The 57,114-nt window shown below is 70.7% G+C and carries 54 protein-coding genes and 2 tRNA genes (2 of these 56 only partly in view); 37 read left to right on the top strand and 19 right to left on the bottom strand.

The features are described 5' to 3' along the window. A protein-coding gene (locus tag IM770_RS03255; protein ID WP_203579659.1) for a bifunctional nitrate reductase/sulfite reductase flavoprotein subunit alpha crosses the window boundary here: on the top strand, positions 1-12 show its final stretch. 4,032 nt of this gene lie to the left of the window's left edge; 12 of the gene's 4,044 nt are visible here — the last part of the coding sequence; the start codon falls outside the window, past its left edge; the stop codon is at positions 10-12. A gap of 178 nt (positions 13-190) precedes the next feature. On the opposite strand, the gene IM770_RS03250 is transcribed toward IM770_RS03255, so the two are convergent. Continuing rightward, positions 191-1,624, bottom strand: coding sequence for an MFS transporter (locus IM770_RS03250; RefSeq protein WP_203579658.1), 1,434 nt, complete (start codon positions 1,622-1,624; stop codon positions 191-193). 199 nt (positions 1,625-1,823) lie between these two features. On the opposite strand from IM770_RS03250, the gene trmD reads away from it, so the two are divergent. Further along, positions 1,824-2,537, top strand: a complete 714-nt coding sequence (gene trmD / locus IM770_RS03245; RefSeq protein ID WP_203579657.1) for a tRNA (guanosine(37)-N1)-methyltransferase TrmD — start codon at positions 1,824-1,826, stop codon at positions 2,535-2,537. A gap of 72 nt (positions 2,538-2,609) precedes the next feature. Here trmD and IM770_RS03240 read toward each other — a convergent pair whose 3' ends face one another. From IM770_RS03240 to nirB, 4 genes are read right to left on the bottom strand one after another with little or no spacing between them, the layout of a single operon-like run. Beyond that, positions 2,610-3,746 (bottom strand): uroporphyrinogen-III synthase, encoded by a 1,137-nt coding sequence (locus IM770_RS03240; RefSeq protein WP_203579656.1) that lies wholly within the window; start codon positions 3,744-3,746, stop codon positions 2,610-2,612. Next, complete coding sequence (gene cobA, locus IM770_RS03235; protein ID WP_203579655.1) at positions 3,743-4,516, bottom strand: uroporphyrinogen-III C-methyltransferase; 774 nt, start codon at positions 4,514-4,516, stop codon at positions 3,743-3,745. Before cobA ends, IM770_RS03240 begins: the two co-directional genes overlap by 4 nt. After that, entirely contained in the window at positions 4,513-4,911 is a 399-nt protein-coding gene (gene nirD / locus IM770_RS03230; protein ID WP_203579654.1) for a nitrite reductase small subunit NirD, read from the bottom strand. The genes cobA and nirD overlap by 4 nt, the downstream gene beginning before the upstream one ends. Continuing rightward, entirely contained in the window at positions 4,908-7,487 is a 2,580-nt protein-coding gene (gene nirB, locus IM770_RS03225; RefSeq protein WP_203579653.1) for a nitrite reductase large subunit NirB, read from the bottom strand. Before nirB ends, nirD begins: the two co-directional genes overlap by 4 nt. A 312-nt stretch (positions 7,488-7,799) precedes the next feature. On the opposite strand from nirB, the gene glgX (IM770_RS03220) reads away from it, so the two are divergent. The 3 genes from glgX (IM770_RS03220) to treZ are packed head-to-tail and all read left to right on the top strand — an operon-like array spanning position 7,800 to position 14,097. Continuing rightward, on the top strand, positions 7,800-10,013 hold the full coding sequence (gene glgX, locus IM770_RS03220) for a glycogen debranching protein GlgX (RefSeq protein WP_203579652.1): 2,214 nt from the start codon (positions 7,800-7,802) through the stop codon (positions 10,011-10,013). Between the two features lie 11 nt (positions 10,014-10,024). Next, positions 10,025-12,367: a malto-oligosyltrehalose synthase gene (gene treY / locus IM770_RS03215; protein ID WP_203579651.1), complete on the top strand. Its 2,343-nt coding sequence runs from the start codon at positions 10,025-10,027 to the stop codon at positions 12,365-12,367. After that, complete coding sequence (gene treZ, locus IM770_RS03210) at positions 12,364-14,097, top strand: malto-oligosyltrehalose trehalohydrolase (RefSeq protein WP_203579650.1); 1,734 nt, start codon at positions 12,364-12,366, stop codon at positions 14,095-14,097. The genes treY and treZ overlap by 4 nt, the downstream gene beginning before the upstream one ends. A 2-nt stretch (positions 14,098-14,099) precedes the next feature. Here treZ and map read toward each other — a convergent pair whose 3' ends face one another. Then, on the bottom strand, positions 14,100-14,882 hold the full coding sequence (gene map / locus IM770_RS03205) for a type I methionyl aminopeptidase (RefSeq protein WP_203579649.1): 783 nt from the start codon (positions 14,880-14,882) through the stop codon (positions 14,100-14,102). Between the two features lie 118 nt (positions 14,883-15,000). Between map and IM770_RS03200 the strand changes: the two genes are divergently transcribed. The 9 genes from IM770_RS03200 to IM770_RS03160 all read left to right on the top strand — a co-directional run bounded on the left by IM770_RS03200 (position 15,001) and on the right by IM770_RS03160 (position 22,274). Further along, entirely contained in the window at positions 15,001-15,495 is a 495-nt protein-coding gene (locus IM770_RS03200) for an MFS transporter permease (protein WP_203579648.1), read from the top strand. A gap of 168 nt (positions 15,496-15,663) precedes the next feature. After that, on the top strand, positions 15,664-16,011 hold the full coding sequence (rplS, locus tag IM770_RS03195) for a 50S ribosomal protein L19 (RefSeq protein ID WP_203579647.1): 348 nt from the start codon (positions 15,664-15,666) through the stop codon (positions 16,009-16,011). Between the two features lie 134 nt (positions 16,012-16,145). After that, positions 16,146-16,922 carry a signal peptidase I gene (gene lepB / locus IM770_RS03190; RefSeq protein WP_203579646.1) on the top strand — a complete coding sequence of 259 codons (777 nt, stop codon included), beginning with the start codon at positions 16,146-16,148 and terminating at the stop codon, positions 16,920-16,922. After that, positions 16,919-17,578: a ribonuclease HII gene (gene rnhB / locus IM770_RS03185; protein WP_203579645.1), complete on the top strand. Its 660-nt coding sequence runs from the start codon at positions 16,919-16,921 to the stop codon at positions 17,576-17,578. The genes lepB and rnhB overlap by 4 nt, the downstream gene beginning before the upstream one ends. A gap of 74 nt (positions 17,579-17,652) precedes the next feature. Continuing rightward, the gene (locus IM770_RS03180) at positions 17,653-17,976 is read left to right on the top strand and encodes a DUF2469 family protein (RefSeq protein WP_109210601.1); all 324 of its coding nucleotides are present in this window, start codon (positions 17,653-17,655) and stop codon (positions 17,974-17,976) included. A 111-nt stretch (positions 17,977-18,087) separates the two neighbouring features. Next, a complete protein-coding gene (locus tag IM770_RS03175; RefSeq protein WP_203579644.1) occupies positions 18,088-18,456 on the top strand; it encodes a YraN family protein in 369 nt (122 codons plus the stop codon). Next, complete coding sequence (locus tag IM770_RS03170) at positions 18,453-19,976, top strand: YifB family Mg chelatase-like AAA ATPase (RefSeq protein ID WP_203579643.1); 1,524 nt, start codon at positions 18,453-18,455, stop codon at positions 19,974-19,976. Before IM770_RS03175 ends, IM770_RS03170 begins: the two co-directional genes overlap by 4 nt. A gap of 47 nt (positions 19,977-20,023) precedes the next feature. Further along, a complete protein-coding gene (dprA, locus tag IM770_RS03165; RefSeq protein WP_239065613.1) occupies positions 20,024-21,160 on the top strand; it encodes a DNA-processing protein DprA in 1,137 nt (378 codons plus the stop codon). Between the two features lie 208 nt (positions 21,161-21,368). After that, the gene (locus IM770_RS03160; protein ID WP_307785359.1) at positions 21,369-22,274 is read left to right on the top strand and encodes a tyrosine recombinase XerC; all 906 of its coding nucleotides are present in this window, start codon (positions 21,369-21,371) and stop codon (positions 22,272-22,274) included. 67 nt (positions 22,275-22,341) lie between these two features. On the opposite strand, the gene IM770_RS03155 is transcribed toward IM770_RS03160, so the two are convergent. Continuing rightward, positions 22,342-22,908 (bottom strand): murein hydrolase activator EnvC family protein, encoded by a 567-nt coding sequence (locus IM770_RS03155; RefSeq protein WP_203579640.1) that lies wholly within the window; start codon positions 22,906-22,908, stop codon positions 22,342-22,344. Positions 22,909-23,241: 333 nt separating this feature from the next. On the opposite strand from IM770_RS03155, the gene rpsB reads away from it, so the two are divergent. The 9 genes from rpsB to IM770_RS03110 all read left to right on the top strand — a co-directional run bounded on the left by rpsB (position 23,242) and on the right by IM770_RS03110 (position 29,969). Beyond that, a complete protein-coding gene (gene rpsB, locus IM770_RS03150) occupies positions 23,242-24,156 on the top strand; it encodes a 30S ribosomal protein S2 (protein ID WP_203579639.1) in 915 nt (304 codons plus the stop codon). Between the two features lie 104 nt (positions 24,157-24,260). Beyond that, complete coding sequence (gene tsf / locus IM770_RS03145; RefSeq protein ID WP_203579638.1) at positions 24,261-25,088, top strand: translation elongation factor Ts; 828 nt, start codon at positions 24,261-24,263, stop codon at positions 25,086-25,088. Between the two features lie 103 nt (positions 25,089-25,191). Then, positions 25,192-25,911, top strand: a complete 720-nt coding sequence (pyrH, locus tag IM770_RS03140) for a UMP kinase (protein WP_109211127.1) — start codon at positions 25,192-25,194, stop codon at positions 25,909-25,911. A 52-nt stretch (positions 25,912-25,963) separates the two neighbouring features. Beyond that, positions 25,964-26,518 carry a ribosome recycling factor gene (gene frr / locus IM770_RS03135; RefSeq protein WP_109211128.1) on the top strand — a complete coding sequence of 185 codons (555 nt, stop codon included), beginning with the start codon at positions 25,964-25,966 and terminating at the stop codon, positions 26,516-26,518. Positions 26,519-26,527: 9 nt separating this feature from the next. Then, the gene (locus IM770_RS03130) at positions 26,528-27,571 is read left to right on the top strand and encodes a phosphatidate cytidylyltransferase (RefSeq protein WP_203579637.1); all 1,044 of its coding nucleotides are present in this window, start codon (positions 26,528-26,530) and stop codon (positions 27,569-27,571) included. After that, positions 27,568-28,131 carry a DivIVA domain-containing protein gene (locus tag IM770_RS03125; protein ID WP_203579636.1) on the top strand — a complete coding sequence of 188 codons (564 nt, stop codon included), beginning with the start codon at positions 27,568-27,570 and terminating at the stop codon, positions 28,129-28,131. Before IM770_RS03130 ends, IM770_RS03125 begins: the two co-directional genes overlap by 4 nt. A gap of 223 nt (positions 28,132-28,354) precedes the next feature. Continuing rightward, complete coding sequence (locus tag IM770_RS03120; protein ID WP_504739209.1) at positions 28,355-28,951, top strand: aggregation-promoting factor C-terminal-like domain-containing protein; 597 nt, start codon at positions 28,355-28,357, stop codon at positions 28,949-28,951. Between the two features lie 3 nt (positions 28,952-28,954). Beyond that, positions 28,955-29,239: an Rv1322 family protein gene (locus tag IM770_RS03115; protein ID WP_203579635.1), complete on the top strand. Its 285-nt coding sequence runs from the start codon at positions 28,955-28,957 to the stop codon at positions 29,237-29,239. Position 29,240: 1 nt separating this feature from the next. Next, the gene (locus IM770_RS03110; protein WP_203579634.1) at positions 29,241-29,969 is read left to right on the top strand and encodes an alpha/beta hydrolase; all 729 of its coding nucleotides are present in this window, start codon (positions 29,241-29,243) and stop codon (positions 29,967-29,969) included. Positions 29,970-29,972: 3 nt separating this feature from the next. On the opposite strand, the gene IM770_RS03105 is transcribed toward IM770_RS03110, so the two are convergent. Continuing rightward, entirely contained in the window at positions 29,973-31,040 is a 1,068-nt protein-coding gene (locus IM770_RS03105; protein ID WP_203579633.1) for an AI-2E family transporter, read from the bottom strand. Between the two features lie 177 nt (positions 31,041-31,217). Here IM770_RS03105 and IM770_RS03100 point away from each other — a divergent pair, with 177 nt between their 5' ends. Both IM770_RS03100 and IM770_RS03095 read left to right on the top strand, forming a co-directional pair. Beyond that, on the top strand, positions 31,218-33,023 hold the full coding sequence (locus tag IM770_RS03100) for a DUF8094 domain-containing protein (protein WP_203579632.1): 1,806 nt from the start codon (positions 31,218-31,220) through the stop codon (positions 33,021-33,023). After that, entirely contained in the window at positions 33,023-33,967 is a 945-nt protein-coding gene (locus tag IM770_RS03095) for a tetratricopeptide repeat protein (RefSeq protein WP_203579631.1), read from the top strand. Before IM770_RS03100 ends, IM770_RS03095 begins: the two co-directional genes overlap by 1 nt. Positions 33,968-34,025: 58 nt before the next feature. Here the strand turns inward: IM770_RS03095 and glgB are convergent, their stop codons facing one another. The 3 genes from glgB to glgX (IM770_RS03080) form a co-directional block, all read right to left on the bottom strand. Next, a complete protein-coding gene (glgB, locus tag IM770_RS03090) occupies positions 34,026-36,203 on the bottom strand; it encodes a 1,4-alpha-glucan branching protein GlgB (RefSeq protein ID WP_203579630.1) in 2,178 nt (725 codons plus the stop codon). Then, on the bottom strand, positions 36,200-38,146 hold the full coding sequence (locus IM770_RS03085) for a maltotransferase domain-containing protein (protein ID WP_372430633.1): 1,947 nt from the start codon (positions 38,144-38,146) through the stop codon (positions 36,200-36,202). Before IM770_RS03085 ends, glgB begins: the two co-directional genes overlap by 4 nt. Positions 38,147-38,360: 214 nt before the next feature. Further along, on the bottom strand, positions 38,361-40,448 hold the full coding sequence (glgX, locus tag IM770_RS03080; protein ID WP_203579628.1) for a glycogen debranching protein GlgX: 2,088 nt from the start codon (positions 40,446-40,448) through the stop codon (positions 38,361-38,363). 105 nt (positions 40,449-40,553) lie between these two features. Here glgX (IM770_RS03080) and IM770_RS03075 point away from each other — a divergent pair, with 105 nt between their 5' ends. From IM770_RS03075 to IM770_RS03060, 4 genes are all read left to right on the top strand, one after another. Next, positions 40,554-41,738 (top strand): cysteine desulfurase family protein, encoded by a 1,185-nt coding sequence (locus IM770_RS03075; RefSeq protein WP_203579627.1) that lies wholly within the window; start codon positions 40,554-40,556, stop codon positions 41,736-41,738. Positions 41,739-41,747: 9 nt separating this feature from the next. Beyond that, a complete protein-coding gene (gene mnmA / locus IM770_RS03070; RefSeq protein WP_203579626.1) occupies positions 41,748-42,845 on the top strand; it encodes a tRNA 2-thiouridine(34) synthase MnmA in 1,098 nt (365 codons plus the stop codon). Positions 42,846-42,926: 81 nt separating this feature from the next. Then, positions 42,927-45,299, top strand: coding sequence for an NAD-dependent DNA ligase LigA (gene ligA / locus IM770_RS03065; RefSeq protein ID WP_203579625.1), 2,373 nt, complete (start codon positions 42,927-42,929; stop codon positions 45,297-45,299). Between the two features lie 69 nt (positions 45,300-45,368). Next, positions 45,369-45,677, top strand: a complete 309-nt coding sequence (locus IM770_RS03060; protein ID WP_203579624.1) for a YciI family protein — start codon at positions 45,369-45,371, stop codon at positions 45,675-45,677. Positions 45,678-45,695: 18 nt separating this feature from the next. Here the strand turns inward: IM770_RS03060 and IM770_RS03055 are convergent, their stop codons facing one another. Beyond that, on the bottom strand, positions 45,696-47,396 hold the full coding sequence (locus IM770_RS03055; protein WP_203579623.1) for a long-chain-fatty-acid--CoA ligase: 1,701 nt from the start codon (positions 47,394-47,396) through the stop codon (positions 45,696-45,698). A 101-nt stretch (positions 47,397-47,497) separates the two neighbouring features. Here IM770_RS03055 and gatC point away from each other — a divergent pair, with 101 nt between their 5' ends. The 6 genes from gatC to IM770_RS03025 all read left to right on the top strand — a co-directional run bounded on the left by gatC (position 47,498) and on the right by IM770_RS03025 (position 53,196). Next, positions 47,498-47,797 carry an Asp-tRNA(Asn)/Glu-tRNA(Gln) amidotransferase subunit GatC gene (gatC, locus tag IM770_RS03050; protein WP_203579622.1) on the top strand — a complete coding sequence of 100 codons (300 nt, stop codon included), beginning with the start codon at positions 47,498-47,500 and terminating at the stop codon, positions 47,795-47,797. A gap of 9 nt (positions 47,798-47,806) precedes the next feature. Beyond that, positions 47,807-49,327, top strand: coding sequence for an Asp-tRNA(Asn)/Glu-tRNA(Gln) amidotransferase subunit GatA (gatA, locus tag IM770_RS03045; RefSeq protein ID WP_203579621.1), 1,521 nt, complete (start codon positions 47,807-47,809; stop codon positions 49,325-49,327). Continuing rightward, positions 49,327-50,850, top strand: coding sequence for an Asp-tRNA(Asn)/Glu-tRNA(Gln) amidotransferase subunit GatB (gene gatB, locus IM770_RS03040; RefSeq protein WP_203579620.1), 1,524 nt, complete (start codon positions 49,327-49,329; stop codon positions 50,848-50,850). The genes gatA and gatB overlap by 1 nt, the downstream gene beginning before the upstream one ends. Positions 50,851-50,946: 96 nt before the next feature. Then, positions 50,947-52,206, top strand: a complete 1,260-nt coding sequence (gene dinB, locus IM770_RS03035; RefSeq protein WP_203579619.1) for a DNA polymerase IV — start codon at positions 50,947-50,949, stop codon at positions 52,204-52,206. Between the two features lie 101 nt (positions 52,207-52,307). Next, positions 52,308-52,628, top strand: a complete 321-nt coding sequence (locus IM770_RS03030; RefSeq protein WP_203579618.1) for a hypothetical protein — start codon at positions 52,308-52,310, stop codon at positions 52,626-52,628. Further along, complete coding sequence (locus tag IM770_RS03025; protein ID WP_203579617.1) at positions 52,603-53,196, top strand: nucleoside/nucleotide kinase family protein; 594 nt, start codon at positions 52,603-52,605, stop codon at positions 53,194-53,196. Before IM770_RS03030 ends, IM770_RS03025 begins: the two co-directional genes overlap by 26 nt. 7 nt (positions 53,197-53,203) lie before the next feature. Here IM770_RS03025 and IM770_RS03020 read toward each other — a convergent pair whose 3' ends face one another. The 6 genes from IM770_RS03020 to IM770_RS02995 all read right to left on the bottom strand — a co-directional run bounded on the left by IM770_RS03020 (position 53,204) and on the right by IM770_RS02995 (position 55,289). Then, a complete protein-coding gene (locus IM770_RS03020; protein ID WP_203579616.1) occupies positions 53,204-53,698 on the bottom strand; it encodes a DUF2017 family protein in 495 nt (164 codons plus the stop codon). After that, positions 53,695-54,003 carry an ATP-dependent Clp protease adapter ClpS gene (clpS, locus tag IM770_RS03015; RefSeq protein WP_307785358.1) on the bottom strand — a complete coding sequence of 103 codons (309 nt, stop codon included), beginning with the start codon at positions 54,001-54,003 and terminating at the stop codon, positions 53,695-53,697. Before clpS ends, IM770_RS03020 begins: the two co-directional genes overlap by 4 nt. Then, complete coding sequence (locus IM770_RS03010; RefSeq protein ID WP_203579614.1) at positions 53,994-54,344, bottom strand: metallopeptidase family protein; 351 nt, start codon at positions 54,342-54,344, stop codon at positions 53,994-53,996. Before IM770_RS03010 ends, clpS begins: the two co-directional genes overlap by 10 nt. Positions 54,345-54,399: 55 nt before the next feature. Continuing rightward, positions 54,400-54,475, bottom strand: a tRNA-His gene (locus IM770_RS03005). Between the two features lie 37 nt (positions 54,476-54,512). Beyond that, positions 54,513-55,139: an oligoribonuclease gene (gene orn / locus IM770_RS03000; RefSeq protein ID WP_203579613.1), complete on the bottom strand. Its 627-nt coding sequence runs from the start codon at positions 55,137-55,139 to the stop codon at positions 54,513-54,515. 77 nt (positions 55,140-55,216) lie between these two features. Next, a tRNA-Arg gene (locus tag IM770_RS02995) sits at positions 55,217-55,289 on the bottom strand. 105 nt (positions 55,290-55,394) lie between these two features. On the opposite strand from IM770_RS02995, the gene IM770_RS02990 reads away from it, so the two are divergent. Further along, positions 55,395-55,607, top strand: coding sequence for a methyltransferase (locus IM770_RS02990; RefSeq protein ID WP_109211152.1), 213 nt, complete (start codon positions 55,395-55,397; stop codon positions 55,605-55,607). 39 nt (positions 55,608-55,646) lie between these two features. Here IM770_RS02990 and yczE read toward each other — a convergent pair whose 3' ends face one another. Beyond that, positions 55,647-56,285, bottom strand: coding sequence for a membrane protein YczE (gene yczE, locus IM770_RS02985; protein WP_203579612.1), 639 nt, complete (start codon positions 56,283-56,285; stop codon positions 55,647-55,649). Between the two features lie 62 nt (positions 56,286-56,347). On the opposite strand from yczE, the gene yczR reads away from it, so the two are divergent. Beyond that, on the top strand, positions 56,348-57,114 hold the 5' portion of the coding sequence (yczR, locus tag IM770_RS02980) for a MocR-like transcription factor YczR (protein ID WP_203579611.1). Its footprint extends 658 nt past the window's final position; 767 of the gene's 1,425 nt are visible here — the first part of the coding sequence; the start codon lies at positions 56,348-56,350; its stop codon lies off the right edge, out of view.

Below are 57,114 nucleotides of genomic sequence, written 5' to 3'. Positions count from 1 at the left end.
GACGTCTACTGACGTCGGGGCTCGACCGCCCGCGCACCGCTTTCGCATCGCTCACTTTGCCGTTTCGGGCACCGGTTCGCTGCAAAGTGAGCGATTCGAAACGGGACCGGGTGGGCCCATCCCACGCGGACGCAAAGGATGAGCGGATGCCTCGGGTCGAGGCATCCGCTCATCCGCGGTGTGGGCAGGGTCAGATGCGCTGCTTCGCGAGCGAGGTCCGCGGGATGACGTAGACGACCACCGTGAGGAGCAGCAGGCTGGCGTATGCGGCGACGAAGCCGTAGAACGCGGCCTGGTAGCCGCCGGTGGCGAGCTGCGAGGCGTTGAGCACCTGCGGCACCAGGAATCCGCCGTACGCGCCGATCGCGGAGATGAGGCCAAGGGCGGCCGCCGACTTGCGCAGCATCTTCGTCGCCTCGGGCGAGCCGGGCTCGTATCCCTTGGCCTGCGACCGCGCGGCGAAGATGCTCGGGATCATCCGGTATGTCGATCCGTTGCCCATGCCGGTCGCCGCGAACAGCACCAGGAAGCAGGCCAGGAACACGAAGAAGTTGCGCAGCGGGAGCGTCCAGACGAGCGCCAGCGCACCGAGCGCCATGACGGAGAAGGCACCGACGGTCACGCGTGCGCCGCCGAAGCGGTCGGCCAGGCGGCCGCCGTACGGACGGGCGAGCGATCCGACGAGGGCGCCGAGGAAGGCCAGCGTGAGCGACGTCGAGCCGATCTGGAACGTCGAGAAGTCCGGGAACTGGTCGGCGATGAGCTTCGGGAAGACGCTGGCGAAGCCGATGAATGACCCGAAGGTGCCGATGTAGAGGAGGGCCATGATCCACAGGTGCGGCTCGCGCAGTGCCGCCGCGGCCCCTGCGAAGTCCGCCTTCGCGGACGACAGATTGTCCATGTACCGCCATGCGCCCCACATCGCCACCAGGATCAGCGGGATCCACATCCAGCCCGCGAGGGAGATGTTGAGCGTCGCACCGGCGCCGATCGTGACGACGATCGGGACGGCGAACTGCGCGACCGACGTGCCGAGGTTGCCGCCGGCCGCATTGAGGCCGAGCGCCCAGCCCTTCTCCTTCTGCGGGAAGAAGTAGGTGATGTTGGCCATCGAGCTCGCGAAGTTGCCGCCGCCGACGCCGCCGAGGGCCGCGACCAGGAGCAGGACGGCGAACGGTGTTTCGGGGTTCGCCACGACGAATCCGAGCAGGGTCGCCGGAATGAGGAGGAGCGCGGCGGACACGATGGTCCAATTGCGGCCGCCGAAGATCGCGACCATGAAGGTGTAGGGGAAGCGCAGAGTCGCGCCGACCAGGCTCGGTACCGAGATCAGCCAGAAGAGCTCCGAGCTCGACAACGTGAAGCCGGCTGCGGGCAGCATCACGACGACGATGCTCCACAGCTGCCAGATGATGAAGCCGAGGAACTCCGCGAAGATCGACCAGCCGAGGTTGCGGCGGGCGATCGCGCGGCCCTGGGCCTGCCAGAAGATCGGGTTCTCGGCGTTCCAGCCGTCGATCCAGCGGCCGGGACGGTGGACGAGGGTGACCGGCGCGTCGGCCGGCGAGATGGAGCGGGGCGGAGCAGCGGTATCCGTCATCGACGGCGTATCGGTCGTTGTCATGGCGCCTCCCTGATATGCAGACACTGGGGGTGAGTGTGTCTCCCACGCTAGGAAGCGGGTGTTTCGGCCCGTCTGCCCGGGCGGTTACTTCTCCGTCACTTCTGCCTCACCGCTCGCGCGTCCGAGAGGTGGGTGCCCCGTCACACGTCGGAAACACGCTCGGCGGGGCGGCAGAACCCAGGACGGTAATCTCGAAGGCATGCGCGTCGACATCGTCACGATCTTCCCGACGTTCTTCGACGTGCTCGCTGTCTCGCTGATCGGCAAGGCCCGGGATCGCGGCATCCTCGACATGCACGTCCACGATCTGCGCGACTGGACCCACGACCGCCACCGGACCGTCGACGACACCCCGTACGGCGGCGGCGCCGGCATGGTGATGAAGCCCGAGCCGTGGGGCGAGGCGCTCGACGAGGTGCTGACCGACGAGGCGGTGCTGCTCGTGCCGTCGCCGGCGGGGGAGCTGTTCTCGCAGCCGATGGCACGCGAGCTGGCGCAGGAGAAGCACCTGGTGTTCGCCTGCGGGCGCTACGAGGGCATCGACCAGCGCGTCGTCGACCACTACGCGGAGCGCGGCCGGGTGCGCCTCGTCAGCCTCGGGGACTACGTGCTCAACGGCGGCGAGGTCGCTGCGATGGCGGTGATCGAGGCGGTGTCGCGCCTGATCCCCGGCGTCGTCGGGAACCCCGAGAGCCTCGTCGAGGAGTCGCACGAGCTCGGATTGCTGGAGTACCCCAGCTACACCAAGCCCGCCGAGTGGCGCGGGCACGAGGTGCCGCCGGTGCTGCTCAGCGGCAACCACGGTGCGATCGCCGCGTGGCGGCGCGAGCAGAGCCTGGAGCGCACGCGTGCGCACCGGCCCGACCTGCTGCCGACCGACGACGCCGTGGCGGGCGCTGACCCGGCGGTCTGACACGGGCGGCGGCGGGCCGCGGGCGCCCGGCCAAGGCGGGCGCGGACGCCTGCTGTGTCGGGCCCGGACGTCTCAGGCGGGTTCGATGACGTTGAGCCGGTAGCCGCGCTTGACGACGGTCTTCACGAGGTCGGGAACGCCGAGCGACTCGCGCAGGCGGGCGACCGCCATCTCGACAGCGTGCGTGTTCTCACCGGAGCGGGGGAGCGCCGCCTGCAGGCGCGGGCGCGAGACGACGCCGCCCTGTGCGTCGAACAGCGCAGCGACGATGTCGGTGGCGCTGCGAGAGAGCGCGATGTGCCGCCCGTCCAGCACGATCCCGGTGCTGCGCAGCTCGAGGCGGCCCGCCGAAGTGGGGAGCGACGCGGCGCCGCCGCCGCCGAAGTGGGTCACGACAGCCCGCACCAGCGAGCCGAGTCGGCCGCGCTCGGCGATCAGGGGCTGGAGGCCGGCATCCTGCAGCGGCCCGGCGGTGATGGGCCCGACGGCGGCCATCAGCAGCCGCCCTTCGGACTCGCGGTCGACGATCGCCTCGAGCGCGCCCTCCTGACGGGCGGCGGTGATCCACTCGGCCGCTCCGGGAGCCGACGTGAACAGCACCGCGTCCACCTCCCCTTGGGCGGCGGCGACGACCGAGCGCGACACCGCGGCCGGGTCGGGCGGAGGACCCCAGCGGTACACCGTGAGGCTCACCACCTCGGCGCCGGCCTGCGCGAACAGCTCATCCAGTCCGTCGGCACCGGAGCCGTGGTGCTGCACCGCCACGCGACGACCGGCGACGCCCTCGGCCAGCAGGTACTCGCCGAGCTCCGCCGACGTCTCGGACTCTGCCACCCAGTCGGCGGTGAGTCCCGCCTGCTGGATCGCGCCTCGGGCCTTCGGTCCTCTCGCGACGATCTGCGCCCGGCTGAGCGCGGCGTGGAGATCATCGAGCAGCCCCGCCTCGTCGGCGGCCTCCATCCACCCGCGGAAGCCGACGCCCGTCGTCGCGACGACGACATCCGGCGCCTCGGTGATGAGTTCGCGGGTCGCGGCGATCAGGGCGTCGTCGTCGATGTGCGGCACGATCGTGAGCGCCGGGGCGTGGCGCACCTGGGCGCCGTGCCGCTCCAGCGCAGCGGCCAGCTCCGACGAGCGCCGGTCGACGGCGATGACGATCGTGCAGCCCTCGAGCGCGGCCGAGAGGGTGGGACGGGTGGTGGAGCTCAACGGACGATGTCACCTGCCAGCTGGTGTTCGGGAAGCAGCAGCCCCGCGCGGGCGACCTCGCCGACCACGATGACCGCGGGGTTGCGCACGCCGGCGACACCGGCATCCAACACCACCGTACCCAGCGTGCTGTGCGTCGTGCGCTGATCGCGATGGTGGCCGCGCTCGACGATCGCCACGGGGCGGTCGAGCGGCACTCCCGCCTGCAGCGCGTCGGCGACGATGCGGGGGAGCGCGCCGACGCCCATCAGGATCACTGTCGTCACGCTGTCGTCGCGGAGCGCCGCGAGCGTGGCCTCGGTCACCTCGGACGGTCCGTTGACGATGTGCACCGACCCCGCGACGCCGCGATGGGTGATCGGGATGCCGGCCGCCTGCGGGACGGCGACGGCGCTCGAGATGCCCGGCACGACGTCGACCGGGACGCCGGACGCCAGGCACGCGGCGACCTCCTCGCCACCCCGGCCGAAGACGAAGGGGTCGCCGCCCTTGAGGCGCACGACGCGCTTGCCCTGCCGTGCGCGCGAGACGAGCAGCTCGTTGATCTCCTCCTGCGGCACGGGGTGGTGTCCGGGGTGCTTGCCCACGTCGATGATCTCGACATCGGGACCGAGATGGTCGCGGATGTCGGTGGGACCCAGGCGGTCCATCACCACCACCTCGGCGCGCATCAGCAGGCGCCACGCGCGCAGCGTGAGCAGGTCGATCGGGCCCGGGCCGCCGCCGACGAGGTCGACGCGGCCGATCGCGTCCCGTGCACGCCCGCTCATCGATCGCCGTCCCACCGGACCAGCACGTGGCCGCCGTCGACCGCGACCGGCCACACGTGCAGGCTCATCGGCTCCTTGCCCTGCGTGTCGAGGCAGACACCGGTGCGGAGGTCGAACACCTGCTTGTACATCGGCGAGGCGACCGTCGGGACGTCCTGACGAGTGCCCACGATGCCGCGCGAGATGACGTGCGCGTGGCTGTACGGATCGAGATTCGAGACCGCGTGCACGCGCCCGGCCGTGCCGTCGGGGCCGTGCAGCAGGAACAGGGCGATCTGGGTGCCGCCGAGGAGCGCCGCCCTGCCGCGCTCGACCTCCAGGTCGTCGAGGGCGCACACGCGCACCCAGCCGTCGGGAGCGGTGTACTCCTCCGTCTGCGGATCGACGAGGGTCATCGGCGCACCTCCAGGGTCGTTCCGGCGATGAGCACGCGCGAGTCGGCGCGCTCGTCATCGGTGGCGGGTCGGGGCTGTCCGCGCTCGGCGGTGTAGGCGAGGGACGGGTCGGGCGTGGTCGGAGCGTTCACGAACGAGGCGAAGCGGCGGAGCTTCTCGGGGTCTTCGAGCGTCGCCTTCCACTCGTCCTCGTAGGAGTCGAGGTGCGCGGCCATGGCCGCGTCCAGATCGGTGCAGATGCCGAGGCTGTCGTCGAAGATCACCTCGCGCAGACCCTCGATGCCGCCGTCGAGATCCTCGAACCACGGCGCGGTGCGCTGCAGGCGGTCGGCCGTGAAGATGTAGTACATCAGGAAGCGGTCGATCGCCGTCAGCAGCTCGTCGTCGTTCAGGCCTTCGGCCAGCAGCACCGCGTGGCGGGGGGTGAAACCGCCGTTGCCGCCGACGTACATGTTCCAGCCGGACTCGGTCGCGATCACGCCGACGTCCTTGCCGCGCGCCTCGGCGCACTCCCGGGCGCAGCCCGAGACGCCGAGCTTGATCTTGTGGGGCGAGCGCAGTCCCCGGTATCGCAACTCCAGCTGGACGGCCATGCCGACCGAGTCCTGCACGCCGTAACGGCACCAGGTCGAGCCGACGCACGACTTCACCGTGCGCAGCGACTTGCCGTACGCGTGCCCGGACTCGAAGCCCGCGTCGACCAGGCGCTTCCAGATGTCGGGGAGCTGCTCCAGCCGCGCGCCGAACATGTCGATGCGCTGGCCGCCGGTGATCTTGGTGTACAGCCCGAAGTCCTTCGCGACCTGGCCGATGATGAGGAGACCCTCCGGCGTGATCTCGCCGCCGGGGATGCGGGGCACCACCGAGTAGCTGCCGTCCTTCTGGAGGTTCGCCATGACGTGGTCGTTGGTGTCCTGCAGGGTCGCGTTCTCGCCGTCGAGCACGTGGCCGCGCACGAGAGTGGACAGGATGCTGGCGAGAGCGGGCTTGCAGATGTCGCAGCCGCGTCCGGACCCGAAGCGATCGATGACCGCGCTGAAGGTGGTCAGCCCCGAGACGCGCACAGCGTCGAACAGCTGGCGGCGGGACATGTCGAAGTGCTCGCAGATGGCGTTGCTCAGCGCCGCACCCGACTTGGCCAGCTCGGTGCCGACGATCTTCTTGACCATCATCACGCACGAGCCGCAGGCGGCGCCGGCCTTCGTGCAGGCCTTGATGCCTGCGACGTCGGTGCAGCCGTCCTCGTGCACGGCGTGGCGGATCGCGCCGGCGGTGACGCTGTTGCAGGAGCAGACGAGCGCCTCGTCGGGGAGGTCGCCGGTCGGCGCCGCGACGCCGCCTTCGGGCATGAGGTAGGCGGCCGGGTCGCCGCCCAACGCGCCGCCAACGAGGGGACGGAGCGACCCGTACGCTGAGGCGTCGCCAACCAGGATGCCGCCCAAGAGCGTCTTGGCGTCGTCCGACAGCACGAGCTTCTTGTAGACGCCCGCCACCGGGTCCGCGTAGGTGACGTCGAGCGCCCCGGGCGTCTCGGCGAACGCGTCGCCGAAGCTCGCGACGTCCACGCCCGAGAGCTTGAGCTTGGTGGAGAGGTCGTATCCGGGGAAGGATGCCTCGCCCCCGAGCAGCCGCGTCGCAGCGACTTCCGCCATGGCATAGCCGGGGGCGACGAGCCCCACGCACATGCCGTCGTAGTTGGCGACCTCGCCGATCGCGAACACCCGCGGATCGGAGGTCTGGCACCCGGCGTCGACGAGCACGCCGCCGCGCTCGTGGACGTCCAGCCCGGCACCGCGCGCGAGCTCGTCCCGGGGCCGCACGCCGACGGTGAAGACCACGACGTCGGTGCGGGCGTACGTGCCGTCGCGGAACTCGAGCCCCGTCACCTGACCCGATCGGTCGGGGTCGAGGCGCGTGGTCACCGCCTCGGTCTTCACGCTGATGCCGCGCGACTCGATGAGACGGCGCAGTGCGTTGCCGGCGGCGAGATCGAGCTGCGCCGACATCAGCCGGTCGGACGACTGCACCACCGTGCAGTCCACATCGAGCCCCTGCAGTGCTCCGGCGGCCTCCAGCCCGAGCAGGCCGCCGCCGATCACGGTGCCGATGAGCGGTCGGCCGAGCTCGGCCGAGCGACGCTGCACGAACGCCTCCAGCTTCTCGACGTCGTCGAGCGTGCGGTAGACGAAGCATCCCTCCAGTCCGAAGCCGTCGACCGCGAGCCGTGCGGCATACGAGCCGGTCGCCAGCACCAGCCGGTCGTAGGCGACGCTCGTGCCGCTGCGCGTGGTGACGCGCCGCGCTGAGCGGTCGACGCGCGTGACGGCGTCGCCGCGGAGGAAGCGCACACGATCGTCCTCGAGGACGGCCCGCTCGAGCTCGAGGTCTTCGGCCGACGCTCCCGCGAAGAAGCCGGTGAGGCCGACGCGGTCGTACGGGTGCCGCTGCTCCTCGCCGATGAGGGTGACCCGCCATTCCTCACCCGCGCGGCTCAGCAGGCTCTCGACGAACCGGTGGGCGACCATGCCCGCGCCCACGACGACCACATGGGTGCCGAGGGCGGGACTGGTGCTCATGTCGTCACCGTACGCGGGTGATGTTGCAGAGGCGTCAGCGTCATGTTTCCGGCTGTTGACACGGTCGCGGTGGGCCATGGCTCCTCCTCGTGGCGAAGGTCTCGGTGATGTCAGACGCTACGAGCGCGGTGTTTCACCTCCCGGACGGCGGGGGTTACCCCGAGCGAACGTTTCTCTCACACGCCTCGCCGCGGTGATGTGAGAACGGATGCCTCACGCCGGGCGCTTACCGTGTCCGCGGCGTTCGCGCCAGCCGAGACTCCGGTTCGCCCCGGAACGCTAGGGTGAAGGCCCTGCCGAAATGGAGGTCGCATGCAGATCTGGCCCGGTTCCCCGTATCCGTTGGGCGCCACCTTCGACGGAAGCGGCACGAACTTCGCGCTCTACAGCGAAGGCGCCGAGCGCATCGAGCTGTGTCTGTTCGACGACGACGGCGTGGAGACGCGCGTCGAGCTGCTGGACGTGGATGCCTTCGTGCACCACGGGTACCTCCCCTCGGTGCAGCCCGGTCAGCGTTACGGCTACCGCGTCCACGGCGAGTACGATCCGGCCGACGGCAAGCGGTTCAACCCCAACAAGCTCGTGCTCGACCCGTATGCCAAAGCCGTCGAAGGACAGGTGGAGTGGGGCCAGGCGGTCTTCGGCTACGACTTCGGCGACCCCGAGTCGCGCAACGACGAGGACTCGGCCGCACAGCAGATGATGGGCGTCGTCGTGAACCCGTACTTCGACTGGAGCGGCGACCGCCTGCCGAAGACGCCCTACTCGGAGTCGCTCATCTACGAGGCGCACGTGCGCGGTCTCACTCAGCTGCACCCGGCGGTGCCCGAGGAGATCCGCGGCACCTACAGCGCGATCGCGCACCCCGCGATCATCGAGCACCTGCAGAAGCTCGGGGTGACGGCGATCGAGCTGATGCCGGTGCATCAGTTCGTCAACGACTCCGTCCTCGAGGAGAAGGGCCTCTCGAACTACTGGGGCTATAACACCATCGCGTTCCTTGCGCCGCAGAACACCTACTCCTCCAGCGGCCAGCGCGGCCAGCAGGTGCAGGAGTTCAAGGCGATGGTGAAGGCCCTGCACGCGGCCGGGATCGAAGTGATCCTCGACGTGGTCTACAACCACACCGCGGAGGGCAATCACCTCGGCCCGACGCTGTCGATGCGGGGCATCGACAACGAGGCGTACTACCGGCTCGAAGAGGACGACAAGCGCTACTACACCGACTACACGGGCACCGGCAACAGCCTCAACGTCGGCAACCCGCACACGCTGCAGCTGATCATGGACTCGCTGCGCTACTGGGTGCTCGAGATGCACGTCGACGGCTTCCGCTTCGACCTGGCCTCGACGCTCGCGCGAGAGTTCTACGAGGTCGACCGCCTGGCGGCGTTCTTCGAGCTCGTGCAGCAGGATCCGGTGGTCTCGCAGGTCAAGCTGATCGCCGAGCCGTGGGACGTCGGGCCCGGCGGGTATCAGGTCGGCAACTTCCCGCCGCAGTGGACCGAGTGGAACGGCAAGTACCGCGACACGGTGCGGGACTTCTGGCGCGGCGAGCCCGCTACCCTGGGCGAGTTCGCCTCTCGCCTCACCGGTTCGGCCGACCTGTACGAGCACTCGGGACGCCGGCCCGTGGCATCCATCAACTTCGTCACTGCCCACGACGGCTTCACGCTGCGCGATCTCGTCTCGTACAACGAGAAGCACAACGACGCCAACGGCGAGGACGGCCGCGACGGTGCCGACGACAACCGCTCGTGGAACGGCGGCGCCGAAGGGCCGACCGACGATCCCTCGATCCTCGCCCTCCGCGCACGTCAGCAGCGCAACTTCATCGCGACGCTGCTGCTGTCGCAGGGCGTGCCGATGCTGCTGCACGGTGACGAGCTCGGCCGAACCCAGCGCGGCAACAACAACGGCTACGCACAGGACAACGAGCTCACCTGGGTCGACTGGTCGGCGCCGGACCAGCCGCTCGTGGAGTTCACCGCAGCTCTCGCCCGCCTGCGTCGCGAGCACCCGACCTTCCGTCGCCGTCGATTCTTCGACGGACGGCCGGTGCGCCGAGAGGAGGGGGCGCCGCTTCCCGACATCGTGTGGGCCCGGCCGGACGGCACGCAGATGCAGCCGGAGGACTGGGATTCGGGCTTCGGGCGTGCCGTCGCGGTGTTCCTCAACGGCGACGGCATCCGCGAGCGAGACCGTCGGGGCGAGCCGATCACCGACGACCACTTCATCGTGCTGTTCAACGCGGGTGACGACCACGTCGACTTCCTGATCCCCGAGGTCGAGTTCAGCCCCGAGTGGGACGTGATCGTCGACACCGCGGGAGTGCACGCCAACACCGAGCCGGTGGTCCCGGGATCGACCCTGTCGGTGCAGGCGCGTTCGCTGATGGTGCTGCGCCAGCACGATCTGCCCGAACCGGAGGTCGACCACTCCGTCGCCGCGTCGCTCGCCGTCACCTCGGTGGCAGGAGCGGACGAGGTGCCCGGCGCCGCGCCGCGCCCCGAGCTCAGCCGCTGAGAGGAGCCGCCGTGCGCACGCGCCGCCCGACCTCGACGTACCGCCTGCAGATCCGGTCGTCGTTCACGCTCGACGACGCCGCCGCACTCGAGGAGTATCTGAGCGACCTCGGGGTCGACTGGGTGTACTTCTCGCCGCTCCTCACCGCGTCGGAGGGATCGGACCACGGCTACGACGTGGTCGATCCCACGAGTGTCGACCCGGCACGCGGCGGCGCCGCGGCGCTGGAACGCACGTCGCGCGTGTTCCACGATGCCGGGCGCGGCGTGCTCGTCGACATCGTTCCGAACCACGTCGGCGTCGCCCGTCCCGCTGAGAATCGCTGGTGGTGGGACGTCCTCGCCCACGGCCGCTCCTCGCGCTATGCGACCGTCTTCGACATCGACTGGGATTTCGGCGGCGGCAAGGTGCGGCTCCCGGTGCTCGGAGAGGGGATCGAGGAGGCGGCCGCCTCGGGCGCGCTCCGCGTCGAGGAGGGCGAGCTGAGGTACTACGACCACAGCTTCCCGCTTGCCCCCGGAACGGTGTCCGACCGGGACGACGTGCTCACGGTGCACGGGCGGCAGCACTACGAGCTCATGGCGTGGCGTCGTGAGGCGGACGACCTGAACTATCGCCGCTTCTTCGGGGTGTCGAGTCTCGCCGCCGCGCGCGTCGAGGACCAGACGGTGTTCGACGAGACCCACGTCGAGATCCGTCGCTGGTTCGAGGAGGGGCTGGTCGACGGTCTCCGCGTCGATCATCCCGACGGACTGCGCGCCCCGGTCGAATACCTCGAGCGCCTCGACGCGCTCACGGGCGGTGCCTATGTGCTCGTGGAGAAGATCCTGGAGCACGGCGAGGCCCTGCCGCAGTTCTTCGCCGCGGACGGCACCACGGGGTACGACGCCCTCGCCGACCTCGATCGCGTGTTCGTCGATCCACGCGGCGAAGCGGCGCTGGACGCGCTGGACGCCCGGCTGCGCGCGCGATCCGGGCTTCCCGACGCCCAGCCCTGGCCGGAGATCATCGCGGGCACCAAGCGCGCGATCGGCGAGGGCATCCTGCGCTCGGAGGTCCGCCGGCTCGCGCGCGACCTCGGCTCGGCGGACGAGGCCTCCGTGGAAGACGCGCTCGTGGAGCTCCTGGCGCGATTCCCCGTCTACCGGTCGTACCTTCCCGCCGGCGCCGATCACCTCGCTCAGGCGGCCGCGCAGGCGCGCGCCGCCCGGCCCGACCTCGTGGCCGCGATCGACGCCGTGCTGCCGTCGCTCTTCGATCCGGGGCATCCGGCCGCCCTCCGTTTCCAGCAGACGAGCGGCATGGTGATGGCCAAGGGCGTGGAAGACACCGCCTTCTACCGCGCCACCCGGCTGGGCACGCTCACCGAGGTGGGCGCCGATCCGTCGGTCTTTGCTCTCCCGGTCAGCGGATTCCACGCCGCGCAGGCGGCTCGCCATGCGTCCTGGCCCCACTCGATGACGACGCTCTCGACCCACGACACCAAGCGCGGCGAGGACGTGCGAGCCCGTCTGTCGGTGCTCTCCGAGATCCCCGAGCGGTGGGCGGAGGTGCTGGACGAGCTGACGGATGCCGCGACCACCGGTCACGGTCCCTTCGACGCCCTGCTCTGGCAGGCGATCATCGGCGCCTGGCCCGCGACGCGCGAGCGTCTGCACGCCTATGCCGAGAAGGCCGCCCGTGAAGCCGGCGAGGCGACGACGTGGCTCGCACCCGACGCGGATTTCGAGCGACGGATGCACGCCGTGGTGGACGCGGCCTTCGACGACCCCGACGTCGCCGCGCGCGTCGAGTCCTTCGTGTCGGAGATCGAGGGCGCCGGCTGGTCGAACTCGCTCTCGGCGAAGCTCCTCCAGCTCGCCGGGCCCGGAGTGCCCGACGTGTATCAGGGCAGCGAGCTGTGGGAGCAGAGCCTCGTCGACCCCGACAACCGGCGCGCCGTCGACTTCGACGAGCGGTGGCGACTGCTCGCGCGGATCGACGCCGGGGAGCAGCCGGTCGTCGACCGCACCGGCGCGGCGAAGCTCCTCGTGACCTCGCGCACGCTCCGGCTGCGCCGAGACCGGCCGGAACTGTTCACGCGGTACACGCCGATGACGGTCGTCGGCGCGGCGGCGGATCACGCCATCGCCGTGGACCGCGGCGGCGCCGTCGCCGTGGCCACGCGGCTGCCCGTGGCCCTCGCCGCCCGCGGGGCGGTCGACGGCTCGCCCTGGGAGGACACCATGCTTCTGCGCCACAGCGGACCCACGACCGATGTGCTCACCGGACGGACGTTCTCCGGCGGCATCCGTCTCGCGGAACTGCTGGATCTCTATCCGGTCGCCCTGCTCGTGGCGGAGGACGCCTCGTGATCCCCGAGGTCTGGGCACCGCGGGCCGCCGCGGTGGCGCTGCGCGCCCCGAGCCGGGGCGACGATCTTGCGATGGAGCCGCGCGACGGGGGCTGGTGGCGCGCCGACGTCGAGCTCGAACCGGGGGAGGAGTACGGCTTCGTGCTCGACGACGCCGGCACCGCGCGGCCCGATCCCCGCTCGAGGCGACAGCCTCGCGGAGTCCACGACCTCAGCGCCGTCTTCGATCCCGGCGCTCACGCGTGGCGGGATGACGCGTGGACAGGACGGCAGCTGGCCGGCGGACTCGTGTACGAGCTCCACCTCGGCACCTTCACGCCGGAGGGGACGCTGGATGCGGCCGCGGAGCGGCTCGGCCACCTCGTCGACCTCGGCGTCGACTTCGTGGAACTGCTGCCGGTCAACGGCTTCAACGGCGTCCACAACTGGGGCTACGACGGCGTGCTCTGGTACACCGTGCACGAGGCCTACGGGGGACCAGCCGCCTACCAGCGCTTCGTCGACGCGTGCCACCGGGCGGGCATCGGGGTCATCCAGGACGTCGTTTACAACCACCTGGGGCCGAGCGGCAACTATCTCCCCGAGTTCGGGCCGTACCTGCGAGATGCGGAGGCGAACACCTGGGGCTCGTCGATCGACCTCGACGAATCGGAGGTGCGTCGCTACATCACCGAGAACGCCCTGATGTGGCTGCGTGACCATCACGTCGATGGTCTGCGGCTCGACGCCGTGCACGCGCTCTCCGACAATCGCCCGGTTCACATCCTGCAGGAGCTGGCCGAAGCGGTGGACGCCCTCAGCGCGCACCTCGGCCGCCCGCTGAGCCTGATCGCCGAATCGGACATGAACGACGCGCGGCTCATCACCGCGAGGGAGGCCGACGGATACGGCCTCACCGCGCAGTGGAGCGACGACTATCACCACGCGCTCCACGTCGCCCTCACCGGCGAGACCACTGGGTACTACGCCGACTTCGCGCCGTTGGGCGCCCTGGTCAAGGCATCCACCCGCGGGTTCTTCCACGACGGAACCTGGTCGTCGTTCCGCGGACGGAACCACGGGCATCCCATCGATCCGCGCATCCCCGCCTGGAGACTGGTCACCTTCTCACAGGACCACGATCAGATCGGCAATCGCGCAGCCGGCGACCGGCTCTCGCAGTCGCTGGACGAGGGCGGCCTGGCGATCGCCGCTGTGCTCACCGTGCTGTCGCCGTTCACTCCGATGCTGTTCATGGGTGAGGAGTGGGCCGCGTCCACGCCGTGGCAGTTCTTCACCTCGCACCCCGAGCCCGAGCTCGGCGAGGCCACCGCGCGTGGCCGGAAGGCGGAGTTCGCACGCATGGGGTGGGACGAGACGCTCGTGCCCGATCCGCAGGATCCGGAGACCTTCCGGCGGTCAAAGCTGCGCTGGGACGAGAAGGACGACGGCGTCCACGGCCGCATCCTCGGTCTCTACCGGGAGCTCATCGCGCTGCGGCGGGCACGGCCGGAGTTCGGCGACCCCGACTTCCGCGCGCTCCAGGCTTCGGCCGACGAGGGGCGGAAGTGGTTCCGGCTGCGCCGCGGCCGGTCCGAGATCGTGGTGAACTTCGCGATCGACGCCGCGCGCCTTCCCGCGGACGGCGCCGACGAGGTGATCCTGGCGACGCGTGCCGACGCGGCGATCCGGGGCGGCGAGCTCTCGCTGCCGCCCCGGTCGGCGGTCGTCGTCACCCGGACTGCGGGCTGAGCTCAGCGGACGCCGAGCCAGGAACGATCCGTCAGGACGACCGGGCCGTCCTCCGTGATCGCCACCGTGTGCTCGGAATGGGCGCCTCGCGAGCCGTCGACCGAGCGGAGCGTCCATCCGTCGGGGTCGGTCACGAGCTGGTCCGTGGTCAGCAGGAACCACGGTTCCAGCGCCAGCACCAGGCCCGCGCGCAGCGGGTAGCCGCGGCCGGCCTTGCCGTCGTTGGCCACGTGGGGATCGCCGTGCATCTCGCGGCCGACGCCGTGCCCGCCGAAGTCGGTGTTGATCGAGTACCCGTCGTCGTGTGCGATGGCCGCGATGGCCGCGGAGATGTCGCCGATGCGGTTGCCGACCGTCGCCGCGGAGATCGCCGCGTCGAGCGCGCGCTCGGTCGTGTCGATCAAGGCGAGGTCCTCGTCGCGCGGCGTGCCGACGACGAACGAGACGGCTGAGTCGGCCACCCACCCGTCGATCGACACCGCGAAGTCCAGCGACACGAGGTCGCCGTCGCGGAGGGTGTAGTCGAACGGGAGCCCGTGGAGGACCGCGTCGTTGACCGACGTGCAGATGACCTTGCCGAACGGGCTCGCACCGAACGACGGGTGGTAGTCGATGTAGCAGGACTCAGCGCCCGCGCGGCGGATGAGGTCGTGCGCACGACGATCGATGGCCAGCAGGTTGGTACCCACCTTCGTCTCGTCGCGCAGCGTCGCGAGCGTCTCGGCGACGAATCGCCCGGCGGGCTTCATCGCCTCGATCTCGGCAGGCGTGCGCAACTCGATCATGTGGATTCCTCTCGTTCCCCCTCCATTCTGTCGGACCCGCAGACGTGGGGCTGGGAGGATGCTCCGCGCCGCGCGGGACCGCACCACGGCTGAGCCTCGCGGGCGTAGCATCGGAGGCATGTGGCTGCGTCGCGCGTTCTTCGGCTGGCTCATTCCCGCCGCCTTCCTGCTGCCGCTGTGGCTGCTGGTCGGCTGGGCCGTCTTCAACGCCGGCGGATGGGCGTTCCTCTGGGTGCTGTTCCTCGCCATCCCGGGCGTCTTCCTGTGGCAGCTGCTGCTCACGCTTCTCGTCCGCGCACGCGGGACGGTCCGTGCGCATCGCGCGGTCTCGTGGTGGGACGTGCTCGGGTTCACGGTCTGGCACGGACTCGTGATCTCCCTCGGGTTCTTCGCCGAATCGTGGTGGGCGCCGGTGATGGTGGTGACGATCCTCGTCGGCGTCGGGCTCTTCTGGCTCGCGCTGTGGCAGCTGTGGAGCGAGGCGCGGCCCTCCCGCTTCGTCCTGCGCACGTCGGAGGGCGTCGCGTACATCCCGGCGCAGGCCGACGCACCGCAGGCGGCCGAGCGCGAGGTCATCATCATCAACGAGAAGCAGGCACCACCCGCGGGGTGACGCGGTTTGGACGGGTGCGGCATCCATGGCAGAATGGATGTTTGTGCCCTGACCGGTTCTGCCTCAGGGGAGCCAGCTGTACGGCGTCACGCCGGAGGCCTGCGGCACACGAATCCTTTCACCTTCCTTCCCGTGGTCGACCTGTGGCGGCCGCAGAGAGAGACGATCATGCAGATCCTCGACGCCGTCGACGCGGCTTCGCTCCGCTCCGACATCCCCGCCTTCGCCCCCGGCGACACCGTCAAGGTGCACGTCAACATCACCGAGGGCAACCGCTCGCGCATCCAGGTCTTCCAGGGTGTCGTCATCGGCCGCTCGGGCGACGGCATCCGCGAGACGTTCACCGTCCGCAAGATCAGCTTCCAGGTCGGCGTCGAGCGCACGTTCCCGGTGCACTCCCCGGTGATCGACCACATCGAGGTCGTCACGCGCGGTGACGTGCGCCGCGCCAAGCTCTACTACCTCCGCAACCTGCGCGGCAAGAAGGCCAAGATCAAGGAGAAGCGCGACAACTGACGGCCGCTGCCGCAGCGCTCTCCAGAAGCCCCGGACGTCCTCGTCCGGGGCTTCTTCCGTTCTCCGCGGGCGCCCGGAGTGTGCGACCCTTGAAGGCGGGCCGCCGCGACCGCCGGCGCCCGCGAAGGAACTGCATGACGACCGAGAAGTCGGCTCCGGCCGAGCCGGCGCCCGGGCACGAGGCCGCCGCCACCATCCAGCCGCGCCGCCGGGGCTGGGTGGTGTTCCTGCGCGACGTCGTGATCATCATCGTGATCGCGGTGCTCGTCTCGCTCGTCGTGAAGACGTTCATCGTCCGCTCGTTCTACATTCCGTCCGGCTCGATGGAGGACACGCTCCACGTGCAGGACCGGATCCTCGTCGACGAGATCACCCCTCGCTTCGGCGCCTACGAGCGCGGCGACATCGTGGTCTTCCAGGATCCTGGCGGCTGGCTGCCGCCCAGCACCGAGCCCGCCCGCCCGCCCGTGGTCGAGGCCGTCGAGTGGGTCCTCTCTCTCGTGGGGCTCGCCGCCCCCGACAGCGACGACCACCTCGTCAAGCGCATCATCGGGCTCCCCGGCGATCACGTCGTGTGCTGCAACGCGATCGGCCAGATCACGGTCAACGACGTGCCCATCGACGAGAGCGCGTACATCAAGGTCCCGGCGGGAGAGAGCGCTGCGTCGGGCGACGCGTTCGACGTGACCGTGCCCGAGGGAAGCCTGTGGGTGCTGGGCGACAACCGCTACCGCTCGAAGGACTCGCGGTACAACACGGATCAGCCGGGCAAGGGATTCGTGCCGATGGACAACCTCGTCGGCCGCGCGTTCCTCGTGACCTGGCCGCTCGACCGCTTCGGGCTGCTCGACTTCCATCACGACGTGTTCTCCGGCGTGCCCGCGCCTGATCCGGAGGGCGGCGCGCAGTGACCGTCGCCGAGCCCCGTCTCACCCTCGAGCGCAGGCTGCTCCGGGAGCACGCGCTCATCATCGCGTGCGACGAGGTGGGGAGGGGCGCCCTGGCCGGTCCGGTCGCCGTCGGCGCAGCCGTGGTCGACGCACCCCGGTCACGCAAGAGGATCCCGCAGGGCCTGCGCGACTCCAAGCTCGTGCCCGAGCCGAAGCGGGCCGACGTCGCCGCCCGGGCGGCGACGTGGGTCGCGGCGAGTGCCGTCGGATGGGCGAGCTCGCAGGAGATCGACGAGGTCGGCATCATGCGGGCGCTCGGACTGGCATCGATCCGCGCGCTGGCCGATCTCCGCGCCCACGGCGTGATCGCCGAGGAGGCGATCGTCATCCTCGACGGCAACTACGACTACATCACCCCGGCGGGGGCGTGGGGACTGACGGTGCGTCCCGTCATCAAGGCCGACCGCGACTGCGCGTCCGCCGCCGCCGCGTCGGTGATCGCGAAGGTGGCGCGCGACCGGCTGATGACCGACCTCCACGACGAGCTCCCCGCGTACAACTGGGCCCGCAACAAGGGCTATGCGAGCCCCGACCACCGCGATGCCATCCGCGCGCACGGCATCAGCCGGCACCATCGCGCGTCGTGGTCGATCGCCGAGGCGCCCACGCTGTTCTGAGTTCGCCGGCCGCGGACCGCGCGTCGCGGTTCGCGGGTCGCGGCATCCGTCCCCGCCCATAGGATGGAAGCACCATGGATGACGAGGTCTTCGAAGACTACGACCGCGAACTCGAGCTCGCGCTGTACCGCGAGTACCGGGATGTCGTCTCGCAGTTCCAATACGTGATCGAGACCGAGCGGCGCTTCTACCTCGCCAACGAGGTGAACGTCGTGCGGCGCGACACCGAGCACGACTTCTACTTCGAGATCTCGATGTCCGATGTGTGGGTCTGGGACATCTACCGCGCGGACCGCTTCGTCAAGGCGGTGCGCGTGCTGACGTTCAAGGACGTCAACGTCGAGGAGCTCTCGCGCCGCGACTTCCACCTCCCCGAAGAGCTGTCGCTCGACAACTGACGACCCCGCCGGCTCCTCCCCAGCCCGGCGCCTGCGGCGCGCTTCGCTGCTTCTGAACGGATGCCGCGCCCCGGCGCCCGCGCGCGCCCGCTCGGGCGCGACGATGCCGGAATGGCAGACAAAGACGACCTCGGACGGGCCGGCGAAGACCGGGCCGCGCGCTACTTCGAGGAGCGCGGATTCACCGTCCTCGCACGCAACTGGCGGTGCCGCGACGGTGAGATCGACCTGGTGGTCGCCGACCGGATGACGGTGGCGGTCGTCGAGGTGAAGACGCGCCGCGGAGAGGGCTTCGGGCACCCCTTCGAGGCGATCGACGCCCGCAAGCGCGTGCGGCTCTGGCGACTCGCCGTCGCGTGGGCGAGCGCGCATCGCGACCTCGTCCAGGGTCGGCGGCTGCGCATCGACGCCGTCGGACTCACCGGTGCCACCGTCGAAGCGGCCCGGCTCGAGCACCTCGTCGATGTGGAGGTGCCGTGAGCGTCGCGCGCACGTGGGCCGTCGCACTCGTCGGAGCCGAGGGGGAGTGCGTGGAGGTCGAAGCCGACCTGTCGCAGCAGACGCCCGAGTTCCGCATCATCGGCCTGCCCGACAAGGCCCTCGGCGAAGCGGTGCAGCGGGTGCACAACGCGTGCGCGAACAGCGGCACCCCGTTGCCGCGGCGGCGGCTGACGGTGAACCTGTCTCCCGCGAGCCTGCCCAAACAAGGATCCGGATTCGATGTCGCGATCGCCATCGCCTCGCTCGCGACCGAGTCGACCATGGACGCCGCCTCGGTCGCCAGCGCCGTGCACATCGGCGAACTCGGACTCGACGGTCGGCTGCGGCCGGTGCCCGGTGTGCTGCCGGCCGTGGTCGCCGCGCGCCGGGCGGGTCATCGCCGCGTGGTCGTGCCGTTCGCGAACGGCCCCGAGGCCGAGCTCGTCGAAGGGGTCGACGTGCTGGCCGCCCTCAACCTGGCGCAGGTGGTCGCCTGGCACGGCGGCGACGTGGAGGTGCCCGACGACCAGCCTGTGTTCCTCGCCGACGAGGACGAGCCGCCCCGGGCGGCCCTCGACCTGGCCGAGGTGATCGGCCAGCGCGACGCCGTCGACGCGCTCATCGTGGCGGCGGCCGGCGGACACCACCTGCTGATGTGCGGACCGCCCGGCGCCGGCAAGACGATGCTGGCCCGACGGCTGCCGGGCATCCTCCCCGAGCTCGACGATCGGGCGGCCCTCGCGAGTGCGTCGATCCGCAGCCTGGCGGGTGCTCGCGTTGTCGAGCTGTCGCGCACGCCGCCGTTCGAGGCCCCGCATCACAGTGCGAGCATCGCCGCCCTCGTCGGCGGCGGGACGCGCGTCGTGCGGCCCGGTGCCATCGCCCGGGCGAGCGAGGGCGTGCTGTTCCTGGACGAGGCCGGCGAGTTCGCGGCGAGCGCGCTGGATGCGCTTCGCCAGCCGCTGGAGTCGGGTTCCATCACGATCCACCGAGCCGGCGCGATGGCGGAGTACCCGGCGCGCTTCCAGCTCGTGCTCGCGACCAACCCGTGTCCGTGCGGCGACTACGGCATCCGTGGCGGCACCTGCACGTGCCCGCCGGCGGCCATCCGCCGGTACCTCGGGCGGCTGTCAGGGCCGCTGCTGGACCGGATGGACATCGAATTGACGCTCACTCGCGTGTCGGTCGCGCAGCGTGATCACGGACCCGCGCTGTCGACCGCCACCGCTCGCGCGCGTGTGATCGAAGCGCGCGCCCGAGCCGCGCGCCGCCTGCACGACACACCGTGGCGGGTGAACGCGGACGTTCCCGGCAGCTGGCTGCGCGAGGGACCCGGAGCACCGTCGCCTGTCGTGCGCCGCCCGCTCGACGCCGCCCTGCACCGGGGGGCGCTGACGCTGCGCGGCTATGACCGCGTGCTGAGGGTCGCGTGGTCGCTTGCCGACATCGAGGGGCGCGGGCAGCTCAGCGCGGAGCACGTCGGGCGCGCGCTCTATCTCAAGAAGGGCCTGGCACTGTGAGGGGATTCGACCTGACCAGCGCGACCGCAGAACGAGCCCTCGCACCCTTGGGTCTCGCATGGGGCGCCGACGAGTCATTGGAGCGGTACGCCACCGCGGTGTGGTCGCAGATCACCGAGCCCGGCGACTCCGTCGCGGGGCGGATCGTCGCGGCGCGCGGGGCCGTGGCGGGTCTCGAGGCGGTGCTCTCCGAGGGCGCGCTCGACGAGGTGACGCCCCGCGAGCTCGCCGACGGCCGGCAGCGCTGGATGCCGCGACTGTCCGAGCGCGCGGTCGTCGACTCCCTTCGTGTCGCGGCGGCGCGCGGGGTGCGCCTCCTCACCCGAAGCGACCCGGAATGGCCGTCGCAGCTCGACGACCTCGGCAGTCACGGGCCGCTGTGCCTGTGGGTGCGCGGCGACGCGGCCGCTCTCGGCATGGAGCACGGGTCGGTGGCGATCGTCGGGGCGCGCGCCGCCACCCGCTACGGGGACCACGTCGCCATGGAGCTCGCCGCCGACCTCGCCGGGCACGGCATCGCCGTCGTCTCCGGCGGTGCCTACGGCATCGACGGCGCTGCGCACCGTGCCGCCCTGACGGCGGGTGGCCTGACAGTGGCGCTGCTTGCGGGAGGCGCGGATCGCGCCTATCCCGCCGGACACACCCAGCTCATCGAGGACGTGGCGCGACATGGCGTGGTGGCGAGCGAGGTGCCTTGCGGATCCGCACCCACCAAATGGCGCTTCCTCCAGCGCAACCGCCTGATCGCCGCGCTGTCGATGGCGACCGTGGTCGTCGAAGCCGGCTGGCGCAGCGGGTCGCTCAACACCGCAGGTCACGCCGCGACGCTGTCACGCCCCCTCGGCGCAGTGCCGGGCCCCATCACCTCGGCCGCCTCGGCGGGGGCACATCGCCTGATCCGCGAGTACGGAGCGGAGTGCATCACGAGCGCCGACGATGTCCGCGAGCTCCTCGGGCTCCCGCCGGCGAACGCTGCCGGCACGACCCCCGGGTCGAACTACACCGACGACGCGACGCGGGTGCAGGACGCCCTGAGCACGCGGGCGTGGCGCGACGTCGAGGAGGTTGCGCGGCGAGCCGGCATGTCGTCCGAGGGGGTTCGGGGGTTCCTCGGGGTGCTCCAGCTCGACGGCCGCGTGCAGTCGGGGCCGGATGGATGGAGACTGCTCCCCACGGCGGGATGAGCACGACTCGTCGACGGAGCGGTTCGAGAGCCCGCCGGATGACCCGCGTCGCCGACGCACGCCGGATGCTGCCGTGCGTCGCAGGCACATCGGATGACGCTGCGGTGCATCGCGGGCACATCGGATGACGCTGCGGTGTGCCGGGGCACTGGATGACCCTGCGGTGCGTCGCGCCGACGTCTGCGTGCCGCCGGGGCAAGGTAGACACGTGGAGATCCTCGAGGCCGCCGAGAGGTACCTGCGGCAGCTGGCGGACGTGCGGCGGCTTTCGCCCGCGACGGTGCGCGCCTACCGCGCCGACCTCGCGGGCCTCTCGGCGGCGTGCGGTGACATCGCATTGGACGATGTCGACCTCGAGAATCTCCGCGACTGGCTCTGGCAGGCGGTGCAGCGGGGCGACAGCCGTGCGACCATCGCGCGCCGTACCGCCGCCGTCCGCGGATTCTTCGCGTGGGCGACGGAGGCCGGCCTCCTGGCAGGCGACCCGAGTCTTCGCCTCGTCGCCCCCAAACGCGGCCGGACGCTGCCCAAGGTGGCCACCGCCGAGGCCCTCGCCGACGTGCTGGCGCGGATGGAGAACGCCGCCGCCGCCGGCGACCCCATCGCCCTGCGCGACCACGCCGTGCTGGAGCTGCTCTACGGCGCCGCGGTGCGTGTGTCTGAGCTGTGCGGGCTCGACGTCGACGACATCGACCGGGATCGGCGCACGGCGCGCGTGCTGGGCAAGGGGGCGAAGGAGCGTGTCGTGCCGTTCGGCCTTCCGGCGCTGCGGGCGATGGATGCATACCTGGTCCGAGGTCGCCCGGCGCTCGTGGCCCGCCGCCCTGACGACACTCCGACCGCCGCGATGTTCCTCGGTGCGCGCGGCGGCCGACTCGGATCCCGTGCGGTGTACGACCTCGTCGCGCGCGAGCTCGGTCCTGAGCTGGGTGAACACGTCGGCCCTCATGCGCTCCGGCACTCTGCCGCCACCCATCTGCTTGACGGCGGGGCCGACCTCCGTGCGGTGCAGGAGCTGCTCGGGCACGCGAGCCTCGGCACGACCCAGATCTACACGCACGTCTCCAGTGAGCGGCTCGCGGCGTCGTACCGGTTGGCGCATCCGCGCGCGTGACGAGCTTGCTCAGCGCCTGAGCGGGATCCGCCCGGACGGGGACGGCGCATCGACTGCAAACCGGCGTTCAGCAGCACGGAAGGAGCACGGCGCGTGGCACGCCGCCCAGCAGCACCAGAGGGTTGATGTACTCGCCATCCAGGCGGACGCCGAAGTGCAGGGCGCCGGGGGCGGTGTGTCCGCCGAGCGCGATCGACCCGACCGGCTCGCCAGCCGCGACCGGCGTGCCCGTCGCGAGGTCGGAGTCCACCGGCTCGAGCGTCGTGACCAGGCCCGAACCGTGATCGAGCGTCAGGACGCCGCGACCCGCGACCTCTCCTGAGAACGCGACGACACCGCCGGCGGGTGCGCGCACCACGGTCTCGCTCAGCGGCCGAAGGTCCACGCCGCGGTGACCGGGTCCGTACTCGTGGGCCGGTGCGACGAAGACCTGCTCGAGCCGGAAGGGGCGGACGGGCCACGTCCATCCAGACGCGACCGCGACCGGGCCGCCGGCGACCCCGGCGACATCAGCGGGCACGGCGCCCGCCGAAGCGATCCCGGCGCCGGGCAGCGCGGCCACGGCGAACGTCGCCAGCACCGCCCCGATGAGCCTGCCCGCACTCCGTCGTGGATCCGTCCCTGCCGTTCTCATGCTCCGACCCTCGACCCGCCTCGACGTCGGCGGGGACCGATGCCTCCGCCCGGTGGAGAACGCGTGTCCGGTGGTCCCGGGGGAGGAGGGGCGGGAACCCCTCCTGCTGATACACTGGATACGCACTCCGCATGTCGGAGTGACTCCGCGTGCCCACAGCGCCGCAAGCCCCGAGTCTGACGAAGGGTGCGGCGCGGCATCCATTCCCAACGGTCCCTGCGAACGCTCATGAGCGGTGCGGGGTGGGAATGAGCCGGGCACCAGGCTCGCCGGCTCCTGCCGGCGCGAGAACAACCGCAACAGGCGCGCACGCGCCGGAACAGGAGAACGGCCATGGCCGTCGTCACCATTCGCCAGCTGCTCGACAGCGGCGTCCACTTCGGACACCAGACCCGCCGGTGGAACCCGAAGGTCAAGCGCTTCATCCTCACGGAGCGCAGCGGCATCCACATCATCGACCTGCAGCAGTCGCTGACGTACATCGACAAGGCGTACGAGTTCGTCAAGGAGACCGTCGCGCACGGCGGCACCATCCTCTTCGTCGGCACCAAGAAGCAGGCGCAGGAAGTCATCGCCGAGCAGGCGACCCGTGTAGGCCAGCCCTACGTCAACCAGCGCTGGCTCGGTGGCCTGCTCACCAACTTCTCGACCGTCTCCAAGCGTCTCGCGCGCATGAAGGAGCTCGAGGAGCTCGACTTCGAGGACCCGGCTGCCAGCGGCTTCACCAAGAAGGAGCTCCTGCTCAAGAAGCGCGAGCTCGACAAGCTGCACAAGTCGCTCGGCGGCATCCGCAACCTCCAGAAGACCCCTTCGGCCATCTGGGTCGTCGACGCCAAGCGCGAGCACCTCGCGATCGACGAGGCGTCGAAGCTCGGCATCCCGGTGATCGGCATCCTCGACACCAACGCCGACCCGGACGAGTTCCAGTACCCGATCCCCGGCAACGACGACGCGATCCGCTCGGTGGGCCTGCTCACCCGCATCATCGCCGACGCCGCCGCCGAGGGCCTCATCCAGCGCCACCAGCCCACCGACGAGGCCGCCGACGCCGAGCCGCTCGCCGACTGGGAGCGCGAGCTGCTCGAGCAGGGTGCGCCGGTCGAGACCGAGGTCGCCGCTGTGGAGACCGCGGCGACCGAGTCGGCCGCCGACGAGGCGGGCGCCGAGGCCGCTGAGGCGACCGAGGCCGCTGACGCGACCGAGGCCGCGGAGGCGACCGAGGGCGCCGAGGCGAAGACCGCCGAGTAAGTCTCACTCACACTCCGCCTCGGCGGGATCGCCCGCGCCGAACGGCCCGGACGGTCCCGCCGAGGCATCCACGAGAACTCACCACAATCAAGGAGCCGCCACCCATGGCAAACTTCACGATCGCCGACATCAAGGCGCTGCGCGAGCAGCTCGGCACGGGCATGGTCGACACCAAGAAGGCTCTCGAGGAGGCAGACGGCGACCTCGAGAAGGCCGTCGAGATCCTGCGCCTCAAGGGTGCGAAGGGCAACGCCAAGCGTGCCGACCGCTCCACCAGCGAGGGTCTCGTCGCCGCGAAGGAGGTCGACGGTCAGGTCACGATCATCGAGCTCAACACGGAGACCGACTTCGTCGCGAAGAACGACCGTTTCATCGCGCTGGCCGAGAAGGTGCTCGACGCCGCCGCTGCCGCCCACGCCGACTCGGCTGAGGCCGCCCTCGCGGCGCCCGCCGGCAGCCAGACGGTCGCCGAGCTCATCTCCGACGAGGCCGCGATCATCGGCGAGAAGGTCGAGCTGCGTCGCGTGAACACGCTCTCGGGCGACAAGTTCGAGATCTACCTCCACAAGACCAGCAAGGACCTGCCGCCGCAGGTCGGCGTGGTGCTCGCCTACTCGGGCGACGACGCCGAGACGGCGCGCAGCCTCGCGCAGCACATCTCGTTCGCGAACCCTTCGTACCTGTCGCGCGACGAGGTTCCCGAGGCCGAGGTCGAGAAGGAGCGCGAGATCGTCACCGAGATCTCCCGCAACGAGGGCAAGCCCGAGGCCGCCCTTCCGAAGATCGTCGAGGGCCGCGTCAACGCGTTCTTCAAGCAGGTCTCGCTGCTCGACCAGGACTACGCCAAGGACAACAAGCAGTCCGTCGCGCAGGTCGCGAAGGACGCCGGTCTGACCCTCACGGGCTTCGCCCGCTACAAGGTCGGCGCCTGACGTTCTGAGAAGGCCCGCACCGGCAACCGGTGCGGGCCTTTTCTCATGCCCTTCGGTAGTTTGTCCCATTGCCGGATAGTTTGTCGTCATCGAGAGGACCACAGTGATCAACGAGAACACCGGACGCCGCCGCGTCCTTCTGAAGCTTTCCGGCGAGGCGTTCGGCGGTGGGCAGCTCGGGGTCAACCCCGACGTGGTCAGCCAGATCGCCCGTGAGATCGCGGCCGCAGTCGACCGCGTCGAGATCGCGGTCGTCGTCGGCGGCGGAAACTTCTTCCGCGGTGCCGAGCTCAGCCAGCGCGGCATGGACCGCGGGCGTGCCGACTACATGGGCATGCTGGGCACCGTGATGAACGCCCTCGCCCTCCAGGACTTCCTCGAGCAGGCCGGCGCCGCCACGCGTGTGCAGTCGGCCATCTCGATGACCCAGGTCGCCGAGCCCTACATCCCTCGCCGTGCCGAGCGTCACATGGAGAAGGGCCGCGTCGTCATCTTCGGCGCCGGCGCCGGTCTGCCGTACTTCTCCACCGACACCGTGGCCGCTCAGCGGGCGCTCGAGATCGACGCTCAGGAGGTCCTCGTCGCGAAGAACGGCGTCGACGGGGTGTACACCGCGGATCCGAAGAAGGATGCCTCGGCCACGCGCATCGATCGCATCACGTACCTCGACGCGCTGCAGCGCGGTCTGAAGGTCGTGGACTCGACCGCTTTCAGCCTCTGCATGGACAACAAGATGGACATGCGGGTGTTCGGCATGGAGCCGGAGGGGAACGTCACGCGCGCGCTGCTGGGCGAGACCATCGGCACGCTCGTCACGGCGTGACCGTCCTCGCGCCGATACACTTGACCAGCCCCATCAACGCGAAGGAGACACTGTGATCGCGGACGTCTTGGCCGATGCCGGAGTGCGCATGGACCGCGCCGTCGAGGCTGCGAAGGAGGACTTCGCCACGGTGCGCACCGGACGCGCGAACCCGCAGCTGTTCCAGAAGGTCCTCGTCGACTACTACGGCAGCCCGACGCCGCTCGCGCAGCTCGCGTCGATCAACAACCCGGAGGCTCGCACGCTCCTCATCACGCCGTACGACAAGTCGGCGCTGAAGGCGATCGAGCAGGCGATCCGCGACATCCCGAATCTCGGTGTCAACCCCACCAACGACGGCAATCTCGTCCGCGTCACGATGCCGGAGCTGACCGAGGAGCGTCGCAAGGAGTACGTCAAGCTCGTGCGCAGCAAGGGCGAGGACGCCAAGGTGCACGTGCGCGGCATCCGCCGCAAGGCGAAGGATGACATCGACGCGCTGAAGGGCGAGGTCGGCGAGGACGAGCTGGCGCGCGGCGAGAAGGAGCTGGACGCGATCACCAGGGCTCACGTCGACGGCATCGACGACGCGCTCAAGCGCAAAGAGGCCGAGCTCCTCGAGGTCTGAAGTCCGTCCATGACCGACGAATCCGAGCCGCCTCGCCGCGACGAGCCCGATCCTCCGCCGTCGTGGCGCGAGGCGGACGATGCGCGGCGGGCCGCTGATCCGCACGAGACCGGCCCGGCGCTCGGGGCTCACCTGCGTGCGGCGCGGAGTGAGCTCGAGAGCCAGGTCGCGCAGGCGCGCGCGGACTTCGAAGAGGCGAACGAGCGCATCAAGGAGCGCACCGGTCGCGATCTCATCGTCGCGATCCTCATCGCGCTCGCCATCGGCGCCGTGCTGCTGGGTTCGCTGCTGTTCGTGAAGTGGGCGTTCGTGCCGTTCGCGCTGGCAGCGGCCCTGCTGGCGATCTTCGAGTTCTCGCGCGCACTGGTCGTGGCCGGCCGCCGGGTCGACCTCGTGCCCCAGCTCCTCGCCGGCACGGCCGTCGTGCTGTCGGGCTACTTCGCGAGTTCGTGGTTCCACTGGGTCGTGCTGTTCGTGGCGCTGGCCTTCGTGGTGGTCTGGCGTCTCGTGGCGCAGATGGCGGCGAACGACGGGCGCTCGTACGCCGGGGTGCTCGGCGACGTGCTCATCGGGACGTTCCTTCAGCTTTACGTCGCCTTCCTCGGCAGTCTGTGCCTGGTGCTGCTGCACCAGGAGGACGGTCAGTTCTGGGTGCTGTCGTTCATCATCGTCGCCGTCGCGGTCGACACCGGGGCGTACGTCGCGGGCATCACCCTGGGCAAGCACCCCATGGCCCCGCGCATCAGCCCCAAGAAGACGTGGGAGGGCTTCGCGGGGGCGGCGACGGCCGCGGTCATCGCCGGCGTCGTGGTCGGCATCTTCATGCTGGGCCTCGACTGGTGGATGGGTGTCGTGTTCGGCCTCGTCATCCTCGCCACGGCGACCGTCGGAGACCTGGGAGAATCGATGATCAAGCGCGACCTCGGCATCAAGGACATGAGCTCCTGGCTGCCCGGGCACGGCGGCGTGCTCGATCGCCTCGATTCGATCCTGCTGTCCGTCGTGGGCGCGCTCGGCCTCTACTATCTCTTCATCCCGCTGGTGGCATCATGACCGCATCCGAAACGACCGCTCGCGCATCCTTTCCCGAGACGCGCGGTCGGGAGAAGGGCTACGACAAGCAGCCCGTCGATGAATTCCTCGCCCGTGCACGGGCGTCTTTCGAGCAGGCCGGCGACGGCCTCACCTCGGCCGATGTCCGGCAGGTCGCGTTCCCGCTGGTGCGTCACGGCTACACGATCGCGTCGGTGGATGCCGCGCTCGGCCGCATCGAGGACGCCTTCGCCGCGCGGGAGCGTTCGTCGGCGGTGGCCGAGCAGGGCGCTCGCGCCTGGGTCGGTCACACCCGCGAGCTCGCGCAGGAGGTGCTGGACCGTCTCTCACGACCGGCGAAGGAGCGTTTCGATCGCGTGTCGGTCCTGCGCTACGGCTATCGCATCGCCGAGGTCGACCTGGTCGCCGACAAGCTCGCCCGTTACCTCGAGACCGGCGACTCCGTGACCGTCGAGCAGGTGCGCGCGGTCGCCTTCCGCATGCAGCGGGGCGGCTACCGCGAAACGCAGGTGGATGCCGTGCTGGATGCCGTCGTCGAGGTCATGCTCGCCGTCAAGTGAGCGGGCTTCGCGCGGCGGATGGCAGGCGCCGCGACCCGTATGCGAGAATCGGGACACTGTGACTTCTGGAAACGAGCTGCAGGCGACCCGGCGCGCCCGACGTCACGAGATGTCGACGCGAGGCTCGAGGGCCGTCGCGGCATCGCCGACTTCGGCTCAGCCGACGCCACGAGTCGCCTCACCGCAGCGCCAGCCGGCGGCACGGTGGTCCCGACGTCGCGGCGTGCTGGGGGGCTTCGCGGCGTTCGCAGTGCTCGGATTCGTGGCGGCCTACATCGGCCCGACGGGCCTCGCACTCGCGCAGGCGAGCGACGACGACAGTGCGGTGTCGCTGTACGCGAGTTCTCTCGGCGACGTCCAGACGCGTGCGGGTGACGAGGACGCGCCGGTGGCCGAGCCCGCCGCCCTCGATCGCGGCACCTACTCGGTGTACGTCAAGCCGAAGCCGACGCCCACCCCGGTCGCGACGGCATCCTCGTCGTCAGGCGGCTGGCGTCCGCCGTTCGTCACGCCCGACCCCGGCAGCGCGCAGGCGATCGCCTACGACATGGTCCTGGCCCGCGGGTGGGGCGATGATCAGTTCGCCTGCCTCGTGGCGCTGTGGAAGAAGGAGTCGGGCTGGCGTGTGAATGCGTACAACGCCGGGAGCGGCGCATACGGCATTCCACAGGCGCTTCCGGGAAGCAAGATGGCCACAGCGGGCGCCGACTGGGAGACCAATCCCGCGACGCAGATCGCGTGGGGCCTCGGCTACATCAGCGGCCGGTACGGCTCGCCGTGCGGCGCGTGGGACCACTCGCAGCGCACAGGCTGGTACTGAGCCGTGCCGAGGTCCAACCGCCGCAGACCGGACCCCAGCGGCGATGACTCGTTCGAGCGCCTCCTCGCCGGGTGGAAGCGCACCGAAGTGCGCCGCGGGATCGAATGGACGGTCCAGCCCGTCTCGGCGACGCAGGCGCAGAAGCCGTACACGTGCCCGGGCTGCGGCCGCCAGATCGATGTGGGTGTCGCGCACCTGGTCGCCTGGCGCGCCGACGGCGTGCTCGGCGATGCCGCCGACCTCGCCGCCCGCAGGCATTGGCATCAGCACTGCTGGAAGGTGGCGTGACATGGAGATCCGAGGCCCGATGCTGCTGCCCGCGCGGCGGGAGGAGGTCGAGCTCGAGACACTCGACGGTCTCACGCTCGTGGGGGAGCTGGCGCTGCCCGAGCACGGCGAGCCGACCGCGACGCTCGTGACGCTGCACCCGCTGCCCACGGCGGGCGGATTCATGGACTCCCACATCCTGCGCAAGGCCGCGGGCCGCCTGCCCGCCCTCGCGAACCTCGCGGTGCTGCGGTTCAACACCCGCGGAACCACCTCGCCGCGCGGCACGAGCGAGGGGGCGTTCGACGGAGGGCGCGCCGAGGCGTTCGACGTCGCCGCCGCCATGGACTTCGTGCAGGCGCGTGGGCTGCCGCGGCCGTGGTTCGTCGGGTGGTCGTTCGGAACCGAGCTCGTCCTCAAGTACGGGCGCGACCATCCGGTCGAGGGCGCAGTGCTGCTGTCGCCGCCGCTTCACCGCGCGACGGACGACGAGGTCGCGGCGTGGGCGGGGGACGAGCGCCGGCTGATCGTGCTGGTCCCGGAGTTCGACGACTACCTGCGACCGGATGCCGCCGCCCACCGCTTCGCGAGCGTGCCGGACGCCGTGCTCATCCCGGTCGAAGGCGGGAAGCACCTGTGGGTGGGGGAGAACCAGACCCGCCGCGTGCTGACCGAGATCGTCGCGGCCGTCAACCCCGACGCGCTGCCGCTGCCCAACGAGTGGGACGGGCCGGTCACCGCGGAGGGATGACGGTCACCTCTCGTTCTGACGGGGGATGACGACCTGGCGGTAAATGATGAGGATGCTGGCGGCCACGGGGATCGCCACGAGCGCCCCGAGCAGTCCGAGCAGCGAGCCGCCGGCGAGGGCCGCGATCACCACGACCGCGCCGGGCACCGACACCGCGCGACCCATGATGCGCGGCGAGATGACGTACGCCTCGATCTGCATGTAGATCAGGTAGTAGATCGCCGCGATGAGCGCCGTCGTCGGCGAACCGACGATGAGGCACAACAGCACGATGATCGCCGAGCCGGTGAGCGTGCCCACGAGCGGGATGAGCGAGAAGAAGAAGGCGATGACGGCGAGGACGGCCGGAAAGGGCGCGCCGATGATCGACAGGAAGATCGCGCTCAGCACGCCGTTGATCACGCCGAGGGTCACCTGGCCGATGACGTAGTAGCCCACCGAATCGGTGATCTGCTCGCCGAGGTCCATGAAGCGCGCCCGCTTGGACGCGGGGACGAGCTGGTATACCGCGCGCTTGAGGTTCGGGGTGGAGGCGGTGAAGTAGATGGTGAGGATGAGCACGATGAAGGCGCCGGCGAAGCCGCCGATGATCGCACCGACGATGGCGATGATGCTGCCGCCCACCTCCGAGCCGATCGCGCCGACGTCGAGCGACGCGTACCAGTCCTCGATGTATCCCCAGACCTCGTCGACGTCGAGCGCGGGGAAGACGGTGTGCAGCCACTCCTGGATCGCGGTGACCGGATCGGCGAAGATCCCTTCCTCGGCGAGATTCTCGATCGCGGAGACGAGCTGGCCGATCTGCTGCACGATGATCGGCACCACCATGAGGATGATGCCGGCGAAGGCCGCGAGCACGCCGAGGATGGTGATGAGCACGGCGGCCCACCGAGGGAGCTTCCGCCGCTCGAGCCACGCCACGATCGGGTCGAGGCCCAGCGAGAGGAACAGAGCGGTGCCGACGTAGAGAAGGATCGTCTGCAGGTTCTGGATGCTTCCGATGAGCAGCAGCCCGAGACCGACCCCCAGCGTCGCCAGGAGCGCGGTGCGGAACGGGTTGTGCAGCTTCATCGAGTTCTCCCCCTCCCACCGACGTCGCGTCGGTGCGTGTCCGCCCAGAATACGCACGAGCAGCCCTCAGCCCGTGGAATGGCCCCTCCCACGCGCCTCCCAGGTCGAGTTCGCTAGTCTGAAATGTCGAATCGAAGGGCCGCGCCCCCCTGCGCCTGCCCGGGAAAGGTGATCTTCGTGCGTTTCGTGTGGGCCGTGGCGGCCTTCGTGCTCGCCACCGTGATGATCGGGGCGGGCATCGCCCAGCGGACGATCTTCCAGGGACCCCGGACCGAGACCACGGCGATCTCGGTCGAGGAGGAGACCCCGTATCTCCTGATCGACGGCGCCGTGCTCAATCAGATGCCGGGTACTCAGACCCTTCGCGCGCAGGCGGAGGGCGACATCTTCGCGTCGTACGGCCGTACGGCCGACATGGAGGCGTGGCTCGCCGACGCCACCTACACGCGCGTCGGTCTCGACGCCGACGGCGGACTCGACATCTCCGTCGTCGAGCCGCAAGCGGGCACCGACGACGGTGCCGCCGCAGACGCCGCGGAAGAGCCGGGCCGCAGTCCCGTGGGCTCCGATCTGTGGCTCGACGAGTATCAGCAGACCGACCTCCTGATCGCGCCGCTGCAGCTTCCCGAGGAGATGAGTGTGCTGGTCGCCGCCGACGGCACGGCCCCCGCTCCGAGCGAGGTCACGGTGACGTGGCCCCTCCAGACCTCCACCCCGTGGGCCGGTCCGCTGATCGTCCTCGGCGGCATCCTCATGGCCGTGGGCGTCTTCCTGTACATCCTCGGCATCCGTCATGTCCGTCGTAAGCGCGGCCCGCGTCGAAAGGGTCTGCCGCTCCCCGTGACCGAGCCCATCGACATCGCGATCGACAACGACGACGACAAGGGCGTCATCAGCAACTCTCAGGCGCCGACCCGTCGCGCCGTCGCGAGCGGGCGCCGTGCGTTCGCCGTGCTTCCGGTGGTGGCGGTGTCGGCACTGCTCTTCTCGGGCTGCTCCGCTGACGCGTGGCCGCAACTCGGTGCGACGCCGACCCCCACGCCGACGGCGACCGTCATCGCACCCGAGGGCCAGCAGGCGCCCGCCGTCACCAAGGCCCAGGCGGAGCGGATCCTGACCCGCATCGCGGCCACCGTGGCCGACGCGGATGCGGCCATGGACGGCGACCTGGCGGCGACACGCCTCGAGGGCGCAGCGCTGGCCGCGCGGGACACGAACTACAAGCTGCGCGCCGCGATCGCGGACTACGCGGTGCCCGCGCCGATCCTCGCGAAGCCGCTCGAGGTCGTGCTGCCACAGGCCTACGACGGCTGGCCGCGCTCGGTGATCGCCGTCGCCGACGACGACGAGTCGAAGACCTCGAGCATCATGCTGATGACCCAGCAGGACGCCTGGTCGGAGTACAAGCTGTCGTACATCGCGAGCCTCGAGGCCTCGACGACGCTGCCCGATCTGGCGCCGGCCTACATCGGCGCTTCGCAGGTCGAGCCGGATTCGCCGTTCCTCCTGCTCCCGCCCGATCAGGTGGCCGCCGCCTACGCCGACGTCATCAACAACACCGAGAACAGCGAGTACTACGACCTCTTCGAGGCCGAAGGCGACCAGATGCGCGTCGCGATCGCGGCCGACCGTCAGCGACGCCTCGATGACTTCAACCAGACCGGGGCGAGCACCGGGAAGTTCGAGTTCACGTCCGAACCCGGCGCGCACGCTCCCTTCGCGCTGCAGACGGTGGAGAGCGGTGCGATCGTGGCCGTGAACATCAGCGAGGTCGAGAACATCACGCCGACGGTCGCCGAGGCCTACATCCGCCTGCCCTCGAACAAGGCGGTGCAGGCGATCACCGGCACCGACCAGTCGCTCACCGGCTTCGCGACGACGTACATCGACCAGGTGTTCTTCTACGTGCCCAACGGCGGTTCCAACGAGAAGATCCGCCTGCTCGGTTACTCCTCCAGCGTCCTCGATGCGAAGATTCTTTAGTGACCGATCCCACTCTGGGCGCCTCCCTGCGCGGCGCCGTCGACCTGTCCGCTCTCCGTAACCGTCCTGCGCCCGCCGCGCCGGGCGAGGAGGCGCCCCAGCAGGGCGGCGTGGCCGTCCCGTCGCTGGTCCTCGACGTCACCGACGAGACCTTCCCCCAGGTGCTCGAGCTCTCGCGCACCATCCCTGTGGTGGTGGATCTGTGGGCGGAGTGGTGCGGGCCGTGCAAGCAGCTCAGCCCGGTGCTCGAGAAGGTCGTGATCGAGCTCGGCGGCCGTGTGGTGCTGGCCAAGGTCGACGTCGACGCGAATCCCCAGCTCTCGCAGGCGTTCCGCGCCCAGTCGATCCCGATGGTCGTCGCGCTGGTCGGCGGTCAGCCGGTGCCGATGTTCACCGGTGCGGTCCCCGAGCAGCAGGTGCGCGACGTGTTCGCGCAGCTGCTGCAGCTCGCGGCGCAGAACGGCGTCACCGGCACGGTCTCGGTCGATGGACAGACGGATGCCTCGGAGGAGGCACCCGCTGAGCCCCCGCTTCCGCCGCTCCATGCCGAGGCGTTCGACGCGATCGAGGCCGGCGACTATCCGCGCGCGATCGCCGCCTACGAGAAGGCACTCGCCGAGAATCCCCGCGACGCGGAGGCGCGTGCGGGCCTGGGCCAGGTCCGACTGCTCGACCGCGTGCAGGGCGTGGACCTGCAGGCGGCCCGCTCGGCGGCGGCATCAGCCCCCACCGACGTCGCCGCGCAGCTGACGGTCGCCGATCTCGATCTCGCCGGCGGCCACGTCGACGATGCGTTCGGTCGTCTGCTCGACCTGTTCGCACAGCTGCCCGCCGAAGAGCGCACGCCTGTGCGCGAGCGACTGCTCGAGCTGTTCGCCCTCGTCGGCGACGCCGACCCGCGCGTGATCGCCGCACGCGGCCGCCTGGCCTCACTCCTCTTCTGATCGCCGGACGCACGGCCCGCGGCTGATCGCGGGCGCGGTGCCGTGCCGGGCGCGACGATCAGCCCTGCGTCGGCGAGGGGATGTGCGCGCCCGTGCGGTGCCGCAGCCACAGCACGCCCAGCGGCGGGAGGACGAGCGACGCCCGGCCGCCGGCCCCCGCGTGGACGACCCCCAGATTGCCGACTCCCGAGCCGCCGTAGGCCTGGGCGTCGGTGTTGAGGATCTCGTCCCAGACGCCGGTCTCGGGGAGGTCGAGCTCGTAAGCGGTCAGGGGCCCTCCCGAGAAGTTCGCGACGACCACGACCGTGTTGCCGTGCCAGTCGCGGCGAGAGAACGCGACCACGTTGGGGTTCCACCGGGGCGCACCGAGCCGAGTGAAGGCGGCACCGTCGCTGTCACGCGACCACAGCGCAGACTGCTCGCGGTAGATCCGGTTCAGGGTGCCCACGAACTGCTGCAGCTGCGCGTGCGCGGGCTGGTCGAGCAGCCACCAGTCCAGCGAACGGCCCTCGGACCATTCCGAGAGCTGCCCGAACTCCTGACCCATGAACAGCAGCTGCTTGCCCGGGTGACCCCACATATAGGCCAGGAAGGCGCGCATGTTGGCCAGCTGCTGCCAGTGGTCACCCGGCATCCGCCCGAAGAGGCTGCCCTTGCCGTGCACGACCTCGTCATGGCTGATCGGAAGCACGTAGTTCTCGCTGAAGGCGTACACGAACGAGAACGACAGCTCGCCCTCGTGGTGCGAGCGGTGGATCGGGTCGCGCTTGATGTACTGGAGCGAGTCGTTCATCCAGCCCATGTTCCACTTGAACCCGAAGCCGAGTCCTGCATGGCCGGTCGGCGCCGTCACTCCGGGGAAGCTGGTGGACTCCTCCGCGATCATCGCGATGCCGGGGTACCGCTTGTACGCCGTGGCGTTGACCTCCTGCAGGAAGCGGATCGCCTCCAGGTTCTCGCGGCCGCCGTGCACGTTCGGCGCCCACTCGCCCTCGTTGCGGGAGTAGTCCAGGTACAGCATCGAGGCCACCGCGTCCACGCGAAGGCCGTCGACGTGGAACTCCTCGAACCAGTACAGCGCGTTGGCGACGAGGAAGTTGCGCACCTCGTTGCGGCCGTAGTCGAAGATGTAGGTGCCCCAGTCGCGGTGCTCGCCGCGCCGCGGGTCGGGGTGCTCGTAGAGCGGCTCGCCGTCGAAGCGGGCCAGGGCGAAGGCGTCCTTCGGGAAGTGGCCCGGGACCCAGTCCATGATCACGCCGATGCCGGCCTGGTGCAGCCGGTCGATGAGGTAGCGCAGGTCGTCGGGGTGGCCGAAGCGGCTGGTGGGCGCGTAATAGCCGGTGACCTGGTACCCCCACGACCCGCCGAACGGGTGCTCGGCCAGGGGGAGGAACTCCACGTGGGTGAACCCCTGGGCGCCGACGTACTCGATCAGCTGCTCGGCGGCGTCGCGGTAGGACAGTCCCTGCCGCCATGAACCGAGATGCAGCTCGTAGATCGACATCGGCTGCGACACCGGCGTCGAGGTCGCGCGCGCCGTGAGCCATGCCGCGTCGCCCCACGCGTACGAGGAACGCACGACGCGGGACGCGGTCGCCGGAGGCACCTCGGCGAACCGGGCCATCGGGTCGGCCTTGACGACCCAGGCGCCGTTGCGGCCGCGCAACTCGAACTTGTAAGTGGTGCCCTCGCCGACGCCCGGGATGAACAGCTCCCACACGCCGCTCGATCCCATCGAGCGCATCGCGTGGCCCTGGCCGTCCCAGCCGTTGAAATCGCCCACGACACGGACGGCCCTGGCGTTGGGCGCCCACACGGTGAACGCCGTGCCGAGCGTGCCCCCGTGCTCGCGCACGTGCGCGCCGAGGACGCGCCACAGCTCTTCGTGGCGACCCTCGCCGATGAGATGCAGATCGAGCTCGCCGATCGTCGGCCCGTGGCGGTACGGGTCGTCCGCGACGTAGTCGGGTCCGTCGGGGTACGTCGTCGCCAGCTCGTACGACGTCAGCGCTCCGACGCGCGTGCCCTCCCAGATGCCGCCGCGGACGTGCTCCAGCGGGACGCGCATGCCGTCGGAGAACACCGCCGTCACGCTGCGGGCGAGCGGACGTCGGGCCCGCACGGTCCAGGTGCCGGTGCCCTCGGCATCCGTGTCGGGATGGATGCCGAGCACGGAGTGGGGATCGTGGTGCGAGCCCGCGGCGACGGCGTCGAGGATCTGGTCGGCGGGTGTCATGCGGGCTCCTTGACGTGGAGGATGTGGACCGGCTCGGTGAACGCGTCGAGCATCACGAAGTTGTGATCCGACCACGTCCACCGCGCGCCCGTCACGAGGTCCTCGACCTCGTACGGCTCGCCGGGCTCGACGCCCCACACGCGGGTGTCGAGGTGGACCATCGTCTGGCGCACCGAGTGCGGATCGGTGTTGACCACCACGATGATCGTGTCGCTGCGGCCGTCGGGGGAGAGCTCGGCGTCGAGGTGCTTGGCGTACACGAGGATCGCGTCGTCGTCGCTCCAGTGGATGGTGAGGTTGCGCAGCTGGCGCAGGGCCGGATGTGCCCGCCGGATCTCATTGAGACGACCCAGGAACGGCGTCAGCGAGTCGCCGCGCTCGATCGCTCCCGCCCAGTCGCGCAGCTTGTACTCGTACTTCTCGTTGTCGATGTTCTCTTCCGAGCCCGGGCGCGCGACGTTCTCGTAGTGCTCGTACCCCGCGTACACGCCGTAGGTCGGGGCCGCGGTGGCCGCGATGGCGGCGCGGATGCGGTACGCCGGCCGTCCGCCGTACTGCAGATACTCGGTGAGGATGTCGGGTGTGTTCACGAAGAGGTTCGGGCGGAGGAAGTCGGCCGTCTCGTGGGCGAGCCCCGACAGGAACTCCTCGAGCTCCTCCTTCGTGTTGCGCCACGTGAAGTACGTGTAGCTCTGCTGGAAGCCGGCGGCCGCGAGGCTCTGCAGCGGCGCCGGACGGGTGAACGCCTCCGCGAGGAAGACGACGTCGGGGCTCTCCGCCGTGACCGTGGCGATCAGCCACTCCCAGAACTGGAGCGGCTTCGTGTGCGGATTGTCGACACGGAAGATCCGCACGCCCTGTGCGACCCAGTGGCGCACGACGCGCAGCACCTCCGCGCGGATGCCCGCGGGATCGTTGTCGAAGTTCACCGGGTAGATGTCCTGGTACTTCTTCGGCGGGTTCTCGGCGTAGGCGATGGAGCCGTCGGGCAGCGTCGTGAACCACTCCGGGTGCTCGGCGACCCAGGGGTGGTCGGGGGCCGCCTGCAGCGCGAGGTCGAGTGCGATCTCGATCCCCTCGCGACCGGCCGCGCGCACGAACGAGCGGAAGTCGGCCAGCGTCCCGAGATCGGGATGCACGGTGTCGTGTCCGCCCGCGGCCGAGCCGATCGCCCAGGGCGACCCGGGATCGCCCGGGCCGGCGTCGAGCGTGTTGTTCGGCCCCTTGCGGTTCAGCGTGCCGATGGGGTGGATCGGCGGCAGGTACAGCACGTCGAAACCCATCGAGGCGACGGCGGGCAGCCGTTTGGCGGCGGTGCGGAAGGTGCCGCTCTTGATGCTGCCGTCCTTCAGGCGCCGCGCGCCCTCGGAACGCGGGAAGAACTCGTACCAGGCGCCCACGCCCGCGCGCTCGCGCTCGACCAGGAGCTCGAGGTCGTCCCCCACCGTCGTCAGCGACATCACCGGGCGCAGCCGGAAGAACGCCGCGATGGCCGGGTCCTCGACGATGGCGAGGGCCGCCGCGTGGTCGAGGCCCGCATCGCGGAGGGATGCCGCAGCGGCCGCGAGCGACCGGCGCTCGGCTGCGGGGCGGCCCTTCTCGGCACCGGCCCGGTCGAACAGCCGTGCGCCGATCTCGCGCATGAGGGCGGCATCCACCCCCGCCGCGATCTTGAGCGACGCAGCGTGCTCCCACGTGGCGAACTCGTCGCCGAACGCTTCGAAGCGGAAGCGCCAGATGCCCTGCTCCTGCAGCGCGACCCGGGCCTCCCAGCGGTCGAAACCGTCGTCGAGCGGGTCGAGCCGGTGCAGCGACTCGTCGCCGGAGGGGGAGAAGAGGCGCAGCTGCACGCCGATGCGATCGTGCCCTTCGCGGAAGGCGGTCACCCGGAACGGAACGACCTCGCCGTCGAACGCCTTCGGGCGGTAGTCGCCCCAGGGCACGGCGGGCGACGGCTGGGCGAGCGGGACGCGCCGCGCCGCCGTGTCTCGCTCGGCCTGCCAGGCAGAGATGTCGCGGACGGGGAGTGCCGAGGCACTCCGCCACGGGCGGGAGCGCGGAGCGCGCGACGTCGTGACCACGATTCGAACCTATCGCGCGCCCGAGACGTATGACAGCCGCTTGACAGGGTGCGTCGGCCGCCGCGTACGCGTCGGTCTACTCGGCACGGAACAGGTGCATCGAGGTGCCCGACAGGGCCACCATGTCGCCGGGCGCGTAGCTCGCCCTCACTTCGGCGGGCCGCTCTTCGGCGCTGCACCACAGCGACCGGTAGCGCGTCACGCCCTCGATGTCGGGCAGTGTGACCGCGGTGGGGCGCTCCGTGCCGTGGACGATGAGCAGCACGCGGTTGAATCCCTCGAACTCGGGCGTCGACGCGGCCACGTACTGCAGCGTGCGGTGGGCCGGGTCGGTCCAGCGCTCGCCCGACATCGTCTCACCGTGCTCGTCGTACCACTCCATGACCGACGCCGAGGGCGTGCGCTCTCCCAGGCGGGCGAAGCGGCTGGGGCGCAGCGCCGGATTCTCGCGGCGCAGCCGCAGGAGGGCGCGGACGTGGGCGTAGAGGTCCCGCTGCCAGGGGGCGTGCTCCCATGGGAGCCACGTGAGCACGGAGTCGTGGCAGTACGCGTTGTTGTTGCCGCGCTGCGTGCGGGCGAACTCGTCGCCCGCGGTGATCATCGGCACGCCGGCAGACAGCAGCAGCGTGCCCATGAGGTTGCGCATCGCCTTGCGCCGGGTCGCGAGGATCGCCTCGTCCTCTGTCGGCCCCTCGGCACCGTGGTTGAACGACCGGTTGGTGTCGGCGCCGTCGCGGTTCTGCTCGCCGTTGCCGAGGTTGTGCTTCACGTCGTACGAGACGAGGTCACGCAGCGTGAAGCCGTCGTGCGCCGTCACGAAGTTGATGCCCGCCAGCGGCCCGCGCTCGTCGGCGAAGGTGTTCGCCGACCCCGCGAGCCGGGTCGCGAAGCCCCCGATCCCGACGGGGGACGTCGACGCGCGGCGGGCGTAGTCGACGTCGCTCAGCCAGAAGTTGCGCACACGGTCGCGGTAGCGGTCGTTCCACTCGCTCCAGCCGTCGCCGAAGTTGCCGGTCTGCCAGCCCCCCATGCCGACGTCCCACGGCTCGGCGATCTTCTTCACGCCGGCGAGGTCGGGGTCGTCGAGGATCGCGCGCAGGAGCGGATGCTCCGGAGTGAAGTGGTGCGCGGCGTCCCGGCCGAGCGTCGCCGCGAGGTCGAAGCGGAAGCCGTCGATCTGCACGTCGTTCGCCCAGTACCTCAGCGAGTCCAGCACCAGGCGGGCTGCGGCATCCTTCGACGTGTTCACCGCGTTGCCGCAGCCGGTGACGTCGATGTACGCGCCGTCCTCCTGCTGGCGGTAGTACGCCCGGTTGTCGATGCCGCGCAGGCTCGAGCGGGGTCCGCCGATGCCTTCCTCCGAGGTGTGGTTGTACACCACGTCGAGGATCACCTCGAGGCCGGCCTCGTGCAGGAGCTTCACCATGCCCTTGAACTCGCGGAGGATCGCCTCAGGTCCCTGACGCCGTGCCTCCTCGGTGGCGTACGCGGCGTGCGGGGTGAAGAAGTTGACCGTGTTGTAGCCCCAGTAGTTGGCCAGGCCGTGCTGGAGAAGCCGGGGCTCGGTGGTGAACGCATGCACCGGGAGGAGCTCGATGCTCGTGACGCCGAGGTCGAGGAAGTGCTGCACCATCGCGGGATGCGCGAGGCCCGCGTACGTGCCCCGCAGCGCGCCCGGGACGTCGGGATGCCGCTTGGACATGCCCTTGAGATGCCCCTCGTAGAGGACGGTCTGATCCAGCGGCACGCCCGGCTTCGAGACGCCGGCCCAGTCGAACGAGCCGTCGACCACGACGGAGCGCCAGCCGTCGTAGCCCGTGCGATCGAGTCCGCGCGAGTACGGCTCGAGCAGCAGAGTGCCGCGGTTGAACGTGTTGCCCGGCCCCTGAGGACCGTCGACGCGGATCGCGTACCGCGTGCCGGGGCGGAGCAGGGGCGTGGTGACCTCCCACACGCCGTCGCCCACCGGCGCGAGCGGCTGGGTGGCGGTGATCCAGTCGAGGTCCGTGTCGTCGAAGACGACGAGATCCACGGCGTCCGCCGCCCCCGACCACACGCGCAGGCGGGCGCCCTCCGGCAGGAGCACGACCCCCAGCCCGTCCAGCTCCGGGCCGAGCAGGGCCGGGGCGACGGGGAGCGGGGCGAGGGACTCCGGGCGGACCATGCGGACTACCATAACCATGGTCCGAGTCGGGGGTGTTACGGGACCGGGTCCCACACACGCCGGGACTCGGACGCAACCCGGTGGCCGCGAGCGAAGGGGGGAGCCGTGCAGATCTATCTGGATCACGCCGCGACCGCGCCGCTGCGGCCGGAGGCCCGCGATGCCTGGATCGACGCCGCGGGCGCCGTCGGGAACGCCTCCTCGATCCACGGCGCCGGCCAGCACGCCCGTCGGCTGCTGGAGGAGGCGCGCGAGCGCCTCGCCGCCGTGATCGACGCGGACCCGATCGAGATCGTCTTCACGTCGGGCGGCACCGAGGCCGTCAACCTCGCGCTGAAGGGGCTCTGGTGGGCGCGCGGGGAGGATGCCGATGCCGTCGTCCTGCCCGATGGCGAGCACCACGCGACGCTCGACGCGGTCGAATGGCTCGAGGGCCAGGGCGCTCCGGTGCGCCGCGTCGCAGTGGACGCCCTCGCGCGCATCAGGTCGGACGACTTCGCCGCCGCCCTTCCGGGTTCCGCGCTCGCCACCGCGCTCGTGGCCAACAACGAGGTGGGCTCGGTCAACGACGCCGCCGCGCTGTCCGCGAGCGCGGCGGAGGCGGCGGTGCCGCTGCACCTCGACGCCGTGGCGGCCTTCGGGCACGTCCCGGTGTCGTTCCGACGCTGGCGCGGCGATGCCCGGGGACGCGCCGGGCTGGCGGCGATGAGTGTCTCGGCCCACAAGATCGGGGGTCCGGTCGGCGTCGGCGCACTCGTGGTCGCGCGTGGCGCCGAACTCGCGGCGCTCATGCACGGCGGCGGTCAGCAGCGGCGTCTGCGCGCGGGCACGCAGGACGTGCCGGGGGCGGTCGCGTTCGCGGTCGCCGCAGAGCTGGCCGAGAGCGAGCGCGAGGCCGAGGCGCACCGACTCGGCACCCTGCGGGAGCGCCTGGTGCGCGGCATCCGGAACACGATCCCCGATGCCGAGCTTCTCGGTGATCCCGTGGACCGCGTGCCCGGCAACGCGCACGTCCTCTTCCCGGGCGCGTCGGGCGAGACGCTGCTGTTCCTCCTCGACATGGCGGGCATCGCCGTCTCGACCGGTTCGGCGTGCCAGGCGGGGGTCCCCGAGCCGTCGCACGTGGTGCTCGCAATGGGGCGGACGGATGCCGAAGCCCGGCAGGTGCTGCGGTTCACGCTCGGGCGCACGACCGTCGACGCCGACGTCGAGGCGCTCCTGGACGCCCTGCCGGGCGTGGTCGAGCGGGCCCGCGCCGCGTCCGGGTCTTCGTCAGCCAAGGGTTCGTAGACTGGAGGCATGCGGATCCTTGCGGCCATGAGCGGCGGAGTGGACTCCGCCGTCGCGGCCGCCCGGGCCGTCGAGGCGGGCCACGACGTCGTCGGCGTGCACCTCGCGCTCTCGCGCGCGGGCGGCACCCTGCGCACCGGCAGCCGCGGCTGCTGCACGATCGAGGACGCCATGGACGCTCGTCGCGCGGCCGATCGCCTGGGCATCCCGTTCTACGTGTGGGACTTCTCCGAGCGCTTCCGCGACGACGTCATCGACGACTTCGTGGCCGAGTACCGGGCCGGTCGCACACCGAACCCCTGCATGCGGTGCAACGAGAAGATCAAGTTCGCCGCGCTCCTGGAGCGTGCGATCGAGCTGGGCTTCGACGCGGTGTGCACGGGTCATTACGCGACGCTCGTCGACGGGCCCGACGGTCTCGAACTGCACCGCGCGTCGGATGCCGCCAAGGACCAGTCCTACGTGCTCGGGGTTCTGAACGCCGAGCAGCTGGCGCACACGTACTTTCCGCTGGGCTCGACCCCGTCGAAGGCGGTCGTCCGGGCCGAGGCCGAGGAGCGCGGCCTCACCGTCGCCCACAAGCCCGACAGCCACGACATCTGCTTCATCCCCGACGGCGACACGCGCGGCTGGCTCGCCGAGAAGGTCGGCTCCGAGCACGGCGACATCGTCGATCGCACCGGCGCCGTCGTCGGATCGCACGAGGGCGCCCACGCCTTCACCGTGGGGCAGCGGCGCGGCCTGCAGCTGGGGGTGCCCGCCGCTGACGGCAAGCCCCGGTTCGTGCTCGAGGTGCGGCCGGTGTCGAACACCGTCGTGGTCGGCCCGAAGGAGGCGCTGGCCACCGCCGAGATCGCGGGCAAGCGGTTCTCGTGGGCGGGACGCCCGCAGCGGCCCGGGGAGTTCACGTGCCACGTGCAGATCCGTGCGCACGCCGAGCCGGTGCCCGCCACCGCCACGCTCGCGGAAGGGCTGCTCACCGTCGTCCCCGAGACTCCGTTCGACGGTGTCGCACCGGGCCAGACCGCCGTGCTCTACGACGGCACACGGGTCATCGGGCAGTTCACGATCGACCGGACGGTCTCGGCCCTCCCCGTCGAGGTCTGAACACGGCAGACGGATGCCGCGGCCGCGCCGGCCGCGATCCATCGACCTCGCGCTGTCCGAGCCCGCTCCTAGACTGAGCGGGTGACGGATGACGATCTCGGTACGCCCGCCTCGGCGCTCGACGAGCAGACCGCGCTCCCGCCCGACGCCGGCCTGGATGCGTCGCGGGCCGAGGCGCAGGAGCTGACGGAACGCATCATCGACGCGCGCGACGCCTATTACGGGCGGAACGCCGAACTCGTCGACGACGCGACGTACGACGGGTGGATCCATCGGCTCGAAGAGCTGGAGCGCCTGCACCCCGAGCTGCAGAGCCAGGACTCGCCCACGCAGACGGTCGGCGCGGCCGAGAGCTCGATGTTCGCGCCGGTCGAGCACGCCGAGCGGATGCTGAGCCTCGACAACGTCTTCAGCCTCGACGAGCTGCGGGACTGGTGCGTCAAGACCGAAGGCGCGGCAGGGCGCAAGGTGCGATGGCTCACCGAGTTGAAGATCGACGGCCTGGCGATCAGCCTCCGGTACGAGCGCGGCGTCCTCACCTCGGCCGCGACCCGGGGCGACGGTCGCACCGGAGAAGACGTCACGGTCAACGCCGTCCGCGTGGCCGGCATCCCGCAGCGGCTCGCCGGCAGCGGCCATCCGGATCTCGTCGAGGTCCGCGGCGAGGTGTTCATCCCCGTCGCGGCGTTCGAGCAGCTCAACGCGCTGCAGGCCGACATGCGCGATCGCGCCGTCGAAGAGACGCGGGCCCGCAGCCGTGCGTTCGACGAGACGAAGGCACGAGTCAGTGCCGAGCGCCGGTTCCCGTCGTTCGCGAATCCGCGCAACGCGGCCTCGGGCGGCCTTCGCCAGCAGCTCGACAAGAAGGACGGCCTGGAGCGCGAGGCGGGACAGGCGAGGCTGGACTCGCTCCGCCTGTTCGTCCACGGCATCGGCGCGTGGAGCCGGCCGCCGGTCGACTCGCAGAGCGAGACCTACGCCCTGCTCGCCGAGTGGGGCCTGCCCACGAGCCCCTACTTCCGCACTGCGGACGACATCGACGGGGTGCTGGACTTCGTCGCCCACTACGGCGAGCACCGCCACGACGTCGAGCACGAGATCGACGGCGTCGTCGTGAAGGTCGACGAGCTCGCCCTGCACGACGAGCTCGGGGCCACCAGTCGCGCACCTCGGTGGGCCATCGCCTACAAGTACCCGCCCGAGCAGGTGAACACCAAGCTCCTCGACATCGTGGTCTCGGTCGGTCGCACCGGGCGCGCGACGCCGTTCGCCGTGATGGCGCCCGCGCGGGTCGCGGGGTCGGTCGTGCGGCAGGCGACGCTCCACAACCAGGACGTGGTGCGCGCGAAGGGCGTGCTCATCGGCGACACCGTGGTGCTGCGCAAGGCCGGCGACGTCATCCCCGAGATCCTGGGCCCGGTCGTCGAGCTCCGTGACGGCACCGAGCGCGAGTTCGTCATGCCGGCCGACTGCCCGGAGTGCGGCTTCCCGCTCGCTCCGGCCAAAGAGGGCGACATCGATCTGCGCTGCCCCAACACCCGCGCCTGCCCGGCGCAGGTGCGAGGCCGGGTGGAGCACATCGGCTCGCGCGGCGCGCTCGACATCGAGGCGCTGGGCGAGGTGACCGCGGCAGCGCTGACGCAGCCGTCCGTTCCCGAGACGCCGCCGCTCGAGACCGAAGCCGGCCTCTTCGACCTCACGATCGAGCAGCTCGTGCCCATCGAGGTCGTCGTGCGCGACGCCGAGACCGGTGAGCCGCGGATCGACGACAAGACCGGCCAGCCCGTGCGCCGTTCGCCCTTCCGTCGCAATGCCAGCCAGGCGGAGAAGAAGTCCGGACTCACGGGACCGCAGCCGTCGGCTCAGGCGCTCACGCTCATCGATCAGCTCGAGCGGGCGAAGACGAAGGAGCTCTGGCGGTTCCTCGTCGCCCTGAACATCCGTCACGTCGGCCCCGTCGCGGCGCGCGCCCTCGCCCAGTGGTTCGGATCAGTCGAGGCGATCCGAACCGCCTCGCGCGACGAACTGGCGGGCGTCGAGGGCGTCGGCGGCATCATCGCGGACTCGCTCCGGGACTGGTTCGAGGTCGACTGGCATCGCGAGATCGTCGACCGGTGGGTCGCCGCGGGCGCACAGCTCGCGACTCCCGGTCATCCGGGGCCGGGCGCTGCGACGACGGCCGGAGGAGTCCTCGACGGGCTCACCGTCGTGGCGACCGGGTCGCTCGAGGGCTACAGCCGGGAGGGCGCACAGGAAGCGATCATCCAGGCCGGCGGCAAGGCGGCGTCCAGCGTCTCGAAGAAGACCGACTTCGTCGCCGCCGGTCCGGGCGCCGGCTCGAAGCTGGCGAAGGCGGAGGAGCTCGGCATCCGCATCCTCGACGCCGCGCAGTTCCATCTCCTCGTCACGCAGGGACCGACGGCCCTCGACGCCCTCGCGCCCGACGCGGGGTGACCCGGCATCGCAGGGCGCCGACCCTGCGTTGCCGGTGCGCGGCGTGTCGTCGCCTGCGATGATGGCGCCATGGCGCAGTGGCTCTATCGCATCGTCCCGACGAGGCCCGAGATGGTGGTCGACGCGACGCCGGAGGAGGAGCGCATCGTGGGCGAGCATTTCGCCTACCTCGTCAGCCTCCGCGATCGCGGCATCATGATCCTCGCCGGGCGCACGCAGGAGCCGGAGGGCACGTTCGGCATCACGATCTTCGAGGCCGAAGACGAGCACGCCGCCCGCTCAGTGATGGACGCTGATCCGGGTGTCGCCGGTGGGGTCTTCGCGGCGACGCTGCACCCGTACGCGGTCGCGGTCGCGCGCGACGGGCTCGCGGACTGAGCGCTCAGGCGCCGGTGTTCAGGCGCCGGTGTTCAGGGCGAGCAGCCGGTCGCGCACCTGGCGCCGCAGCACCTTTCCGATGAGGGACTTCGGCAGCTCGTCGACGACGTAGACCCGTCGAGGCACCTTGTAGGGGGTGAGGATGCCGCGCGCGAACTCCCGGATGGCCTCCACGTCGACCTCGTGGCCCGACGCGACGACGATCGCCGCGACGACCTCCTCGCCCGAGTGCTCGCTCGGCAGCCCGACCACGGCGGCATCCTCGATCAGAGGGTGCTGTCGCAGCGCGTTCTCCACCTCGGTGGGGGCCACGTTGAACCCGCCCGTGATGATCAGCTCTTTGATGCGGTCGACGATGCGCACGAAACCGGCGTCGTCGATCGTGACGATGTCGCCGGTGCGGAACCAGCCGTCGGCGAAGACCGCCTCGGTCTCCTCGGGCTTGCCGTAGTACCCGCTGAACACCTGCGGCCCGCGCACCACGAGCTCGCCGCGTTCGCCGGCCGGCACGTCCTGCGTCGGGTCGTCGGGGTCGACGACCCGGCACTCCGTCCCGGGCAGCGGCAGGCCGACGGTCCCGGGTACGCGGTTGTCGGCGACGGGGTTGGCCATCAGCACGGGCGAGCACTCGCTCAGGCCGTATCCCTCGACGAGGAACCCGCCCGACGCCGCCTCGAACGGCACCACCAGCTCGTGCGGCAGCGCCATCGCGCCCGAGATGGCGACCTCGGTGCCCGCCAGCGAAACGCCCTTCTCGCGTGCGGCCTTCAGGAGGCGGTCGGCGATCGGCGGCACGAGGGGGAGGAAGGTGGCCGGATGCTTCTTCGTGACGTCCAGCACCATGTCGGGGTCGAAGCGCGGGAACAGCACCAGGCGCGCGCCCATCGACATGGCGAACGTGAGGCACAGCGTCAGCCCGTAGGCGTGGAACATCGGGAGGACCGCGTAGACGACGCATCCGTCGCCCCTGACGATCGAGGGCACCCATGCCCGCGCCTGCGCCGCGTTCGAGAGCAGGTTCCGGTGGGTCAGCGACGCACCCTTGGGAGTGCCGGTCGTGCCGCTGGTGTACTGGATGAGGGCCAGATCGTCCGTGCCGGGGCGCGGGTGCGACGCGGGCAGGGGGGCCGTGGTGACGACCTGCTCCCACGGCACCGTGCCCGAGACGCGTTCGGTGAGCGCCTCGCGCGCCTCACGCGCCTTGGCCACGGGAAGTGTGAGCGCGACGCGCATGCGCCACGGCATCGCCTTGATGACGTCGACCGAGACGAGGCTCGTGACCGCCAGGTCGGCGGGGAAGTCCTGCACCGTCTTCACGACCTTCGACCAGACGATCGCGTGCTTCGCGCCGTGGTCTTCGAACTGCTTGCGCAGTTCGCGCGGCGTGTAGAGCGGGTTGTGCTCGATCACCACGGCTCCGAGGCGCAGGATCGCGTAGAACGCGACGATGTGCTGCGGGCAGTTCGGCAGAACGATCGCGACCGGGTCGCCGGCCTTGACGCCGAGGGCTCGGAGACCTGCGGCGGCGCGCTCGATCTGCTCGTGCAGGGAGCGATACGAGGTCTCGCGTCCGAAGAACTGCAGGGCGGCGGCATCCGGATAGTCCCGCGCGGAAGCGTCGACGATGTCGACGAGCGAGCCGGTGACGGGGGAGAGGTCGTCCGGGACGCCCTCCGCGTAGCTGGCGATCCAGGGGCGAGGCGGGTCGTAGGTCGTCACGCGCACAGCCTACGCCGACGGCACCAGGCCCCGCGGGAGCGCCGAGGGAGCGGATCCGAACCTGTCCGGGGCGGCCTCCGGTCGCCGACTAAACTGTCGGGGTGTCTGAAATCACCCCTGATCTCGTGCGCCATCTCGGTGTGCTCGCCCGGATCCAGCTGAGCGACGAGGAGGTCGGGCGCCTGACGGGTCAGCTCGATGCGATCGTCGACAACATCGCCAAGGTCTCCGAGGTCGCCACTCCCGAGGTGCCCGCCACCAGCCACCCGATCCCGCTGGAGAATGTGTTCCGATCGGACGTGGCTGGTGACCAGCTGACTCCCGCGCAGGTGCTGCAGAACGCGCCCGACTCGGCCGACGGCCGCTTCCGCGTGACCGCGATCCTCGGCGAAGAGCAGTAAGGGACAGACGTGACCGATCTCACGAAGCTGAGCGCCGCCGCGCTCGCAGAAAAGCTCACGGCGGGCGAGGTGTCGAGCGTCGAGGCGACGCGGGCGCACCTGGACCGGATCGCCGCGGTGGACGCCGACGTCCACGCCTTCCTGCACGTCAACGGCCAGGCGCTCGACGTGGCCGCCGACATCGACCGCCGCCGTGCGGCCCGCGAAGAGCTCGGCCCGCTCGCCGGCGTCCCGCTCGCGATCAAGGACGTGCTCGTCACGACGGACATGCCGTCGACGAGCGGCTCGAAGATCCTCGAGGGCTACATGTCGCCCTACGACGCGACGGTCGTCGCACGTTCGCGTGCGGCGGGCCTGGTGCCGCTGGGCAAGACGAACATGGACGAGTTCGCGATGGGCTCGTCCACCGAGCACTCCGCGTACGGCCCCACCCGCAACCCGTGGGACCTCAGCCGCATTCCCGGCGGTTCCGGCGGCGGATCGGCAGCGGCCGTCGCCGCATTCGAGGCGCCTCTGGCCCTCGGCTCCGACACCGGCGGTTCCATCCGCCAGCCCGCACACGTGACGGGGACCGTCGGCATCAAGCCGACCTACGGCGGTGTCAGCCGCTACGGCGCGATCGCGCTCGCCTCGAGCCTCGACCAGGTAGGACCCGTCACGCGCACCGTCCTCGACGCGGGCCTGCTGCACGACGTCATCGGCGGCCACGATCCGCACGACTCGACCTCGCTCGCACACGACTGGCCGTCGTTCGCCGCCGCGGCCCGCGAAGGCGCCACCGGGGACGTCCTCAAGGGGCTCAAGGTCGGCGTCATCCGGGAGCTTCCCGACAGCGGCTTCCAGTCCGGGGTCTCGGCGTCGTTCCGCGCCGCGCTGGCGGCGATGGAGGCGCAGGGCGCCGAGATCGTCGAGATCAGCGCCCCCCACTTCGAGTACGGCGTCGCCGCGTACTACCTGATCCTCCCGGCCGAGGCGTCCAGCAACCTGGCGAAGTTCGACTCGGTGCGCTTCGGCCTGCGCGTCGACGTGCCCGGCGGCACGGTCGAGGACGTCATGGCGGCGACGCGCGATGCCGGCTTCGGCGACGAGGTGAAGCGCCGCGTGATCCTCGGCACCTACGCGCTGTCGGCGGGTTACTACGACGCCTACTACGGGTCGGCCCAGAAGGTGCGCACCCTCATCCAGCGCGACTTCGCCGACGCGTTCTCGCAGGTCGATGTCATCGCGACGCCGTCGGCGCCCACCACGGCGTTCAAGCTCGGCGAGAAGATCGACGACCCGCTGCAGATGTACCTCAACGACGTGACGACGATCCCCGCCAACCTCGCGGGCGTGCCGGGGATCTCGATCCCCTCCGGCCTCGCCGCCGAGGACGGACTGCCCGTCGGCATCCAGTTCCTCGCCCCGGCCCACGAGGACGCGCGGCTGTACCGCGTCGGGGCGGCGCTGGAGACCCTGCTCGTCGACTCGTGGGGCGGGCCGCTCCTCGACAGGGCGCCGGCGCTCGGCGCGAACGGAGGTGCTCGCTGATGGCAAAGGACAAGCTGATGGACTTCGACAAGGCGCTCGAGCTCTACGAGCCGGTGCTCGGCTTCGAGGTGCACGTCGAGCTCAACACCGAGACCAAGATGTTCTCGGCTGCCGCCAACCCGGCGAACTCGGCCAACCACGATGCCGAGCCGAACACACTCGTCGCGCCGGTCGACATGGGCCTGCCCGGTGCGCTGCCCGTCGTGAACGAGACGGCGGTCCGATACTCGATCAGCCTGGGGCTCGCGCTCGGCTGCTCGATCGCACCCTCGAGTCGGTTCGCGCGGAAGAACTACTTCTACCCCGACCTGGGCAAGAACTATCAGATCTCGCAGTACGACGAGCCGATCGCGTTCGAGGGATCGGTCGAGATCGAGCTCAGCGACGGCGAGATCGTCACCGTGCCGATCGAGCGCGCGCACATGGAAGAGGATGCCGGCAAGCTCACCCATGTCGGCGGCTCGACCGGTCGCATCCAGGGCGCCGAGTACTCGCTCGTCGACTACAACCGGGCGGGCGTCCCGCTCGTCGAGATCGTGACCAAGCCCATCTTCGGGGCCGAGCACCGGGCACCTGAGATCGCGAAGGCGTACGTCGCCACGATCCGCGACATCGTCATCGCGCTCGGCATCTCGGAGGCGCGCATGGAGCGCGGCAACCTGCGCTGCGACGCCAACGTCTCGCTTCGCCCCCGCGGCCAGGAGAAGCTCGGCACGCGCACCGAGACGAAGAACGTCAACTCGATGCGCTCGGTCGAGCGCGCCGTGCGCTACGAGATCCAGCGGCAGGCGGCGATCCTCGCCGCCGGCGGCACGATCATCCAGGAGACGCGGCACTGGCACGAGGACACCGGCACGACGTCGCCCGGACGCCCGAAGTCGGACGCCGACGACTACCGGTACTTCCCCGAGCCTGACCTGCTGCCCGTCGCACCCTCGCTCGAGCTGATCGAGCAGTTGCGCGCGGCTCTGCCGGAGCCGCCCGCGGCCCGTCGCCGTCGGCTGAAGGGGGACTGGGGCTTCACGGATCTCGAGTTCCAGGATGTGGCGAACGGCGGCCTGCTGGCGGAGGTCGAGGCGACGATCGCTGCCGGCGCTTCGCCGGCCGCCGCGCGCAAGTGGTGGACCGGCGAGCTCACGCGGATCGCGAACAGCCAGGGTCGCGAGCCCGCTGAGCTTGCCACGCCGTCCGACGTTGCGGCCCTGCAGGGGCTCGTCGAGGCGGGCACCCTCACCGACAAGCTCGCCCGCCAGGTGCTCGAGGGTGTCATCGCAGGCGAAGGCACCCCGCAGGAGGTCGTCGACGCCCGCGGACTCGCGGTGGTCTCCGACGACGGCGCGCTCATCGCCGCCATCGATGAAGCGCTCGCGGCTCAGCCCGACGTGCTGGAGAAGATCCGCGACGGAAAGGTCCAGGCCGCCGGCGCAGTGATCGGGGCGGTCATGAAGGCGATGAAGGGCCAGGCCGACGCGGCGCGCGTGCGCGAGCTCATCCTGGAGCGCGCGGGCTCGGCCGACGCCTGAGTCGCGCCGCGCCGTTCGGCGCAAGGTCTCGGAGAGGGCGGATCCCAGGGGGTCCGCCCTCTCTCGGATGTCGGCGATCGCTGGGAGGATCGAGCAATGGGACGCGGTGACGGAACCGGGCGGCTGACGTCGCCCGACAACGCCGACGACGCCGGAACCGGCATCCTCCATGTCGACATGGACGCGTTCTACGCGTCCGTCGCCGTCCTCGACGACCCGGGTCTTCGGGGAAAGCCGATCATCGTCGGGGCCGCCGAAGGCAGAGGAGTCGTCTCGAGCGCCTCGTACGAGGCGCGGCGTTTCGGCGTCCGCTCGGCGATGCCCGTCGGGCAGGCGCTCAAGCTGTGCCCGACGGCGATCGTGGTGTCGCCAGACTTCGGCCGCTTCCTGGAGGAGTCGGCCAAGGTCATGGCGATCTTCCGCGACTTCACGCCGCTGGTCGAGCCGCTGTCGATCGATGAAGCGTTCCTCGACGTGCGGGGAGCCCGCCGGCTGTGGGGGAGTCCCGGCCGGATCGCGCGGATGCTCCGCGCCCGCGTGCTCGCCGAGACCGGCCTGACGTGCTCCGTCGGCGTCGCCGCGACCAAGCACGTCGCGAAGATGGCGTCGACCATCAGCAAGCCCGACGGTCTCCTCATCGTGCCCGCGGCCGCCACGGCGGAGTTCCTCGCTGCGCGGCCCGTCGGTGCCCTCTGGGGCGTCGGTCCCAAAGCGGTCGAAGCGCTGCACGGGCGTGGCATCCGCACCGTCGCCGACATCCTCCAGACGCCGCGCGCCGTGCTCGATCGCACGCTCGGTGCGGCGATGGGTGAGCGTGTCTGGCATCTCGCGCGCGGGCTGGACGCGCGGAGGGTCGAGACCGAGCACATCGAGAAGAGCATCGGGCACGAGGAGACCTTCGACGTCGACATCGCCGACGCGGCGGTGCTGCGCAGCGAGCTGCGCCGGCTCGCGGACCGGGTGGGAGCGCGTCTGCGCCGGCACGACTGGGAGGCATCCACGATCTCGATCAAGATCCGCTTCGCGGATTTCACCACGATCACGCGGACGCAGACGCTCGCCGATCCGACCGCGGTGTCGCAGCGGATCGGGGATGCCGCGCTCGACCTTTTCGACGGCATCGACCGGCACCAGCCGGTGCGACTGGTCGGCGTCCGCGCCGAGAAGCTGCGTCGTGCAGGAGAATCCGCTCCGGCGCTGTGGGACGAGGACGCCGGGTGGCGGAGCATAGAGGGCGCGCTGGACGGCGCGACCGCGCGGTTCGGCACGGGGGCCATCACCCGCGCCAACCTCTTGGGCAAGCCGCGGGGCGGGCGCACGCTCCCGTCCAATCCTCGACCGCCTCGCGAGGACTGACTCCGGCGCTCGGACGACGGCGTCGGCGGGGAGTCTTCGCGTCCGTCCGGACTCGCATCGCGCTACTGGGCGTCTGCCCGCAGGGCCGGTAGCGTGGAGCCATGCCCAACATCGCACTCGAGCTCGGCAAGCAGTCGGCGTCCTTCGGCGTGACGAGCGCCTACGGCGAGCAGCAGGACGTCGACGGCGTCCGCATCATCCCCGTCGCGCTGACGTGGTCCGGCTTCGGAGGCGGGTCGGACGAAGCGGGCAACGGTGCCGGCGGCGGCGGAGGCTGGGCCGTTCCGGTCGGCGCGTACATCCGCCGCGGCGACGACCTGCGATTCGAGCCGAACATCGTCGCGCTGGTCACCGTCGCGATCCCGTTCGTCTTCTTCGCCGGCCGCGCCCTCAGCCGTGTCATCCGCGCCCTCAAGAAGTAGCCAGGACGCGGTCGGCAACTCCCTCGCGATCGCGGTCGACCATGTCATCGAGGCGATCGCGGCGGTCGCGGCATCCAACCCCGTCGTCCTCATCGACGGACGCAGCGGCGCCGGCAAGAGCTCGCTCGCGCGATCGCTCGTCAGCCGCTGGCCCCTGCGCGGACGGGTGCAGCTGGTTGCGCTGGATTCGCTCTACCCGGGCTGGGATGGCCTCGACCAGGGCGTCGCGCTCGCAAAGGAGCTGATCCTCACTCCGCACGCCCGCGGCATGATCGGCGTCTGGCAGCGCTGGGACTGGACCGTGGGCGAGCCGGCCGAGGCGCACGCCGTCGATCCGTCGCTGCCGCTCATCGTCGAGGGGGCGGGGCTGCTCACCCCGGCGACGGCGCGGCTCGGTGACGTGCGGGTGTGGCTCGAGTCGCCGGCAGTCTCGCGCAAGCAGCGCGCGCTCGCACGCGACGGCGACACCTATCGCCCGCACTGGGATCGCTGGGCCCGTCAGGAACAGCGGCACGTCGCGCGGGACGACCCGATGAGCCTCGCCACGCTGGTCTTCCCGGTGCCCTGAGGCCGCCTCAGTCCTCGCGTTCGAGCGCGCCCACGAGGCCGTCGAGCCGGTAGCCGATCCAGTCGTAGACGCCGAACCGCGGATCGTCCTGGTCGTGGTCATCCTCTTCCGCCACGCCCAGGCGCGTCGCCAGCACCAGCCGCACCGCAGCCAGGGTGCGCAGCCACGCGCGGGCGGTATCGCCATCGAGGCGGATCTCCACCTGCTCGAAGAGGGCCGGGTCGTCGGGGTCGTCCGGGATGTCGGCCGCATCGGTCAGCGACGCGAGCACGACCCCGGCGTCGGCGCTGCGCCGGTCGAGCAGGTCGGACTGCGTCAGCGAGCGGAACTCCTCCGCCGCGCTGTCGTCCTCCCGGTAGGCGGGCGGGACGAGCCGCGCGATCGCAGGATCACCCTGTTCCGGCGCGGAGTCGCGCAGGAGCTCCGCGAACTGTCCGACGAGGCCGGCGAGGTGGGCGGCCTCCAGGCGCGTGATCTCGACGACGACGATCCGGCCGGTCATTCCGGGGCCTGCCTCACGGTCGCCCACAATCCGTAATCGTGCATCGCCTGCGCGTGAAGCTCCATCTGCTCGCGCGCCCCCTGCGACACGACGGCGTGACCCTCGTGGTGCACGGCCAGCATGAGCCGTTCCGCGTCGGTGCGAGGGAGTCCGAAGTACTCGCGGAAGACGTGCGTCACGTAGCTCATCAGGTTGACCGGATCGTCCCACACGACGGTCTGCCACGGACGAACCGGGTCGACACGACGTCCGAGGTCGGTCTCCTCCTCGACGGAGGGCGTCGCGAGCGCCGCCATCACGCCCACCCCAGCTCGTGGAGCCGGTCGTCGTCGATCCCGTAGAAGTGCGCGATCTCGTGCACCAGCGTGGTGTGCACCTCGTCCCGCAGTTCGTCCTCTCCGTCGCAGGCCGCGAGATGCGGCTCGCGGTACACGATGATGCGATCGGGCAGTTCGCCGACGCCGTAGCGCTCGCGCTCCGTCAGGGCCCAGCCGTCGTAGAGACCGAGCAGATCGAGGCTGCCGTCGTCGGGTCGGTCCTCGACCACGAACACGACGTTGTCCAAGCCCTCGACCATGTCGTCGGGCAGGGCATCCAGTTCGTCGATCACGAGCTGCTCGAAGGTCGCGGCATCCATCTCCATCATGATGCCTCGTCCTAAAGCGAATGGGGCGCGTTCGCCGCGCCCCATTCGAAGGAATTGGGGTGAGTAACGGGACTTGAACCCGCGACCCCCTGGACCACAACCAGGTGCTCTACCAACTGAGCTATACCCACCATGTCTCCCGCCTGCGCGGGCAACCAGACGATTCTCTCACACCTCGGGAGCAAACGACGACACGGCGGCGGCCGCGGCAGCACGCGCCCCGTCGCTCGTCGGGCCGGGCTCGGGAACGAACACGGCCTGCCGGTAATACGCCAGCTCGCGGATCGATTCGAGGATGTCTGCCAGGGCGCGATGCCCGCCCTCTTTGGCGGGTGCGTGGATGTACGCACGGGGGTACCAGCGCCGGGCGAGCTCCTTGACGCTCGAGACGTCGACGTTGCGATAGTGCAGCCAGCGGTCGACGCGAGGCATGTACTTGGCGAGGAACATGCGGTCGGTGCCGATCGTGTTCCCGGCGAGGGGCGCCTTGCCCTCGAGCGGCACGAAGCGCTGGATGTACTCCAGCACCTGGAACTCGGCATCCGCGACGCTGATGCCGTGCGGGATCTCTTCGAGCAGTCCCGACGTGCGGTGCATGTTGGTGACGAACTCGTTCATGTTGGCCAGAGCCGAGTCGTCGGGCTTGATCACCACATGGAAGCCCGGGTCGAGCAGCCGCAGTTCGAAGTCGGTCACGACGACGGCGATCTCGACCAGCTCGTCGACACCGAGGTCGAGTCCTGTCATCTCGCAGTCGATCCACACCAGACGATCGTTCTCGGAAGCCCCCACCATGCGCTCCATCCTCGTGACGGGTCCAGACATCGTGCGGCCTGGACGGGATCGCAGCTCCCACGCCGCGACCCGCTGTGCCCCTCCGGGAGGATTCGAACCCCCGACCTGGCGGGTAGAAACCGCTCGCTCTGTCCCCTGAGCTACGGAGGGAAGGTGCTCCCCACAGTACCCGGTCGCGCCACACCGTCGCGGACGCTGGCGCTGAGACGCCTCGCGGCGTAGCGTCAGGAGCGGAGGCCTCGAAAGGAGTTCACGATGAGCACCACGGAGACGCACCACCCCCTCTGGGTCGCCTACGGACCATCCGGCGTCGCCGGAAGCATCCGCAAGGACGACGAGGGCTACACCGTCACGATGGCGGGCGCCGATCAGTCAGCGGGCACGTATCCGACGATGGAGATCGCGAAGAGCGCGCTCCACGCGAGGATGGCGCCGGGCAGCGACTGGCCGATGTTCCGGGAGCACTGACGCTCTCGCAGGCGACGACGGGCGACCGGTAGCCGAGCGTCAGGCAGACGGCTCGGCGACCGTCGACGTGTCGGCGTGACGCGTGCCGGTGCGGCGGGTCGCGTCGCGGCGCGTGTCGAGCAGCGGCAGCGCCACGTGGACGAGCGGGCCGATGAGCACCGCGAACAGTACCGTGCCGATGCCGACCGTTCCGCCGAGCGCCCACCCGACCAGCAGCACCGAGATCTCGACGACGGCGCGGCAGAGCCAGATCGGCCACCCCAGGCGCGCGTTCAACCCCGTCATGAGTCCGTCCCTGGGGCCCGGCCCGAAGCGGGCGCCGATGTAGAGCCCGGACGCCACCGCGACCATCACGATGCCTCCCAGCAGCGTTGCGAGTTGCGCGAAGAATCCGGAGACCGGGGGAACCAGCCCCAGCACGAGCTGCATGCTCGTGCCGACGAGGAGGATGTTCGCCACCGTACCCACCCCCGGCTTCTGGCGGAGCGGGATCCACAGCAGCAGGACGAAGAAGCCCACGATGTTGGTGATCCACCCGATGCCGACGCCCGTTCGCACCGAAAGCCCCTGGGCGAACACCGTCCACGGATCCACGCCCAAGCCCGCCTCGACGGTGAGGGCGCAGCCCGCTCCATAGAGGAAGAGTCCGACGAGCAACTGGACGATTCGGCGTGGCATGTCATCCATCCAATCGCACAATTGGCTCGATTCGAGCAGTCCAATGCGACTAGCCTGGCCTCATGGACTCCCGGATTTCGGCGCGCGCGCTCGCGCTGTCGCTGGGCGGGTGGCGGACGCGCGAGCCCGCGTACGAAGCACTGGCCGACGGCATCCGCCTGCTCTGCCTGGACAACCGGCTCGCGCCCCGCACCGCCCTGCCCGCTGAACGGGAACTGGCTGCGGCGCTGCAGGTGAGCCGCAGCACCGTGGCCGCGGCCTATCGGAGTCTGCGCGACACCGGCCACATCGCCAGTCTCCGCGGCTCGGGCAGCGTCACTCTTCCGCTCGGGGGCCGCGACGCCGGCCGCGTGGACCCCGCCGAGGGCATGATCGACCTCCAGCAGGCCAGTCCACCGGCCTGGCCGGGGCTGTCGGGCATCATGGCCGAGACGGCCGCCGGCGCTCCGGCACTGGTGTCCCGAGTTGGCTACGACGTGCTCGGCCGCATCGAGCTGCGCGAGGCCATCGCGCGTCGCTACGCCGCGCGCGGGATCCCGACTCGGGCGGACGAGGTGCTGGTGACCACCGGGGCGCAGAGCGCGATCCACCTCGTGTCGTCGGTGCTGATCGGTCGAGGAGACCGGGTGCTGGTCGAGACGCCCACCTACCCGCACGCGGCCGATGCGCTCCGCCGGGCAGGTGGGCGTCTCGTGGGCATCCCGGTGACGACGGACGACGGCTGGGACGTGGATCGCGCGGAGCAGGCGTTCGCCCGGACCCTGCCCGTGATGGCCTACCTCATGCCGGACTTCCAGAATCCGACCGGCCGCAGCATGAGCGCGGCAGA

Origin of the sequence: Microbacterium hibisci, from assembly GCF_015278255.1 — a bacterium.
In the GTDB taxonomy this organism is placed as follows: Bacteria; Actinomycetota; Actinomycetes; order Actinomycetales; family Microbacteriaceae; genus Microbacterium; species Microbacterium hibisci.
The sequence above is the reverse complement of the archived record's forward strand: the minus strand, read 5'-3'. Positions and strand labels throughout refer to the sequence as shown.

Coding starts and splice junctions, on each gene's coding strand:
- mnmA (WP_203579626.1), top strand. CDS start 41,748: ATGCGGATCCTTGCGGCCATGAGCGGCGGAGTGGACTCCGCCGTCGCG.
- gatB (WP_203579620.1), top strand. CDS start 49,327: ATGGCAAAGGACAAGCTGATGGACTTCGACAAGGCGCTCGAGCTCTAC.
- yczE (WP_203579612.1), bottom strand. CDS start 56,285: ATGCCACGCCGAATCGTCCAGTTGCTCGTCGGACTCTTCCTCTATGGA.
- IM770_RS03175 (WP_203579644.1), top strand. CDS start 18,088: ATGGCAGACAAAGACGACCTCGGACGGGCCGGCGAAGACCGGGCCGCG.
- IM770_RS03130 (WP_203579637.1), top strand. CDS start 26,528: ATGACCGACGAATCCGAGCCGCCTCGCCGCGACGAGCCCGATCCTCCG.
- IM770_RS03060 (WP_203579624.1), top strand. CDS start 45,369: ATGGCGCAGTGGCTCTATCGCATCGTCCCGACGAGGCCCGAGATGGTG.
- lepB (WP_203579646.1), top strand. CDS start 16,146: ATGACGACCGAGAAGTCGGCTCCGGCCGAGCCGGCGCCCGGGCACGAG.
- orn (WP_203579613.1), bottom strand. CDS start 55,139: ATGGTGGGGGCTTCCGAGAACGATCGTCTGGTGTGGATCGACTGCGAG.
- glgX (WP_203579652.1), top strand. CDS start 7,800: ATGCAGATCTGGCCCGGTTCCCCGTATCCGTTGGGCGCCACCTTCGAC.
- rplS (WP_203579647.1), top strand. CDS start 15,664: ATGCAGATCCTCGACGCCGTCGACGCGGCTTCGCTCCGCTCCGACATC.
- IM770_RS03125 (WP_203579636.1), top strand. CDS start 27,568: ATGACCGCATCCGAAACGACCGCTCGCGCATCCTTTCCCGAGACGCGC.
- IM770_RS03030 (WP_203579618.1), top strand. CDS start 52,308: ATGCCCAACATCGCACTCGAGCTCGGCAAGCAGTCGGCGTCCTTCGGC.
- IM770_RS03020 (WP_203579616.1), bottom strand. CDS start 53,698: ATGACCGGCCGGATCGTCGTCGTCGAGATCACGCGCCTGGAGGCCGCC.
- map (WP_203579649.1), bottom strand. CDS start 14,882: ATGATCGAGTTGCGCACGCCTGCCGAGATCGAGGCGATGAAGCCCGCC.
- cobA (WP_203579655.1), bottom strand. CDS start 4,516: ATGAGCGGGCGTGCACGGGACGCGATCGGCCGCGTCGACCTCGTCGGC.
- IM770_RS03110 (WP_203579634.1), top strand. CDS start 29,241: ATGGAGATCCGAGGCCCGATGCTGCTGCCCGCGCGGCGGGAGGAGGTC.
- IM770_RS03250 (WP_203579658.1), bottom strand. CDS start 1,624: ATGACAACGACCGATACGCCGTCGATGACGGATACCGCTGCTCCGCCC.
- nirB (WP_203579653.1), bottom strand. CDS start 7,487: ATGAGCACCAGTCCCGCCCTCGGCACCCATGTGGTCGTCGTGGGCGCG.
- nirD (WP_203579654.1), bottom strand. CDS start 4,911: ATGACCCTCGTCGATCCGCAGACGGAGGAGTACACCGCTCCCGACGGC.
- dinB (WP_203579619.1), top strand. CDS start 50,947: ATGGGACGCGGTGACGGAACCGGGCGGCTGACGTCGCCCGACAACGCC.
- IM770_RS03010 (WP_203579614.1), bottom strand. CDS start 54,344: ATGATGGAGATGGATGCCGCGACCTTCGAGCAGCTCGTGATCGACGAA.
- rpsB (WP_203579639.1), top strand. CDS start 23,242: ATGGCCGTCGTCACCATTCGCCAGCTGCTCGACAGCGGCGTCCACTTC.
- IM770_RS03180 (WP_109210601.1), top strand. CDS start 17,653: ATGGATGACGAGGTCTTCGAAGACTACGACCGCGAACTCGAGCTCGCG.
- IM770_RS02990 (WP_109211152.1), top strand. CDS start 55,395: ATGAGCACCACGGAGACGCACCACCCCCTCTGGGTCGCCTACGGACCA.
- tsf (WP_203579638.1), top strand. CDS start 24,261: ATGGCAAACTTCACGATCGCCGACATCAAGGCGCTGCGCGAGCAGCTC.
- glgX (WP_203579628.1), bottom strand. CDS start 40,448: ATGGTCCGCCCGGAGTCCCTCGCCCCGCTCCCCGTCGCCCCGGCCCTG.
- IM770_RS03155 (WP_203579640.1), bottom strand. CDS start 22,908: ATGAGAACGGCAGGGACGGATCCACGACGGAGTGCGGGCAGGCTCATC.
- IM770_RS03200 (WP_203579648.1), top strand. CDS start 15,001: ATGTGGCTGCGTCGCGCGTTCTTCGGCTGGCTCATTCCCGCCGCCTTC.
- glgB (WP_203579630.1), bottom strand. CDS start 36,203: ATGACACCCGCCGACCAGATCCTCGACGCCGTCGCCGCGGGCTCGCAC.
- IM770_RS03105 (WP_203579633.1), bottom strand. CDS start 31,040: ATGAAGCTGCACAACCCGTTCCGCACCGCGCTCCTGGCGACGCTGGGG.
- trmD (WP_203579657.1), top strand. CDS start 1,824: ATGCGCGTCGACATCGTCACGATCTTCCCGACGTTCTTCGACGTGCTC.